Raw genomic sequence first — 57,225 nt, 5'->3', positions numbered from 1 at the left:
CCTTAAACGACAACCAATGGGATCTCACGACTACCCGCCCCCGTCCGGAGAAAACCAGCGACTCCTTCAGCCTTTACGCAACTCTGCCGCCCCGTCACGCACCGTGATGCCCTTCCCACGCGCGATCTCCGCCAGCGACGCCTGGAACCCGATCATCCGGTCCCGCAGCTTCTCGTCGGAAGCGGCCAGGATCCGGACCGCCAGCAGCCCTGCGTTCCGGGCGTTGCCGATCGAGACCGTCGCCACCGGCACCCCGGCCGGCATCTGCACGATCGACAGCAGCGAGTCCATCCCGTCCAGGTACTTCAGCGGCACCGGGACGCCGATCACCGGCAGCGGCGTGACCGACGCGAGCATCCCGGGCAGGTGCGCGGCTCCGCCGGCGCCCGCGATCAGCACCTTCAGGCCGCGTTCGTGGGCTGACCGTCCGTAGTCGATCATCTCGGTCGGCATCCGGTGCGCCGAGACGACGTCTGCCTCAAAGGGCACCTCGAAGTCCGCGCACACCTCGGCCGCGGCCTTCATGGTCGGCCAGTCGGAGTCCGACCCCATCACGATGCCAATCATCAGCAGTCCTATTCGTCGATCGTGCCGGTCAGGTAAGCGGCCGCGTGCCGGGCCCGCTCACGAGTCTGTTCGAGATCGTCGCCGTACGCCGTGACGTGGCCGACCTTGCGGCCCGGCTTCACCGACTTCCCGTAGAAGTGCACCTTGAGGCCCGGGTCGCGCGCCAGGCAGTGCAGCAGGCCGCGGTGCATGTCCTCGACGTCCCCGCCGAGCACGTTCACCATCACGGTGTACGGCGCCCGCGCGGCCGGCGACCCCAGCGGCAGGTCGAGGACGGCCCGCAGGTGGTTCTCGAACTGGGACGTGACCGCCCCGTCGATCGACCAGTGCCCGGTGTTGTGCGGGCGCATCGCCAGCTCGTTGACCAGCAGCCGTCCGTCGCGGGCCTCGAACATCTCCACCGCGAGGACGCCGACCACGCCGAGCTCGCCGGCGATCCGCAGCGCGGTCTGCTGCGCCTGGGCGGCCTTCTCCGGCGCCAGGCCGGGCGCGGGCGCGGTGACCTCGACGCAGATGCCGTCCTTCTGCACCGACTCGACGATCGGGTAGGCGACCGCCTGCCCGTGCGGCGAGCGGGCCACGATCGCGGACAGTTCGCGGACAAAGTCCACCTTCTCCTCGGCCAGGATCGGTACGCCGCTCGCGAAGGCGGTGCCGATCGCCTCGTCGTCAGGGCCGTCGACGAACCAGACACCCTTGCCGTCGTACCCGCCGCGGGTGGTCTTCAGGATGATCGGGAAGCCGCCGACCCGCTTGGCGAAGTCCGCGACGTCGGCGGGCGACTCGACCACCTGATGCGCCGGCGACGGCGCGTCGAAGGTGTCGAGGCGGGCCCGCATCACGGCCTTGTCCTGGGCGTGCACGAGCGCGTCCGGACCGGGCCGGACCGCGACCCCGTCCGCCTCGAGCGAGTGCAGCAGGTCCGTCGGCACGTGCTCGTGGTCGAACGTCACCACGTCACACTCGGCGGCGAACCGGCGTACCGCCTCGGGGTCCTTGTAGTCGCCGACGGGGGCGTCGGCGACGGCCTGGGCCGCCGACACCGTGGGGCCTTCGGCGAGCACCCGGAGCTGGATGCCGAGCGCGACGGCCGTTTCCTGGGTCATCCGGGCCAGTTGGCCGCCACCGACCATGCCGACCACCGGCGTACCGACGGGGAGGTCGTTTCGATCGAACTTCACAGCGGTGAGCCTAATGTCCATACAACATCGCTCCTACGGCGGCCACCGCGGCGCGCTGAGGATTTCGGTGTCTGACCGGTCGCCAGGTACCGTGGGAAGCTGTTCTGCCCGTCGCGATCTGATCACAGAAGGTTCCGAACACCGTTGAAGCTCGTCACCACGCTGTACCGCCAGTTCCAGCACCTGGTGCACGAAGTGGCCAAGTTCGGACTGATCGGTGTCCTCGGTCTGGTCGTGGACCTGCCGATCTACAACTGGCTCGTGTTCAACAACCCGCTGGTGCTCGCCGACTCGGGAGTCGGCATGCTGCACCACAAGCCGCTGACCGCGAAGCTGATCTCGACCACCGTCGCCACCGTCGTGACGTACTTCGGGAACCGCTACTGGACGTGGCGGGACCGGGAGCGCAGCGGACTGCACCGTGAGTACGTGCTGTTCTTCGTGCTGAACGGGATCGGCCTGCTGATCGCGGCCGGCTGTCTGGCCTTCTCGCGGTACGTGCTGGACCTGCACAGCTGGCTGTCCGACAACATCGCGGCGAACTTCATCGGCCTCGGCCTCGGCACGCTGTTCCGCTTCTGGTCGTACCGGAAGTTCGTGTTCAAGGAAGAGACCGCGCCCGACGAGGTCGAGCAGACCCCGGCGCCGAACTCCCCCGCCGAGCTCGACGACACCGAGTCGACCGGCGACCTTCCCGCCGTCCGCTGATCTACTGCCAGCCGAACCAGCGGGAGCATTCCGCCGCGGTGACCATGCGATGCGAGCTGATGCTCTTCGCCCAGTTACCGCTGGTGTCGCCGTAGTGCCACAGCACGTTCACCCAGCGCCCGGGCGCCAGGCAGAACGAGTCGCCTTTGCCGCCCGAGTTGTATTTCGGGTACGTGTAGAACTTCACCGGCCTCGATGAGGTGTTCAGCACCGAGGCGGTCTTGTTGTCGAACGCCTTGATGGCACCCTTGCCGTCGCCGTAGTCGCTGTCATTGCCCTTGTCCTTGGCGTCGTTACTGCCCGCACAGTCGTCCCTGGCGTACAGGAAAACGTAGCCGCTCTTCGCGTACTTCGCGGCCGTCTGCCGACAGTTCAGCTCGGCCGCGGCGACGGTGGCTGCGGCAGTGTCGGCAGTTTCGGTCCTGGGCGGCGCTGCGGTGGTGTGGGCCGCGCCGCCTGCCAGCAGGCTCGCGGTGGCAGCGGTGGCGAGAAGCGTCAGCTTGATCATGCGCCAGGACGGTAGCCAGCGCGGTTATCGGCCGGTTATCACCGGCGGATACTGCGCCGATAACCGGCGTCCGTACGGTCCCGGCCATGAGATCACGGATACTTGCCGGCCTCGTCGCCACCGTCGTCGCGTCCGGGTCACTTCTCCTGGCCGGCGGCGTACCCACGAGCGTCGCGAAGACCCAGGCCCTCACCGACCACACCACCTTCAGCAACCCGAACACGTCCGAGAACGACGACATCGTCGCCGAGATCGTGCGTTTGATCGACAACGCTGAGAGGGGCAGCAAGATCTGGGTAGCGCACTATCACTTCAACGAACCCCGCATCCGGGACAGCCTGATGAAGGCCTCCGACAACGGCGTGGGCATCCAGGTCGTCCTCAGTGGGGCTGAGCGGAACGTCCCCGCCGCCGTCGCTCTCAAGGACAAGCTCGAGAAGGACCCGACGAAGCAGTCGTGGGTGTTCTTCTGCCCGGGGAAGGGCGGGGAGTACTCGTGCCTGGGCTCGCACATCATGCACAACAAGTTCTTCCTGTTCGAGAAGACCGCCGGCGCCAGTAACGTGATCGTCCAGTCCTCCGCGAACCTCAACGAGTTCTCCGGAACGAAGATGTGGAACAGCTCCGTCACGCTGGTGGGGCACAAAGGTCTGTTCGACGCCTATCGCGCGTACTTCGAGGACCTGCATGCGGCCGAACCGGAGCCTGACTACTTCCATAAGCACAAGTACTCCGACGACGAGTTCACGCTGACGCACTCGCCGCGCCGCGACGACACGGGCACCACCTGGGTCGAGGTGCTGAAGGACATCAAGTGCACGGGCAACACGTCCGGTGGTACCTCGGACAATCACCGGACGATCATCCGGGTCGCCAACAACTCGTTCGCCGGCCACAACGGGAGCCGGATCGCGGATGCCCTGTGGCAGAAGGACCAGGAAGGCTGTTATGTCGACATCGTGGCCAGCGAGATCTCTCATGGCGACAAGCCGGGCGACGCACAGCCCCTTGAGCACCTGTTGAAAAAGCCCAACGGGTACCACGGACCCGTCGTGCGGGAGTTCAGTGAGTACACCTACAAGGCCGACGGGTCCCGTGGTCCGAAGCGGAAGCAGTTGCATCAGAAGGATCTGATGATCGACGGCAACTACAAGCAGCCGAACAACAAGGTGGTCTTCACCGGGACGCTGAACTTCAACAACAAGTCCAACGCGTCGAACGACGAGTCGCTGCTGATGATCGACAACGACACGATCCACGACGACTTCGTCAAGCAGTTCCTGCGGATCCGGACCTGCGCGAACCTCGACTGGCAGACGAGTGCCCAGCAGAACGGCAACGAACCGGACCACTCGCCGGACTGCATCTGATCAGAGGTTGCGACTGATGACGTCGGGAGTCCGTGGCCGGTCGGTGGACTCGATCGCGTGCCGTTCGTCGGCATCGATCAGTCCAAGGCCGGCCAGGATCCCCGCGGACGTGGACCAGGCGGCCCGCGCCTCCACCGCTTCGCCGCGATCCTGGTACGTCTTCCCGAGACCCCACCAGATCTCCGCGTCCAGGTACGTGTCGGTCGTTGCCTTGCGCAACTCGAGCGCCCGGCGGAAGTGCGCGATGGCCTCGACGAAACGGCCGGACCGGCGCAGTGCCTCGGCCAGGTTCGCCAGGATCGACGTCATCCGCCGCGATTCGCCGGACGCCTCGGCGGCGTCCAGCGCCGCGGTGTGCGTCCGCACCTCGTCGTCCGTCCGCCCGAGATGCCGATACGTCAGGCCCAGACCGGTGAGATACAGCGGTACGACGAAGTCCCGGCCGGCGCTCCGGGCCAGGTCGATCGCTTCGGAGTACGAGCCGATCGCCTCGTCGTACCGCTCGAGCCGGTGCTGGACGACGGCGAGCATGTGGACCTGCGCGGCCTCGGTCGAGTGGTTGCCGATCAAGCGGTACGCCTCGCGCGCCTGGCGGAGATGTTCCGGCGCCGCGTTCAGGTCGCCGATCTGCATCTGCCCGTACCCGATCGCCTCGTGCGCGGCCGCCAGATGCCGCGGGTCTGCGGTGTGATCGGCCGCGTCGAGTGCGACGACACCCATCGTCCATGCGTCCCCCACGCGACCACGGTTCGTCAGGAGTACGGCGTACACGGCGCACAGTGCCGCGGTCAGCACCGGGCCTTCGTCGGTGGGCAGCTCGGCAGCCTGCTGGACGAGTGCGAGCAGGTTGTCCCGTTCGACGTCCAGCCACGCGTAGACCGCGTCCCGGTCGTCGAGGGTCGCGCCGTCGCGGGTCAGCAGCTGTGGTTCGAGGTCGTTACGCCAGGTCGCCAAGGGAAGCGCGATCTCGATGGCTCGGCGTGCGGTGGCGAGGTGGCAGTGGAAGGCCCGGCGCAACGCGGCGACACGGTCGGCCTCGGGATCCTCCGCGTGGGCGCGTTCCCGGGCGTACAGCCGCAGCAGGTCGTGCATGGCGTAGCGGCCGGGTCGCGGAGAACGGATCAGCTGGGCGTCGGTGAGGTCCTCGAGCAGTCGGCCGGTTGTCTCCGGCGGCAGCCCGACGAGTGCGGCAGCGACCGGTACGCCGAGGTCTGCGCCGTCGAGGAGACCGAGCGCCCGGAAGAGCCGCCGGTGCCGCGGTCCGAGTTCGGCGTACCCGAGTTCGAAGCCGGCGCGGAGCGCGCGGTCGCCGGAACTCAGGGCATCCAACCGGTCGTCCTCCTGCCGGAGCCGGTCCGCCAGATCGGGCAGCGTGGAGCCCGGCCGCGTGACGAGCCGAGCGGCGACGAGCGAGATCGCGAGCGGCAGGTGACCGCACAGACGGACGATCTCGTCGGCAGCGCCTTCGTCGTATGGCGCCGTGGTGGTCAATCGCTTGAGCAGCTGGAGCGCCTCGGCGTGAGTGAGTACGTCGAGGTTCTCGTGGACCGCACCGGGCAGATCGACCAGAACGCGTCGGCTGGTGACCAGGACTCGGCAGCCCGGCCCGGCGGCGATCAGCGACGCGACCTGCGCCGGGTCGTGGGCGTTGTCGAGGACGAACAGCAAGCGGCGGCTGTTGGTCAGCGACCGCAGCCGCGCGGACGCTTCGTCGGGATCACTCGGGACGGCGCGGTCGCTGGTCCCGAGCGACCGCAGGATCCGCGCCTGCGCCGCCTTCGGCGCCAACGGCCTGCTGCCGGGCGTGGATCCCCGCAGATCGATGTAGATCTGACCGTCCGGAAACCCACCGACCAGACTGTGCGCGACCTGGATCGCGAGCGTCGACTTCCCCACGCCACCGGGACCCGCCACCGCGACCACGGGGTACGGCGGATCCGATGACAACAACTCCACCAAGCGATTCAGCTGCTGCTCCCGGCCGGTGAACACCGGCAGCTCACCTGGCAACTCCGCCGGCACGACATGAGCGGGATCCGGTACGCCGGCATTCGCACGAGGCGGGTCCGCGGTCAGCACCGTCCGCTCGACCTCGCGGAGCTCCCGGCCCGGTTCGAGACCGAGCTCGTCGAGCAGGACCCGACGGCCCTCCTGGTAACTGGCAAGTGCGTCCGCTCGCCGGCCGGACTGCCACAGCGCGGTGACGAGTTGGGCGCGCAGCTTCTCGCGCAACGGGTGCTCGGCGACGAGGCGGGTGAGCTCGCCGACCAGCTCGCGACCGCGGGCGAGCGTCAGCTCATGGGCGTAGAGCTGTTCGCAGGTCCACAGCCGCGCCTCGCTCCACTGCTGAGCCGCGGCGGCCAGCCCGGGTGCTTCCAGACCGGCGAGCACTGGGCCGTGCCACAGGCCGAGTGCCGAGCGCAGTTGTTCCACCGCAGCGGCGGGATCGGTCTCGGCCTTCGCTGCGGCCATCAGGCGACCGGCCTCGGCGACATCGGTCCAGACGCGGGTGTGGTCGAGTCGGTAGCCGCCCGGCGTGGTCATGATCACCGGGGGTGTGCCGTCGCCGAGGTCGAACGCGCGCCGCAGCGCCGAGATCTGGATGCTGACCTGGGTCCGGGCCGAGGCCGGTGGATCGTCCTGCCACACCATGGCGATCAGGCGTTCCAGCGGCACCACGCGGCCTTCGTGCAGGACCAGCGCGGCCAGCACCTGCAGGGCTCGCGGGCGCCCCAGCCCGACCGGACGGCCGCGGATCGCCGCGTCGACCGGGCCGAGAACGCGGATCTCGACCAGTCGATTCATTCCACCGCACAATAATCGCCGCCGGTGTCATTCCGCTGTCACAAACCAGCTGCCGTCTCCGGTTCGGCATGTGAAGATGCGGGGGTGACCGACATCGAGGTACGCGCAGCGACGGCCGCCGATTTCGAGGCGACGCGGGAAGTGTTCGGCGGGGCGATGATGTTCGACCCGTCCTCCGACGAGCTCGGGCGGCAGCTGTTCGAGCCCGAGCGCACGCTGGTGGCGACCGACGACGGGGCCGTCATCGGGACGACCACGGTGCTCACGCGGGACCTGTCCGTCCCGGGTGCGGTGGTCGACGCCGCGCACGTCACCGGGGTCGGGGTACGCGCGACGGATCGCCGGCGCGGCGTGATGTCGCAGCTGATCGGGCGGCAGCTCCGCGAGGTCCCGGAGGCCGTCGCCGTGCTGTGGGCCAGCGAGCCGGCGATCTACGGCCGCTTCGGGTACGCCGCGGCCGCCTGGGGTACGGCGTACGAGGTCGATCTGCATCGTGTTGGTCCGACCAACGATCCGATCCGCCCGGGCGCGCTCGGTGTACTGACGGCGGACGAGGCGCTGAAGGAGTTGCCGGCTGTTCTGCGCCGCCTGCAGGAGCAGCGGCCCGGGGTGTCGGGGCGCTCGGAGCTGCGGTGGCGGAAACACCTGAAGGACAAGCCGGAGGACCGCAACGGGCGAACGGCCCTGGAGATCCTGGTGCACCGCGACGAGGCCGGGACCGTCGACGGGTACGCCCTCTGGCGCGGCAAGATGAACTGGATCCCCACCGGGCCGGCGAACGAGGTCCTTGTCGAGGAACTCGTCGCGCCCGAGTTCCCGGCGTACCGGGCGCTCTGGCAGCACCTGTTGACGATGGATCTCAGTGCGAAGCTGGGCTACGGGTACGCCGCAGTCGACGAGCCGCTGCTTCAGCTCGTCAGCACGCCGACGGCGCTCGACCGCCGCGTGGGCGAGTCGCTCTGGCTCCGCGTGACCGACGTACCGCGGGCGCTGCGGGAGCGGCGGTACGCCGTACCGATCGACCTCGTTCTCGAGGTGACGGACGGCCTGATCGAAGCGAACAACGGCCGCTTCCGGCTGACCGGTGACGAGGCGCTGGTGACCTGCGACCGCACCGACAGCCCCGCCGACCTGACCCTCTCGGTCGCCGAACTAGCCGCGACCTACCTCGGCGGCCGCCACCTCGCCGAATTCGCCACCACCGGCCGAGTCACCGAACACACCCCCGGCGCCCTCAACCGAGCCACAGCAGCCTTCAACTGGCCCCTCGCCCCAGTCAGCGTCGAGATCTTCTAGCGGTCGTCGTCGGAGCTGAAGAGGGTTTCGCCGTCGTCGGGGCGGGTGGGGCGTTCCTGCTGTTGGGGGCGGCGGCGCATGTGTTCCGGAGGCGCCTCGTCCTCGAGGATGCCGTCGCCAGGTTTGCCGTCGGGGCCGCCGAACAGCAGGTCTGACATCTGCAGGTGGACGTGCTCGACATGCGGTACGTCGGGCAGCACCACCTGACCGCGTTCGCCGGCGGACTCGATGTGCAGCGTGCCGCACCCGAGGATGCGGTCGATCAGCCCGTGCTCGTACGACACGTCGTTGACCCGCATCAGCGGGATGTCCCGGCCGGTCCGGGTGAGCACGCCATGCCGGGTGATCAGCCGCCGGTTGGTGATCGTGTACGTCGAGAAGAACCAGTTCAGGAACGGTTTCAGCGCGAACATCGCCAGTACCACCACGCCGACCGCGAGGATCGCGATCCGGGCCGGCGTCTGCAACGAGCCGGTCGGCACGATCGCGGCCAGGAACCCACCGAGGGCCGCCACCACGAGCAGCAGGAGCACCGGGCCGATCAGCGCCTTCCAGTGCGTCCGGGTGCTGACGACGACGTACTCGTCCTCACCCAACAACTTCGCCGAGATCGCCATACCCCCAGTCTCACAGGTCGCAGGTTCGGTTGTCCCCTCCCGACACGATCGAGCGAAAAGATGGTTTAACACTTCACAATCTGCATACAGTGAGCCAAGATGCGCGAAGGGTTACCAGCTGGGGGACGAGAGGGAGCCGTGATGGCAGTCTTGTCGGTACTTGATCGGGAGCACACCGTCGCACCGCCGGGGTACAGCCGGTGGCTGATCCCGCCGGCCGCGCTGGCCGTCCACCTGTGTATCGGGCAGGCGTACGCGACCAGCGTCTACAAGACCTCGATGGTGAAGCACTTCGGCGCCAGTCAGACGGCGGTCGGCGTCGTGTTCAGCATCGCGATCGTGATGCTCGGCCTCTCGGCCGCGATCGGCGGCACCTGGGTCGAACGCAACGGCCCGCGGAAGGCGATGTTCGTCGCCGCCTGCTTCTGGGCGACCGGATTCCTGGTCGGCGCCCTCGGCATCGGCACCGGCCAGCTCTGGCTGGTCTACCTCGGGTACGGCGTGATCGGCGGCATCGGTCTCGGGATCGGCTACATCTCCCCGGTCTCCACCCTGATCAAGTGGTTCCCCGACCGCCCGGGCCTCGCCACCGGCCTGGCAATCATGGGCTTCGGCGGCGGCGCGCTCGTCGCCAGCCCGCTGTCCCGCCAGCTGCTCAGCCTGTACGACGCCGGCTACAACCCGAACGTGAGTACGTCGGTCGCGGGCGGCGGCGCACTCGTCGGGCTGTTCGTCACGCTCGGCGTCGGCTACTTCGTGATCATGATGTTCGGCGTCTTCAACATCCGCGTCCCCGCCGACGGCTGGACGCCACCGGGCTTCGACTCGGCGAGCGTGCAGCAGAAGGCGCTCGTCACCACCGGCAACGTCTCGGCCGCGAACGCGATCAAGACACCGCAGTTCTGGTTCCTGTGGGTGGTGCTGTTCTGCAACGTGACCGCGGGGATCGGCATCCTCGAGCAGGCCAGCCCGATGATCCAGGACTTCTTCCGCGGCGACGACGGGAAGTCGACGGTCGCGGTCGCCGCGGCGGCCGGGTTCGTCGGGCTGCTGTCGATCTTCAACATGGGCGGCCGCTTCGGGTGGTCGAGTACGTCGGACGTGATCGGGCGCAAGCCGATCTACGCGATGTACCTCGGCGTCGGGATCGTCGCGTACGCACTGCTGGCGACCGTCGGGCACACCAGCACGTTCGTGTTCGTCCTGCTGGCGGCGGTGATCATCTCGTTCTACGGCGGTGGCTTCGCGACCGCACCGGCGTACCTGCGGGACCTGTTCGGCACGTACCAGGTCGGCGCGATCCACGGCCGGCTGCTGACCGCGTGGTCGGCGGCCGGGATCGCGGGACCGCTGATCATCAACGGGTTCCTCGACAAGGAGGGCAAGCCGGGCACGCTGACCGCGTCGGCGTACCGTCCGGCGCTGTTCACGATGGTCGGCGTCCTCGTCGTCGGGTTCGTCGCCAACCTGCTGATCCGCTCGGTCGCCGAGCGGTTCCACGAGAAGACCGAGACGACGGCGGAGGCCGCACGATGAACCAGACCGCACGCCTGGTGATCTCCTGGCTCCTGGTCGCCGTCCTGCTCGGCTACGGCGTCATCGAAACCCTGATCACCGCAGCCAAGATCTTCACCTCATAAAGCGAAAACGATCAAGTACGCCGGCGCGAACGGCGGCACGATGGTGGCATGACCACCACCGTGCCCGCCGCCGTCGTGGCGGTGAACGTCGTCCACGAGCTGATCCGCGGGCCGACGCGGCGGACGGCGATCGACAAGCGGCCGGTGGACGGGGCGGTCGCGGTGGGCGAGCTCGGGCTGGTCGGTGACCGGCAGTGCGACACGCGGTACCACGGCGGGGTGGACAAGGCGCTCTACGCGTACGCCGCGGAGGATGCGGAGTGGTGGAGCGCCGAGTTGGGGCGGGAGATTCCGCCGGGGTTGTTCGGGGAGAATCTGACCACGCGCGGGCTCGACATCACCGGCGCGCTGCTCGGCGAGCGGTGGCGGATTGGTGGGACGGCCAACGGAATCCTGGTCGAGGTACGGTCGGCGCGGACGCCGTGCGGGAACCTGTCGGGGCGGATGGGGATCCACCGCTTCCACCATCGGTTCGCGAAGACCGGGCGGGTCGGCGCGTACCTGAAGGTGCTGGAGACCGGCTCGGTGCAGGCCGGCGACCCGATCGTGGTGGTGCACCGGCCGGCCGCTGCGGTCAGGCTGGGCGGAGGTGGGTGACGTCGCCGGCGGCGAGGGGGCGTGGGCCTTCGGGGGTGTCGACGATCAGGCGGCCGTCGTCGGCGAGGTCGCGGGCAGTGCCTTCCAGGAAGGTGCCGTCAGGGAGCTCGACGCGGACCTTCCGGCCGATCGTCGCCGACAACTCGCGGTACTCCGGGAGGATCGTCTGCGGATCCCCACCCGACTCGGCCCAGGTCCGGTAGCGCGCTGCGAGCTCACGCAGTACCGCCGCAATCACCGTCGTCCGGTCCGTGGTGGCTGACTTCTCCAGCAGGAGTGACGTGGCAGCCTCGTGCGGCTTCTCCGACTCGCGCAGTGTCACGTTGAGACCGATCCCGATGACGGCAGCCGGACCGTCGACCCGCTCGAGCAGGATGCCCGCGAGCTTCCGGTCCTCCACGAGTACGTCGTTCGGCCACTTCACCTGCGCCGGTACGTCGGCCACTTCGCGCACCGCGGCCGCAACGGCCAGCGGTGCGAGCAGACCGAGCCACGGCCAGCGCGACGCGTCGACCGCTGTCGGCCGCAGCAACAGGGACATCAGCACTGCCGACTGCGGCGGAGTCGTCCACGTCCGCCCCAGCCGTCCTCGACCGGACGACTGGTACTCCGCCACCACGACCAGCCCTTCAGGCTGGCCCTTCGCGGCAGCAGCCGCCACGACCGCATTGGTCGACGGCGTCTCCGCGAGTACATCGATCTGCGTCCACAGCGAACCGGGGCGCACCAAGCGGCCCCGCAGGAACTTCTCGTCCAGCGGGGGCCGCTCCAGGTCGTTGAACATCAGCCGGTGTTCTGCAGGCCGGCGGCAACGCCCGAGACGGTCAGCAGCAGCAACCGTCGAGTGCGGACGATCTGCTCCTCACTGAGCGAGTCATCGGTCCGCAGTGTCCGCAGCGCCCGCAGCTGCAGGTAGCTGAGCGCGTCGACGTACGGGTTGCGCAGCTCGACCGCACGGCCCAGCACGCGACGGCCCTGCAGCAGGCGCTCCTGGTCGAGCACCTTGAGCACCCACTCGGTGGTGAGCGCGTGCTCGTCGAGCATCTGCTGCGTCAGCTCGTCCCGGTCGCCCAGCTCGAGGTAGCGGCCGAGGATGCGCCGGTCGGTCTTCGCCAGCGACATCTCCGCGTTCTCCAGCATCACCTGGAACAGCGGCCAGTTCTGGTTCGCGTCCCGCAGCAGCGCGACGTCACCGACGGCCTGCAGCGCCGTACCCAGGCCGTACCAGCCCGGTGCGTTGACGCGGGCCTGCGACCAGGCGAACACCCACGGGATCGCCCGCAGGTCCTCCAGCGACGACACCGCGACACCACGCCGCGCCGGCCGCGAACCGAGCGGCAGCTGCCCCAGCTCCTCCAGCGGCGTCACGGTGCTGAACCACTCCGCGAACCCCTCCGCCTTCACCAGCCGGTGGTACGCCGTCCGCGCGGCCTCGTCGAGCGTCTTCTCCATCACCGAGAACCGCTCGGCCGCCGCGACGGCCCGCTCCTCGATGGCCGGCGTCGACGCGAGCAACGTCGCCGCGGTGACCTGCTCGATGTGCCGCTGCGCGATCGCCGAGTTCCCGTACCGGGCCGGGATCGCCTCACCCTGCTCGGTGAGCTTGAACCGCCCGGCCACCGACCCAGGAGCCTGCGCCAGTACGGCGCGGTTCGCCGGGCCACCGCCGCGCCCGAGCGCGCCACCACGGCCGTGGAACAGGGTCAGCCGGATCGCGTTCCGCTGCGCCCACGCGGTGATCCGCGCCTGCGCGTCGTACAGCGCCAGCGTCGCCGAGACCGGGCCGACGTCCTTCGCGGAGTCGGAGTACCCGAGCATCACCTCGAAGCGCCGGTCGTTCGCGGTCAGCCGGTGCCGGACCCGGGTGAGCTGGATCGCGTTGTCCAGCACCTCCACCGAGTTCTGCAGGTCCTCACCGGTCTCGAACAGCGGTACGACGTCCAGCTCGATCGGACGCCCGTCCAGCGCGGCGTCGGCGAGCTCGTACACGGCCGCCAGGTCGCCGGCGTTGCGCGTGAACGAGACGACGTACCGGCGGCAGGCCTCGGGGCCGAAGCGCTGCTGGATCTGTCCGATCACCCGCAGCGTCGCCAGGACCTCTTCGGTCTTCTCTGACAGCTCTCCGCCGCCCAGGACCTCCTCGAGGGCCTTGGCGTGTACGGCGGAGTGCTGACGGACCTCCAGCTCGGCCAGGTGGAACCCGAACGAGTTCACCTGCCAGATGAGCTGCTGGAGCTCGCCGTACGCCTGGCGTGGTGCACCGGCGGTCACCAGCGAGTCCTGCAGCACCTTGAGCTCGTGCAGGAAGTCAGCGGCCCGCGGATAGCCGAAGTCGGCGTCCCGGTTCCGGGTGGCGGCCAGCCGGCGCGCGGCGAGCAGCAGGAGCTGCCGGTGCGGCTCCGCGGGCGACCGGCTCTCGATGTCCGCGATCAGCTCCGGGTTGACCGCCCGGGCGTCCTCCAGGATCCGGCGGACCGGTGCGGACGGCGGAGTGGTCGCGGCGTCCAGGGTGAGCGCGCGGCCGAGCACCTCGGTGGCCTGCTCCAGCGCCCGCAGGACGTGGTCGGCCTGGATCTGCATGGCCTCGCGGGTGATCGCCGCGGTGACGTTCGGGTTGCCGTCGCGGTCGCCGCCGATCCACGACCCGAGGTGCACGAACGGTGCCACCACCGGCGGCCGCGTCCCGGCCGCGTCCCCGGCGAGCGCGTCGTCGAGCCGGCGGTACACGTTGCCGACGACGTTGAACAGGGTCTCCTCGAACACCGCCATCGCGGACCGCACCTCGTCCAGCGGCGAGGGGCGGGCGGTGCGGAGTTGCGACGTACGCCACAGGACGTCGACCTGCTCGACGAGGCGGCGACGGTTCTCGGCCAGGTCGCTGTCGCCGGCGCGCGGGTCGTGGCGCTCGTCCAGCAGCGACGAGATCCGCCGGATCGTCGCCAGGACGGCGCGGCGCCGGGCCTCGGTCGGGTGCGCGGTCAGTACCGGACGGAACTCCAGGCCGTTGAGCAGCGCGCGGGCCTGCTGCTCGCCGCTGTCGCGGGCGATCTGCTCGACGGCCTGGGCCAGCTCCGACACCACGGCCTCGCTGCCGGCCCGGTCGCGCTCACGGAGCACGCGGGCGCGGTGCAGTTCCTCGCTGAGGTTCGTCAGGTGGAAGTAGCAGGTGAACGCGCGGGCCACGTCCTCGGCGCGCTCGTGCGGCCAGGAGGCGACCAGCTGCTCGGCCGCGGCGCCGTCTCCGGCGATGGTCAGCTCGCGTAACTTCTCGACGTCGTCGAGCAGCGGCTGACCGGCGTACTCGACCAGAACCTTTCCGAGGATCTCTCCGAGCAGGCGGACGTCGGCCCTGAGTTCCTCAGGCACCTCGAACCGCGCGCGGGTACGGGTCTCACTTCCGGTCTCGGTCACGTTCGCCCACATTATCGGCGGACGCCCGTCCGTGCCGCCGAGTCCGCCCACTGGAAGCCGATCGTGACCGGGCGTTCAGCTACTTCACAGTATGTGAGCCGCCCGTGTGGCACTGGTCACGCTCGGGCGGTGATCAGACGGTGCCGAAGCCGCCGGCGACGACCTGGGCGACGGTTCGGGCGAGTTCGGCCGGGGTGCGGTCGGTGCCGCCGGGGCCGTCGGTGACGAGCATCTGGGCGCAGGTCTCGGTCATCGCGGCGAGCAGTTCGGCGAGTACCGGGAGGTTCGCGGCCGGGTCGGTGACACCGGGAAACTGCTTCAGCAGGGTCAGCCGCAGGCTCTCGACGAGGAACGCCCGGGCCGCGCGGACCCGCTCGGCGATCACGGGCGTCGCGCCGTACTGGGCTCCGAAGACGATCTGCCAGGACCGCGGCTGCTTCTGGACGGCGGTGAAGAACGTGGTCAGGCCGTCGAGGACGTGCTGCTGCGGGCTGCCGACGCTCGGGTCGGCCGGGAGCGCGCCGACGATCGAGATCACCAGGTGCTGCTCCTCGCGGGCGAGCAGCGCGAGCAGGAGTTCGTCGCGGTTCGCGAAGCAGTCGTAGACGACCGGTTTGGTGACGCCGGCCGCGTCCGCGATCAACTGCATCGTCGTCCCGGCGTACCCGTTCGCGGCGAAGACCTCGAGGGCGGCGTCCAGGATCAGTGGGCGGCGGCGCTCCGGACCGAGATGCCGCGCCCGCCGGCGTCGCTCAGTCTCCTCGACCACTTGACAAAGCTACCGCATCGTAGGAAATTCCTACGGTCTGGTAGGGAAGTTCACCGGAGACACTTCGGCGCCCGATGGGCGGCGAAGAGTGTGCGGCGAACCTCCCACTCACTGCCGCGGGGGTGGTCGATGACCGAACGAGGCAGTGCCGGCTGGCTCGAGTCCGAGGGCATCACCGCCCTGGACGCGAGTGAGCTTGCCCGGATGGTCGACCGGACGTCGGAGCGGGAGCTTCGGCATCGACTCATCGGGGGAGTACGAGAGATCGCGTTGCGCGAGATCTTTCGGCGGATGCCGGAGTACCTCCGACCCGCCCGGGCCGCCGGGTTCGATGCTGTCGTCAGATGGCAGATCACCGGCGCGGGCGGGGCCGGCGACGCCGTCGACGAGTACTGGATCCGGGTCCACGACGGCCACTGCGCCGCCGTACCAGCGCCGGCCACGCCACCCGACATCTCGATCCGCACCGACCCCGCCACCCTGCTCCGCATCGTCACCGGCAACGAGGACCCGCTCACCGCCGTCCTCAAACAACGCCTCACCGTCCAAGGCGACCTAACCCAAGCCGCCCGCCTCACCAAACTCTTCGCCGTCGGCCCGCCGTGAGCCTCCCGCCACTACTTCTCCATGCCGCGTGGCTTGGCGTGGGTCTGCCCCGTCGATTGCTCTGTTGACTGGCCGGCGGTGGGGGCTTTGACGCCGCTGGGCTTGGCGCTTGTCGGGTCGAGGCCGGGGACGAAGCGGGCGGAGGGATCCTGCCGTGCTCGGACCAGTTCGTGGACCTCTCGGGCCAGCTGGTGCCCGAACTCGCGAGATCGGCCGGCGATGTCGCGCTCCGGCGTACCGGCTTGGCGCCAGGCCTCGACCTGGGTGGGCAGTACGCCGAACGCCGCGTCGACCCGCGCAGCGACGTCGCGGGCGAGGGCCGGTTGTTGCTCGCTGGGGATGCCGGCGTGCGCCGTCAGTACGTCGGCCGCGGTCGTCGCGATCGCCCCGCGGGGCTGACCGGCGAGCTGCCGCAACGTCTCGCCCGCGTCCCGGCCGGTGAGGTCGTCGATGCTGCCCGCGAAGGCCCGCGCGGCCGGCGCGCGCTCCGAGTCGACGTGCGGAACGGGCCCTCCGGTGAGCTGCTCCGCGACGTCACCCGGCAGGGTCTGCTCGATGACCAGGTCGAGATAGTCCTCCGAGAAGGCGCGACCGACCGCGAACGTGAGGTCCGAAGGGATGGTCGCCTGCGCCCGAATTTCGTCGCCGAGGGTGTACCCGTCCGAGACGGCCTGCCACGACAGCGTCGACGTCACCGCTTGCAGTGCTGCCCGGGCCTCCACGACCTGTTGGTCGGTGAGGACGATAGGACCCTCCGCGGTCAGCTGCCGCAGTGGCGTCTCCACCAGGTTCCTGTTGAGGCGGAGCGTGCCGTCGGAGTCCTGCGCGACGTACACCTGGTTCCCGGTCCGACCGACCGGTGCGGGGACGTACTCGCCGTTCCACAGCGACTCCGACGTACCGGTCAGCTCGCCGACGGTGTCGCGCATCCCGTGCAGCAACGCGTCGACCGACGCCGGCCGTTCCCTCCGCTGAGCAGCAGGGACCGGAGCCGACTTGACCGGAGCGGGTTTGGGCGGCGCCGGTTCGGCCGCAACGCGCGCGGCGTCGCGTTCCTGTTTGGCCGGGTGCCAGTCCGGCAGTTCGTCGAGGAACTCGTGCAGTCCCCGCATCTCCGCGATGACCGTCGCGTTCGCCCCGTCGACCGCTCCCGCTCCCCCGGCGATGTCACCCCAGCGGCTCTCGAGTTCCTGGGTCAGCTCGCGTTCTCGGGCCGCGCCGAGATCACGCGCCGCGAAGCGGGTTTCGAGCTCGTCGCCGAACTGGCGCACGAACACCGCCTGCTGGGCGCCCGGCGGCAGCGTTCGATGGGCCTCGTTGTCGAACAGCACCATGCTCGCGGCGGCCTGCCCGGCGCCGCCGGCCCCGGCGCCGGCCAGGGCCTTCAAGACTTCCACGTCGTTCTGGTTGATCCGCGCCCCGACCGCGAGGGCGAGGGCTCGCGCGGCCGCGGCGTCGCCCTCCAGCAGCGCGTGCGGGAAGAGTCCCAGATCGTCCGGTCGGCCGTTCGGCAGCAGGCGCGGGACGATCCGCTGCGTCGCGGTCGACGCGTAGGCGTGACTGACGGCTGTCGTCAGTCGCTCGCGGTTCGCCGGATCGGGTGCCGGCGACAGCGGGCGGCGGGGGTCGAGGGACCGTGCGCAGGCCGCAACGACCGCCGTCAAGGAAGCTCGAACCTCCGGCCGGCGGTCGACCGCCTGGTGCGTCGCCCGAGTCAGGTTCAGCTGCGGGCTGGAGGCGAGCTTCACCGGGGTAGCGAGGTTCTCGGCGAGCGCCTTGAGCGCCCGCTCGTGATTGCGCGCGACCGCGATCACCTGCGGGCTGGGCCCGTCCGATTCGCCACGGGTGTCGCTGGCGACGAGTTGGTTGACTCGGTGGACCAGGTTCAGCACATCGGGATCGAGATCAGCCACGGCGGAACGCTATCCCCGCCCCAGGTTCAGCGCGGGCGTCAGAGGCCGCGTATCAGAGGCTGTGGGTGGACGGACCGTCGCGGCGGGATCCGGTGGAGCCGGTTCGCGCCGCGTCGCCGGCGCCGCGCGTCTCCCCGCCGGAGCCGTGTACGGCGCGCAGCGGCGGGATCGCCGCGTCGTCCAGGAAGCGCTGCGCGGCATCCCGCCCAGGGCCGGCCGGCGGCCGGGACTCGAACCCCTTGATCGCCGCATGCGTCTGATCCCCGAGCGACGCGCCGTACCACGCGGCCTCCTGGCGCAGGTCCGCGTCGCGCGCCTGCCACTCCTCCACCTGAGCGGGTAGGTCTTTGAGGCCCTCGACCAGCATGGTGGCCGTCGCTGCCACGGCGGCCGGACGGCTCGCCGGGGGGATGTCCGACATCGTCACCGCCGCGTCGGCCGCGGCGGCCGCGGCGGCAGCCGGCGACGTGATCTGCTCCGCGGTGACGCCGGGTTCCATCCCGGAATGGTGCTCCACCCTGGTCAGGAGCCGGTCGACGACGATGGCCTGAAGCTCCCCGAACTGTTGATCTGCCACGCCCGGCAGCGTAGCGAGACGGGGAGTCAGCCCACTGTCAGAGCGCGACGGTGCGGTTGCCGAAGCGTCGTACCCCGGCAGGAACCGGGCGAGCTCCTGCGTGTTCGCCGCCGCGGGTCCGTCGTCACCGGCGCGGAGCTCCGCGAGGGTCTTGATCTCCTCGGCGCCGATGTAGTTCGCCCAGCCGAGCGCGGCGAGGCCGCGGTCGGTGGGGTTGCCGGCCGGATCGAGGCCGAGGGCGGCCTGCGGCGGTGCAATGTCTCCGACCGGCTCCGCCAAGCCGTCCTCCAGCTCGTCGGTGACGGCCAGGACGGCACTCTCCCGCTCCACAGCGGTCAGCATGTCGAAGCCCGACTTGGTGCTCAGAACGATTTCCGCGGCCTTCGCACCCATCTGGCCTCGGCCCGCGGCGACCACCGTGTCGAGCATCTGCTCACCAGGTACGCCGACCTGCCGGCCGAGCGTCGACGTGATCGTCCACGCGGTTTCCTGGTCGGCCTCGAGCCTCGGCGGCCCGAACTCCCCCAGCCCCGCGTCCAGCCGCTCGGCGATCCGGGGAGTCGCGAACTGCGCCCAGGTTCTGCTCATCGCCACGCCGAACGCGTCCCGGTTGTACTCGTACTCCGCGGTCGACAGCAGCTCGTCCCGCTCCTGCGCCGTGACCGGGCCTGGCACCCGCAAGTTCGCGCAGTGCGCGACCGTCTCGGTCAGCTGCTGCCGGATCGCCGCCCGCTGATCGTCACGAGGCGCGTCGTTGCCCGCGGCCAGCGCTTCGAGCAGCGGACGCCCGCTGCGGGTCACCCCGCGCGTCAGCTGTTCGTCGGTCGCGAGCGACTGGCCGCCCAGCTCCTCCAGCACGGCCCGGTTGATCCGGCCGAGGACCTCCGTCAGATCTGCATCCGCCACGCTCGGCAGCGTAGCGAGGCGGAGAGTCAGCGCACTGTGCGGCCGACGTCACAGGCGGTACGGCGTACTGGCGCGTAGGCTGCCCGTTCATGGGAGAGACCGTGAACATCCACACCACGGCCGGCAAGCTCGCGGATCTCGAGCACCGGCTCGACGAGGCCGTGCACGCCGGGTCGGAGCGCGCGGTGGAGAAGCAGCACGCGCGCGGCAAGAAGACCGCCCGCGAGCGGATCACGATGCTTCTCGACGAGGGCTCCTTCTCCGAGCTGGACGAGTTCGCCCGGCACCGGTCGACGAGCTTCGGCCTGGACGCGAACCGCCCGTACGGCGACGGCGTGGTGACCGGCTTCGGCACCATCGACGGCCGCCAGGTGTGCGTGTTCGCCCAGGACTTCACGGTCTTCGGCGGCAGCCTCGGTGAGGTGTTCGGCGAGAAGATCGTCAAGGTGATGGACCTGGCGATGAAGATCGGCTGCCCGCTGATCGGCATCAACGACTCCGGCGGCGCCCGGATCCAGGAGGGCGTGGTCTCCCTCGGGCTGTACGGCGAGATCTTCCGCCGCAACGTCCGCGCGTCCGGCGTGATCCCGCAGATCTCCCTGATCATGGGCCCGTGCGCGGGCGGCGCGGTCTACTCCCCCGCGGTCACCGACTTCACGGTGATGGTCGACGAGTCGTCGTACATGTTCATCACCGGCCCGGACGTGATCAAGACCGTCACCGGTGAGGACGTCACCCAGGAGGAGCTCGGCGGCGCGCGGACGCACAACACCAAGTCCGGTAACGCGCACTACCTCGGCAGCGACGAGGAGGACGCGATCGAGTGGGTGAAGACGCTGGTCGGTCACCTCCCGCAGAACAACCTCGAGGATCCCCCGGTGTACGACGCCCCGGCGGACCTCGAACTCAACGACACCGACCTCGCGCTCGACACGCTGATCCCGGACTCCCCGAACCAGCCGTACGACATGCACACCGCGATCGAGGCGGTCGTCGACGACGGCGACTTCCTCGAGGTGCAGGAACTGTTCGCGCCGAACATGATCGTCGGCTTCGGCCGCGTCGAGGGCCGCCCGGTCGGCGTGGTCGCGAACCAGCCGATGCAGTTCGCCGGCACCCTCGACATCGACGCGTCCGAGAAAGCGGCCCGGTTCGTCCGCACCTGCGACGCGTTCAACCTGCCGATCCTGACCTTCGTCGACGTCCCCGGCTTCCTGCCCGGCACCGACCAGGAGTGGAACGGCATCATCCGCCGCGGCGCCAAGCTGATCTACGCGTACGCCGAGGCGACCGTCCCGATGATCACCGTGATCACCCGCAAGGCCTACGGCGGCGCGTACGACGTGATGGGGTCGAAGCACCTCGGCGCCGACATGAACATCGCCTGGCCGACCGCGCAGATCGCGGTGATGGGTGCCCAGGGCGCCGTCAACATCCTGCACCGCCGCGAGCTCGCCGCCGCAGACGACGTCGACACCCGGCGCCAGGAACTGATCACCGAGTACGAGGACCACCTGGCGAACCCGTACATCGCGGCGGAGCGCGGTTACATCGACGCGGTGATCAAGCCGAGCGAGACCCGTGCCGAGATCGTCCGCGCCCTCCGCCTGCTCCGCACCAAACGCGACACCCTGCCGCCCAAGAAGCATGGGAACATTCCGCTGTGAGCACACTGCGCGTCGTCAAAGGCGATCCGACTCCAGAAGAGCTCGCTGCGCTGGTAACCGTCCTGGCCGCACGCTCGACCGCACCGGCGCCGGCTCCCGACCCGGAACGAGCCGGCAACTGGGCGACGTACTGGCGTAACGCCCGCACCCCGCTGCACCCCGGCCCCGGCCAGTGGCGCGCCTCGGCGCACCCCTAAGTCCGCCGGAACCGCACGAGCGGGTACGTCGGAGCCTCGCCCGTGTTGCGCACCGGGCCGGGGAAGGTTGTCGCGCCGTCCAGCACTAGGCCGTGCCGCGCGGCCACTGCCACCAGGTGGGCCAGGGAGTCCTGCGAGCGGGTGTCGTTCGGGCCGCGGGTGTCGGAGTACCGGCTGGCGTCGGTCTTCTCGGTGGTGGTCACGAAGACGCCGTCGGTTCGAAGTACCCGGGCGACCTCGGCGATCACCGGTTCGCTGTCGTCGAGGAGATGCAGCAGCCACACCGCCACCACCGCATCGCACCGGCGGTCGGCGATCGGCAGCCGGCCCGCGTCCGCCGCGGCGACGTGGCCCGGAAGGCGGACCCGCGCGTGGTGCAGCATCGCGGCGGACAGGTCGACACCGTGCACCAAGTTGCCCAGTGCAACCAGCTCGGCGCCGACGATGCCGGTCCCGACCGCGAGCTCCAGTACCCGGCCGCCCTTGGGGAGCAGCGAGTCGACCGCCTGCGCGGCCGCCTGCGCGCGGATGGATCCTCCGCGGGTCTCGTCGTACGTCGAGGCGACGGTCTCGTCGTAGGTGTAGGAATGCTGCGTCTTCCACAACTCGGGCCAGGCGATGCCGACCTCGGCGAGCATCGTGCGGAGCAGCGGGAGCGAGACGCCGACCACGTTGTGATAGTCACCGTTGGTCGAGGTGACGAACGGTCCGCCCAGACCGTCGACGGTGAACGAGCCGGCCACCACGAGAGGCTCGCCGGTCGCGACGTACGCGTCGATCTCGTCGTCCGTCAGGTCCGCGAACTCCACGGTGGTGGACGCGAGCTCCCGCAGTTCCTGCTTGCTCTCGGTGTCGATCAGGCAGTGCCCGGTGTGCAGTACGCCGGTCCGCCCGCGCATCGCGCGCAGACGTTCGCGCGCGACGTCCGGCGTACCGGGTTTGCCGAAGGGTTCGCCGTCGAACTCGAGCACCGAGTCGCAGCCCAGAACCGTCGCGTGGTCGGTCAGGTTGGCGACCACCGCGCGGGCCTTCAGCGTGGCGAGCAGCCGGGCGAGCTCACCCGGAGACTCCGCGGTGATGTGGTCCTCGTCAACACCGGACACGATCACCTCCGGCTCGACGCCCGCGCCACGCAGGGTCTTCAGCCGGGCCGGCGACGCCGACGCGAGCACGAACCGCGGGCTCACAGCTTCGCCAGCGCCCGGCGCAGCGGGTCCAGGCCGATGGACCCGAGGTTCAGCGCGTCCCGGTGGAACTCCCGCAGGTCGAACGCGGAACCCTTGCGCTGCTTGGCCTCCTCGCGCGCCTGCAGCCACATCCGCTCCCCGACCTTGTACGACGGCGCCTGGCCGGGCCAACCGAGGTACCGGAGCAGTTCGGCGCGCAGGAACTCGGTCTCCATCCGGCAGTGCGCGCGCAGGAACTCGAACCCGAGGTCGGCGTTCCAGCGCTCACCCGGCCGCCAGCCGAACGGGTTGTCGCGCGGGACCTCCAGCTCCAGGTGCATGCCGATGTCGACGATCACCCGCGCCGCCCGGAAGCCCTGGCCGTCCAGCATGCCGAACCGGGCGCCGGGGTCCTCGAGATAGCCGAGCTCCTCCATCAGCCGCTCGGCGTACAGCGCCCAGCCCTCGCCGTGGCCGGAGACCCAGCAGGCGATCCGCTGCCAGCGGTTCAGCAGGTCGGTGCGCAGCATCGTCTGGGCGACCTGGAGGTGATGCCCGGGTACGCCCTCGTGGTAGACCGTGGTGACCTCGCGCCAGGTGGCGAAGGTCTCGACGCCGCTCGGCACCGCCCACCACATCCGGCCCGGCCGGGTGCTCAGGTCCTCACTCGGCTGCGTGTAGTAGGTCGAGCCGTCCGAGGTCGGCGCGATCATGCACTCCAGCGTGCGGATCTCGTCGGCGATGTCGAAGTGCGTGCCGCCCAACTCGACGACGGCCGCGTCGGACAGCTGCTGCATCCAGTCCCGGAAGGCTTCCTTGCCGTGCACCGTCCGCGCCGGGTCGTTGTCCAGCAGCGCCGCCGTCGCCTCGATGCTTCGGTCGCCACCGTTCAGGTCGGCCGCGATCTGCTGCATCTCCGACTCGATCCGGGCCAGCTCCTGCCAGCCCCAGGCGTAGGTCTCCTCGAGATCGATCGTCGCACCGAGGAAGCTGCGCGAGGCGAGCTCGTACACCTCCCGGCCGCACGCGTCCCGCTCCGGAGCCCGTGGCGCGAGTTCGGCGGTCAGCCAGGCGCCGAACTGGTCGAACGCCTTCCGGGCCGCGGCCGCCGCGGCCTCCACCGTCGGCTTGACCGGGCTCTCGGGCGCCCGCGCCGCGAGGCCGGCGAAGAAGTCGTCGCCCTCGGCCCCGGTCCAGCTGGCGATCCGCTCGGCCAGCCCGTTCACCTGCCGGACCGCCGAGACGCGTCCCAGCGCGGCCTGCTCGAGCAGCGTGTCGCGGTACCCGTCGAGCGCCGTACCGATCTGGTTGAGCCGGATCGCGACGATCTCCCAGTCCTGCTCGGTACCGGTCGGCATCAGGTCGAACACCTGCCGCAGCGCCGCCGGGACCGACGAGATCGCGTTCAGCTGATGCTGCGGTACGCCGGCCTCGTGGCGCTCCACCTCCAGCCCGAGCCGCTCCACGAAGGCATCCTTCGCGACCTCTTCACGGGGGCTCCCGGGCTCGATCGCGCGGGCCTCGGCCAGCGACCGCCGGGCCAGCTCGACCCGGGCCTCGAAACCGGCCGTGGTGAAGTCGGGCAGCTCGTGGTCGTGGCCGGCGATCCCCAGCTCGGTGGCCGCGATCGGGTCGAGCACGACCTCCTGCTCGAGGTGCCGCTCGGCGAGCTGGTCGATCGGGCTGTTCGGCGTCGTCGCCGGGGTACGGGCATCGGTCACGCTGCCGACACTACCGTCCGGGGGTGCTCCGAACTGACCTGATCGGTACGGATACTGTGGCGATCGCTGTGTCAGCAGAGGGACGAGAGGATCGGCGTTGAGCCAGCCACCCTACGGGCCGCCGGGTCAGAACCCGCCGTATCCGCAGTATCAGCAGCAGGGACCACCTCAGGGACCGCCGCAGGGCCAACCGCAGTACCAGCAGCAGTATCAGCAGCCCCGCCCGCCGCAAGGTCCCCCACCTGGTCAGTACGGACCCCCGCAAGGTCAGTACGCCGGCCCGCCCCAGGGCCCGCCGCACTACGGGCCGCCCTCGCAGGGTCCCGGCTTCGGCTGGGGCCCGAACTTCGGTCCCGGCGGCCCGCAGCCGCCGCGGCGGAAGAAGTCGAAGGCCCCGCTGGTCGTCATCGTGTCGCTGCTCGGCGTCGTGATCGTCGGCGGCTGGATCCTCGGCGTCATCAAGAAGAACGCCGACGACACCACGACGCCGCCGGTCAGCCCGACCCGGTACACGCCGGAGCCCACCTCGTCGACGTCTCCGACCGGGCAGCCGACCGAGGAGCCCACCAACACCGAGTCGACCTCGCCGAACAAGCCGGCGGACTCGACCGTCGTGGCGAAGAACCAGCTCTACAAGGTCGGCCAGATGACGCCGGTCGGCTGCAAGGAGCCGAAGGTCCGCCCGACCAACGCCCGGAACGCGGCCGCGTACTGGACCGCGATCAAGCCCTGCCTGGACAAGTCCTGGTCGCCGCTGGTGGCGAAGGCCGGCTACTCGTTCAAGGCACCGTCGATGACGTTCTGGGCCGGCACCAACGCGACCGGCCCGTGCGGCAGCGGCCCGGTCAACGTCCCGTACTACTGCTCGGTGAACAACAACCTGTACATGAAGGTCGACGTCTTCGTGAAGGCGTACACCGAGTACCCGGACGCGGAGTCCAGGGCGTACGCGCGGATGTGGTACACCCGCTCGGTCTCCCACGAGTACGGTCACGCCGTCCAGAACATGACCGGCATCCTGCAGGCCTCCGACAACATCCGGTACGAGCTGACCAGCTACGAGGACCGGACCCGGCAGACCCGCCGGATGGAGCTGCAGGCGAACTGTTTCGCCGGCGTCTTCCTGGCGATGAACAAGCGGTCCTACCCGATCAGCGGCGAGATGCTCTACGTCTGGAACAAGTGGGTGGTCACCGCCGGCGACAAGCCGGAGGAGGGCGACCACGGCAGCGTCGCGAGCCAGAAGCGCTTCATGGGGACGTCGTTCAAGACCGGCAACCCGGCGAGCTGCAACACGTTCGCCGTCTCACCCAAGTACGTCAGCTAATCCAGGCGGCGCCACCTGGCGCCAGGAGTCGATCAGGATGTCGTGCAGTTCGGCGGCGTCCTCGAGCGCGGCGAGGCGGGCCCGAACCCAGTTCGAGCCCGCCTCGTGCTTGGGTACCCAGAATTTCTCCGGCTCGGCCGCGATCAGTTCCTCGCGCTCCAACCGCGGACACCGGACGGCGAACGAGGTCTGGTCGTCCGGGACCGTGACGAACATCCGCCCGGCCACGTCGAACGTCGGGTGTCCCCACCGCTGCTTCTCCACCGTCTCCGGGAAGGACAGCGCGATCCGTCGTACGTCGTCAGCGTCCAGCACCGTCACACTCTAGAGCGTCCGCGCCCCGGCAGCAGAAGGGCGACGAGCGCACCGGCGGCCACGATCGCGGCGCCCGTCCAGACCGCGGGGACCAGACCGGCGGCGTACCGGATCGGGGACTCGTAGGAGCCCGCCGACGCGAACACCGAGGCCAGTACGGCGACCCCCATCGCGACGCCGACCTCGCGGATGGTGTTGTTCGTCCCGGACGCCACTCCCCGGTCGGCATCCGACGCGCTGCCCATCACCACGCTCGCACTCGGCGCGAAGGTCAGCCCCATCCCGATCCCCGCGAGGACGAACGGCACGACGAGTTCGCCGTACTGCGTGGTCGCGCTGGTGATCAGTGCGATCCAGCCGAGCGCCCCGGCCAGGAACACCTGCCCGACGGTGATCAGCAGTCGTGCGCCGACCCGGTCGACGATCAGACCGGCGATCGGGGCGACCACCAGCGGTGCCGCGGTCCACGGCAGCGTGCGGACGCCGGACTGGAACGGCGTGTAGCCCTGCACGACCTGGAAGAACTGCGCGAGCAGGAACACCGAGCCGAAGACGCCGACCGAGAACGTGAACGTGACGACGTTCACGACGCTGAACGAGCGGACCCGGAACAGGCGCAGCGGCAGCATCGGCGCCGCGGTCCGGTGCTCCCAGCCGATGAAGGCCGCCAGCAGTACGCCGCCTGCGACCAGCGAGCCGAGGACGTTACCCGACGTCCAGCCGTCGCCGGCTCCGTGCACGACACCCCACACGATCGACAGCACACCGGTGGTGGCCAGGACGAAGCCCATCAGGTCCAGCGACTTCGCCGTACCCTTCGACTCGGTCAGGACGCGCGCGGCGAGCAGGACGGCGACGACGCCGATCGGGACGTTCAGCCAGAAGATCCACTGCCAGTTCAGGCCGTCCACGACCGCGCCGCCGACCACCGGCCCGACGGCGATACCGAGACCGGAGATACCGCCCCAGATGCCGATCGCGGCGCTGCGCATCTTCTCCGGAACGGCGCCGGACAGCAGGGTCAGCGACAGCGGCATCACGGCCGCGGCGCCGATGCCCTGGATCGCCCGCGATCCGATCAGCATCCACGGCTCGGTCGCCAGCGCGCAGGCTGCGGAAGCGAGCGTGAACAGCGTGATGCCGGCCAGGAACACCCGGCGCCGGCCGAGCCGGTCACCGATCGCGGCCGCGGTCAGCAGCAGCGCGGCGAAGGCCAGCGTGTAGGCGTTCACGAACCACTGCAGGTCCGACAGTGACGCACCCAGCTCGGACTTGATCACCGGGAGTGCGTTGGTCACCACCAGGTTGTCGAGCGTGACCATGAAGGTCGGAATCCCCACCGCAGCGAGCACCACACCGAGCCCCCGGCTCCGCGCGGTCCGCGCTCCGTCCCTCTCCTCGAGAGCGGTCGATGTCATCTCTCTACCCCTTGTTGTAATTGACTGATAACAAGCTTGATGGCGAGAGTATGCATCCACTGATAACATGTCAAGGGACGGAAGGAGCGAGGGATGCCGGCAAGGGTTCGACTGACTGCAGCGGAGCGTGGCGAGGAGGTACTGCGGGCCGCGGTCCAGGCGTTCGGGCGGTCCGGGTACGAGGGCACCAAGACCGATGAGATCGCCCGGATGGCGGGGGTGTCACAGCCCTACGTGATCCGGCTGTTCGGGACGAAGCAGCAGCTGTTCCTGGCCGCCGTACAGAGTGTCTGTGAGCGGATCGAGCAGATCTTCCGCGAGGCCGCCGCCGAGACGCCCGAGCTGCCCGTCCTCGGCCAGAACTACGAGCGTCTCCTGGCCGAGCCCGAGCTGCTTCTGGTGCTCCTGCACGGCTTCTCCGCGAGCGGCGATCCGGCCATCGGCGACTGCGTCCGCGAACGCTTCGGCGGCATCTATCGACTGGTCCGCGAACTCACCGGCGCCTCAGCGCAGGAGGCCCGGGAGTTTCTGTCCACCGGCATGCTGATCACGGTCATGTCCGCGCTGCAGGTGATCGGCCCGAAGGCGATCCCGATGCCGTGGGCCGAGGAGATCACCGAGACACTCGGGCACGAGCACTAGTCCCCATCGAGCACTAGTCCCGATCGAGCTTCTGGCCGGCGGCGAACCAGATCGTCGCCGCGACCAGCGCCATCGCCGCGGCGACCACCACCAGCGACCCCCGCACGTCGGCTCCCTGAACCAGCCGCGCGGCCACCGCACCGACCACCACCAGCGACAAGGCGATTGCCGTCGGCAACCACCAGCGCCGGAGCGCCGCCGGCCGAATCCGCACGTACGACGGAACTTGCGCCGCGAACGCGGTGGCCAGGTGCACCACCACGAGCGCCATCGCGGTGAGCGCAAGACTCCAGCTGACCTCCCGCGGCGCCCGCAGCAACCACCCGACGCCGACGAGCAGCAGGAACGCCGCCGCGGCCGGTGAGTCGGGCAGCACGACGGTCGCCACCAGCAGCGGTACGCCGACGATCGGCACCAGGTCCATCTCGTCCCAGGACTGCAACGCCGGCACGACCAGCGCGACGGCTCCCGCGAGCGCGATCACCGAGCGCGCGATCCGCATCGCCCGCCCCGACGCCCGGAGCTGTTCGAGCCACAGGCTGATCCGTTCGGCGGCCGTCATGAGCGGATCCTCGGGGCCGCGGACAGCCGCGCCGCGTCCCGCAGTACCTCGTCCAAGGTCCCGGAACCGCTCCAGGGCACGGTCGGTACGCCGAGGTCGCTGAGGCGATCGAGATCGCGACGGCGCTCCAGCAGACGCAGGCGCCAGGCGAGCGGCCAGGACCGGGCGTCGTGCTCGTCGACACCGATGACGTCGGCGACGTCGGGTGGCAACGTGTCGATCGCGATCACCGTGCAGCCGGAGTGCACCAACGTGACGATGTAACCGAGCATGGTCTGCCGCAGCAGTGGGCTGAGGACCAGCACCAGGCTGTCCGACCGGATCCGGTTCCGCCGCGCGAGTTGTTCTTCGTCCTGCTGGCGTCCACGCCGATCGGCATGGACGAGGGTGTCCAGGATCCGCCGCAGATGTGCACGGCCGCTGCCCGATCGCACGCCCCGGAACAGGCTGCCGGTGTCGATCAGCCGCACCCGGTCGCCGTTCCGCAGGTAGTGCTCGGCGACCGCAGCGGCCGCCCGGACCGCGGTGTCGAGGCTCGAGGACCGGCCTTCGATCCCTTCGCTGATCCCTATCTCGCCGCCGGTGTCGACCATGATCACCACCTCGGTGTCGCGGTCCGACCAGGTCGACGTGACATGCAGCTCCTGTGTGCGCGCCGACACCGCCCAGTTGATCCGCCGCAGCCGGTCGCCGGTCCGGAACGGCCGCACGCCGGACAGCTCGGTCCCCTCGCCCGGTCGCCGCGAGCGGTGCAGCCCGACCAGACCGGCCGGTCGCGGCACCGAGTCCACCGCCTCGAATCCTTCGCGCAGCGGCAGGGTCTTCACCGCCTGCGACTCGGCCGACGTCATCGGCAGCCGGTACGCCCCGACCGTCGACGTCGCCACGACTGTTGGCCGCTCCAACGACCGCAGTCCCCAGCGTTTCGACCGTACGCCGACCTCCAGCGTCACGTCGCCGTCCGCGACCGGCTCCGCGATCGCCGCCTGCGGCGGGTCGTACTGGAACCACGCCGTCCGCGGCAGCGCCGCCACGACGAGGTCGATGTCCGGATCGACCGCCTCCGGAACCCGCAGCCGGTACGTCGTACCCTGCCCCTCGAACAACACGTCCGCGTCGAGCTCGGTGTGCACCTCAGGCCGTCCGCTGGGACGGAAGAACCTCCCCCAGGCCGCCAGGAACGCCAACGGCAGCCCGAACACGGCCGCATCCGGACGCCGGAACAGTACGGCGATCCCGAGCAGCACCGCAGCTACGCAGACCACCCGGATCTGCGCGTGCGTCGGCCGCCACCTCATGCGCCTGCAGCACCGGCAGCGCCGACCACGGTCGGCGGCGCCGCGACCGAACCGAGCACGGCCCGCACCACGGTCGCCCCGGTGACCTCGTGCAGCCACAGCTCCGGCCGCACCGTGATCCGGTGCGCCAGCGCCGGAACCGCGACAGCCTTCACGTCCTCCGGTACGACGTAGTCGCGGCCCTGGATCACCGCGTACGCGCGAGCAGTCAACAGCAACGCCAGCGAGCCTCGCGGCGACGCACCGACCAGCACCTGCGAGTCCCGTCGCGTGGCCGCGGCGAGGTCGACGCAGTACTGGCCGACGGTGTCGTCGACCGTCACCGTCTCGACGGCACGTTGCGCGGCGAGCAGCCCGGCGGCGTCCGTCACCGCGTCGACGGTCTGGTCCTCGCGGCGGCGGCTCATCCGGCGACGCAGGACCTCCCACTCCTCCGCGGGGCTCGGGTAGCCGAAGCCGATCCGCAGCATGAAGCGGTCGAGCTGCGCCTCGGGCAACGGATAGGTGCCCTCGTACTCCACCGGGTTCGCTGTGGCGAGCACGTGGAACGGGGTGGGCAGCGGGAACGTCTGCCCCTCGACCGTCACCTGATGCTCCTGCATCGACTCCAGCAGCGCCGCCTGCGTCTTCGGTGGGGTTCGGTTGATCTCGTCCGCGAGCAGCAGGCCGGTGAAGATCGGGCCCGGCCGGAAGACGAACTCGGACTCCTTCTGGTCGTACACGAAGGCGCCGGTCACATCCGACGGCAACAGGTCGGGCGTGAACTGTACGCGGCGGAACTCCAGCCCCAGGGCCTGCGCGAAGGACCGCGCGGCCAGCGTCTTGGCCAGGCCCGGGTAGTCCTCGAGCAACACGTGCCCGCCGGCCAGGATGCCCGCCAGCACCAGCTCCAGCGCCTCGGCCTTGCCGACCACGGCCTGACTGACCCGGTCCAGCACCTGCCGGCTCAGCCCGGACACCTCATCGAGGGTCAGCTCGGTTTCGGTAGCCGTATCGCTCACGGGATATCCCTCACAGATTCTCGATGGTGTGAATCGCGTACTCGATGTCGTCGAGGGACGCGGTCCGTTGGTCGTCACCGGTGACGAGCTGCCAGAGCCGGTCGCCGGCGATCGCGCGGGCCCGCTCCGGCTCGCGCTCGGGGTCGATACCGTGCCGGTGCACGAGGCGGTCGGTGGTCAGCTCGAGCAGCAGCGGCCGGACCCGGCGCGCGAACGTCCGCGACCCCTCACCGGCACGCCGTTCACGGCTGGACTCCTGCAACCAGGTGGCGATGAACTGGGTCCGGTTGTCGTTCGTCCGGACGCGCAACGCGGCCAGCCGCTCGTCGTGGCGGCCCGGCCAGTTCGTCTCCAGCACCTGAGGCAGGAGCAGCCGGATCGCCAGCGACCCGACACCGACCGCGAGCGCGGCCACCACGAACCAGAGCGGCTTCGGCGCCATCCCGGCGGCACCGAGAACCCCCACCAGCAACAGACTCCCCAGCACGGCCAGACCGACATGCTGCACGAGCAACTTGTTCGGCCGCAGCGAGCGGGACCGTTTCGCCTCGGGCGGCGGCCCCTTCTCCTCCAACGGCGTCCAGCGGTACGACGTCATCCGGACACCTCCGCCTGCTCGGGGCGGGCCACCGCAAGCTCCTCCCGCAACCGGAGCAACGCCGCGCGGGCCTCCGTCCGCGCCTGCTCGCTCGACCCGTGCCTGGAGTACCGCGCCTCGCGGTACAGCTCGCCGAGCCGGACCAGCTGCGGCTCGGAGATCCCGCCGACCCCGAGCACCCGCACGGTGAACTCCGCCGGCGTCTCGGCGGGCTCACGCGGTACGCCGGCCGACGCGGCCGCCTCCTCCAGCGCCACCCAGCACGCGACCACCGCATCCGTCGCCGTACCGGTGTCGATCCGGGCCAGGCCCGCGTCGACCGCCTCGACGAGTCGCTCGGTCTTCACCCGTTCCCAGTCGGTGTCCTCGTGCTCCGCCTTCGGCAACCGGATCTTGCGGACGACCCGGACGATCACCACGACGACGAAGATCACCACCGCCGCGACGAGCAGATAGGCGAACGCCTGCCAGAGCGCCTTCAGCCACTCCGGCAGCTCGGCCGGCTGGGCCTGGGCAGTGGGCGACCCGGTCGGGGCCGACGGTGCGCTCTGGGTCCGGGTGAAGGTCGGCAGTGGGCGCGGGCTGGACCGCAGCGTGCTGTCGCTGACCGGGCGCACCGGGCCGCCGGCTGACGCGAGCACGACGAAGCCGGCCACCGCGACCCCCACGGCCACGACAGCGGCCACCGCGAGCGCACCCCTACGCTGCGTCTGCATCCCGGCAGGCTACCCCCTCAAAAGCCAGTGTCCAGGAACGGAAGCCGAGATGTGGAAAACGCTTGCGCTGTCGCGGCCAACGCACCGGACGTGTGTTCGGCGACCAGACCGGCCCGGCCGAGCCTCGCCAGCGACGGGCGCCCGAGGTACACCGCGCCGAGGTCGCGGACGTCCAGCGTGAGATCCGCGTCCCGGGACACCGACTCACAGGTCGCGCCGTCCGGTCCGCCGGCCAGGTGCCAGCGGCCCGCGTTCCACGGCAGGAAGTCGTCGGCCACCTCGATCACGACGTCGATGTCGCGCGCATACGTCCGGCCCGCGAGCGCGCGACCGACGTCGACCGGCCGGACCCACAGGCCGTCGCGCGTGATCGGCGACGGCGCCCGCGGATCGAGCAGCAGATCGAGCAGCGGGTCGTCGGACGCGAGCATCGCGCATCGCGTCTGACTGAGCAGGTCCGGCTCGAGCAGGTACCGCCACAGCGCGGCATGCGACGCCAGATCCGAGGCGTGCACCCGCTGTACGTCGACGTACCCCTGCTCCGCGCGCTTCGTCCGGTAGTACGCGAACCCGGTCAGCTCACCGTCGCGCTCGGCCAGCACGCAGCGGAGCTTCGACGCATTCGCGGTGTTGCTCGAGAGGTTGTCGCTGATCGAGTACGCCTGCCAGCGCTTGTCGTGCTGGAACATGCCCGGTTGCTCCAGCGCGAGCCGATTCCGCAGCTCGGCGCAGCGGGCGAGGTTCTCCCGAAGGTCGACGTACCGGATCCGGACGTCGTCGATGCCCGCCACCGGGCGCAGGGTGCGAGACGCCTTGGGTACGACGATCTCCTGGTGGTCCGCCGCGAGTCCGTACCCGAACCGTGGATAGATCACCGGTTCGCTCGCAGTGAGCGCCGCCAGCGGTTCGCCGGCCTCGTGGACGGCGGTCAGCTGCGCGCGCATCAGGTCGCGCAGGATGCCGCGCCGCCGGTGCGTCGCCCGGACGCCAACCATCGTCACGCCCGCGACCGGCAACTGCCCGCCCGGCACCGACATCCGGTGCGAGAACGTGCCGGTGTGCCCGACGAGCTGGCCGTCGTCGATCGCGACGACACTGCGCTCGCGTTCCCAGATGCCCCGCTCGGCCTCGTACTGCGCATCGGTCCACGGCGAGGAGAACGCCATGTCCAGGAGCTCCAGGAGCTCGTCCCACTCGCCGGTGTACCGCCCGATCTCGATCGCCATGTCTTTTACCTACCAGACGATCGGGCCCTCTGGACTGATGAAAACCGTTTTCATATACTGAGGACATGACCGCCCAGGGGAAAACGCCGTTGTCCTTGCTGGCCGGGCTTTCCGCGACCTTGCGCGAGCCCGTTCTCGAGGCGATGACCGACGCCACCACAGTCGTGGTGACGGTCGCGCAGGACGAGTTGACCGAGCGCGGCGTGCTGTCGTGGCAGGTGCGGGACGCGTCCGGCCCGATCGACGCCGGCGAGTTCACGGTCGGCGACGACTGTGGCGCGTGCCAGTTGATCGAGTCGCTCGTGCCGCTGCTGGAGACCCTGGTCGCGCGGGCGCACTGGGATCACATCGTCCTCGCGGCACCGCCCGCGATGGAGGCCCGGCCGCTCGTCACCACACTCCTCACCGTGCTGCCGGAGATCGTCGTCGACACGGTCACCTGCGTCGTCGACGCCGTACTGCTGGTCGAGCAGTTGTCCGGTGACGAGCTGCTGGCCGAGCGCGGCCTGGCGCTCGGCCTGCCCGACCGGCGGAACGTCGCGGAGCTGACCGCGCGCCAGATCGAGTACGCCGACGTGTGCGTGCTGGCCAACGCCCACCGCAGTACGGCGGTCGAGCGGCTGGAGCACCTGCTGGAACACCTGAACCCGCGGACCTCGGTGCTGACGACAGACGTCGACGGCGTACCGGTCGGAGCCGTCGCGCGGACGGGACGGTTCGACTTCGACGCGGCGGAGGCGTGGGCCGGTGAGCTCGCGACGTCGGACCGGGTGCAACCGAGCGACGACGGGGTGACGACCGTGCTGTGGCGGTCGACCCGGCCGTTGCATCCGGCCCGGTTGAACGACGCCCTCGAGGACATCGTGCACGGCGTCGTCCGCAGCCGCGGCGTGGTCTGGCTGGCGAACCGGCCGACGCAGCGGGTCCGCTGGGAGTCGGCCGGGTACAGCGCGTCGCTCGGGATGCTCGGCGAGTGGTCGGACACCGAGCACCTCGCCGAGTGCACGGTCGTCGCGACCGGGATGGGCCTCGATCCGGCCCGCCTGCAAGCGGTCCTGGACGCCTGCCTGCTGACCGAGTCCGAACTGGCGAAGCTGGACTGGCGCGACCTCGAGGATCCGTTCGCAGGCGTGTTCTAACCGATCAGCGGCAGCCGGTTCGCGTGGGCGCCGAGCATGTCCAGGTCGTCCTCGTCGAGCGGCTCCCGGCCGGTCGCCTTCAGCACGTACGTCGTGGTGTCCCAGCCGATCACGTCCCACGCGTCCGGACCGAACAGGCCGTCCAGCGTGCGCGCGGTGACCTGCAGTCCCTCGGGGTCCGGCTCGGGTGCGTCCGGCAGCCCGACGATCAGATCCAGGTGATGGACCGTTGCCTCGAGCACCAAAGTGGCGACGAAGTCGAGCGCGGGCAGTACGTGTCCCTGGGTCTCGATCCGGTGCCCCTTGGCGGCCAGCCCCGCCGCCGCCGCCCGGACCGCGGCCTCGGACACCTCCCGCCAGTGCTGCACGAGCAGGCCGGGTCTGCGGTACGACGCCGCGACCCCGCGAACGAAGCTCGTATCACCGTCGGGTTGCGGCGGGAAGTCGGTCCAGTACGTGACGAAGTTGCGGTCGGGCTCGACCACCGCCGGACTGGCGAAAGCGATCAGTGCGCGCTCGGCGTCGTACAGGAGATGGACCAGGAGCGGGCCGACGGTCATGCCGGGGCAGCGGGTCTCGCGACGGAAGTCCGCCTCGCTCAGCCCCTGCACCGTCTCCGTCAGCCGCCCGTAGGCGCGCCCCAACGTCCCTGCCAGTCCACGCGGCAACGCCCCACGCTCGGGTGCCCTCATCCCGGCCCTCCTCGCTCTGCTCCTCCGAAGCTACCGCGAGTCGCGGACCTGCCCTAGGAACGAGCGGTGTCGAGGTGTGCGGCGGCGATCGCCTCGAGGTGGCTGAGGTCGGAGGCCACGGTCGCGAAGCTGTACCCCTGCTCCAGCCGCTGCTTCGCGGACTCGCCGTCGAAGGTGTGGATGCCTGCCGCGATCCCGGCCTCCCGCGCGGTCCGCGCGATCAACTCGACCGCTTCCTCGAACGGTCCCTCGACTGCCGGGTCGCCCGGGAAGGCGGCACCCAGCGCGAGGCTCAGGTCCGACGGCCCGACGTACACGCCGTCGAGGCCGGGGGTCGCGCAGATCTCGGCGACGTTCGCCAGGCCGAGCGGCGTCTCGATCATCGCCAGCACTACGGTCGCGTCGTTGCTCTCGGCCGGCACCGGCCCGATCCGCAACGCGGCCCGCATCGGACCGAACGACCGCACCCCGACCGGCGGGTACTTCGCCGCGCGCACCGCCCGCGCCACGTCGTCCGCACTGTCGATCAACGGCACGATCACACCGGTCGCACCGGCGTCCAGCGCCCGCCCGATCGGCGTCGGGTCGTTCGCCTCGACCCGCACGAGCCCGACCGACGGCCGCGGGCCGATCGCCGAACCCGCGTCGATCGCCAGCAGCCCGTTGACGAGCCCCTGATACCCGATCAGCCCGTGCTGCCCGTCCAGCACCACGTAGTCGTACCCCAACCGAGCAATCCGCTCGGCAGCCGGCGGCACGTCCAACGTGACCCAGTACCCGACGAGCCGTTCCCGAGCCCGAACCTTGCGCGCGAAATCGTTTGCATTCACGGTCCGCACACTATCTACACCGGCGGTACGCCGTGCCGTCGGTGGGAGAACGTCCGGTCTTTGGACTGGGCGGCGGCCAGGCGGGCGATCAGGTCGGTGCGTAGGCTTTCGGGTTCGACGATCGCGTCGATGACCAGGTCCGCGGCCAGCCGGAGGATGTCGATGTCGGTCTCGTACTCCTCGCGGAGCTTGGAGACGTACTCGACCCGCTCGCCCTCGTCGGCGATCTCCTGGATCTTGTTGTAGTACACGGCGTTGATCGCCGCCTCGGGACCCATCACCGCGATCTTCGCGGTCGGCAGCGCGACGCACGCGTCGGGCGAGAACCCCGGGCCGCACATCGCGTACAAGCCGGCGCCGTACGCCTTGCGGACGATCACCGACACCGTCGGAACGGTCGCCTCGGAGACCGCGGTGATCATCTTCGCGCCGTGCCGGATGATCCCGGCCCGCTCGACCTCGCTGCCGATCATGAACCCGGGCACGTCACACAGGTAGACCAGCGGCACGTTGAACGCGTCGCACAGCCAGATGAACCGCGCCGCCTTGTCTGCCGAGTCGACGAACAGGACGCCGCCCTTCACCGCCGGCTGGTTCGCGACGATCCCGACCACCTGACCTGCCAGCAGCCCGAACCCGACCACCAACTCCGGCGCGTACGCCGGCTTGATCTCGAAGAACGTGTCCGCGTCCAGGACCGCGTCGATCACGTCGTGGATGTCGAACCCGACGCTCTCCTCCGCCGGCACCAGATCCCGAGTGAAGTCCCGGGCCGGCTCCGAGGCGTCGTACGACGGGGGTCGCGAGCGCCACGAACCGGGCAGGTAGGAGAAGTACTGCTTCGCCAGCTCGATCGCCTCGGTGTCGTCGCTCGCCAGCAGGTCACCGCAGCCGGAGACGCTGGTGTGCATCCGGGCGCCGCCCATCTCCTCCAGCGTGACCTTCTCGCCGACCACCATCTCGGCCATCCGCGGCGAACCGAGGTACATCGAGGCGTTCCCGTCGACCATGATCACGATGTCGCAGAACGCCGGGATGTACGCGCCACCCGCGGCCGACGGGCCGAACAGGCAGCAGATCTGCGGGACCTTGCCGGACAGCGCCACCTGGTTGTGGAAGATCCGGCCCGCGCCGCGGCGGCCCGGGAACAGCTGCACCTGGTCGGTGATCCGGGCGCCGGCGGAGTCGATCAGCCAGAAGATCGGCAGCTCGTCGCGGAGCGCGACCTCGGTGATCCGGACGATCTTCTCGACCGTGCGGGCGCCCCACGAGCCGGCCTTCACGGTCGGGTCGTTCGCGACCAGCAGCGCCGGCCGGCCGTCGACGAGCGCGCGGCCGGTGACCACGCCGTCGGCCGGCAGGCCGGGGTTCAGCGCGTTCGCGAGCTGCGCGTCCTCGACGAAGCTCCCCTCGTCGACGAGCAGCGCGATCCGGTCACGCACGTACAGCTTGTTCTGACTCTGAAGCTTCGCGGCCGCCTTCTCCGGCGGGCCGAGTGTGGCTTCGCGGGCGACCTTGACCTCAGTCCAGTGATCGTGGGTCATGCCGTCATCATTCCACCGGGAGGCCGAGGGATCGCGCGATGAGCATGCGCTGCACCTCCGACGTACCCTCGCCGATCTCCAGGATCTTGGCGTCCCGGTAGAAGCGGGTGACCGGGTACTCCTCCATGAAGCCGTAGCCGCCGAAGACCTGGGTGGCGATCCGGGTGGCGGTCACCGCGGACTCGCTCGCATACAGCTTGGCAACGGACGCCGCCTGCTTGAAGTCGGCCATGGACGCACCGGCGTCCTTCAGCGCCGCGGCGCGGTAGACCAAAAGCTCGGTGGCGTCGGCCATCACCTTCAGGTCGGCGATCTGGAACGCCACACCCTGCTTGCGGCCGATCGGGCCGCCGAAGGTCTGCCGCTCACCGGCGTACTGCACCGACATCTCCAGGCACGCCCGGATGCAGCCGAGCGCGACGGCCGCGATCGCCACCCGCCCGTCGTCGAGCGTGGCCAGGAACTGACCGAAGCCCTTGCCGCGCTGCCCGAGCAGGTTCGCCTCCGGCACGCGGCAGTTCACGAACGTCAGCGGGTGCGTGTCACTCGCATGCCACCCGAGCTTGTCGTACGCCGCTTCCGCGATGAACCCCGGCGTACCGGTGGGGACGATGATCGTGGAGATCTCCGGCTTACCGTCCGCGCGCTCCCCGGTGCGCGCCGTGACCGTGACGCAGGACGTGATCGACGAGCCGGAGTTGGTGATGAACTGCTTCGAGCCGTCGATCACCCACTCGCCGCCGTCGAGCACCGCGCGAGTCTTGGTGGCGCCGGCGTCCGAGCCGGACTCCGGCTCGGTCAGCCCGAAGCCGGCCAGCGTGCGGCCCGCGACCAGGTCGGGCAGCCAGGTGGCCTTCTGCTCGTCGGTGCCGTAGGTGAGGATCGGGTTGATCCCGAGCCCGACCGCCGCCTCCAGGGTGATCCCCATCGACTGGTCGGCGCGGGAGATCTCCTCGATCGCCACGCAGAGGCTGGTGAAGTCGCCGCCGGCACCGCCGTACTCCTCCGGCGCGGTCAGCCCGAACAGGCCGAGCCGCCCCATCTTCTGCACGACCTCCACCGGGAAGTAGTGCTTGCGGTCCCACTCCGCGGCGTGCGGCGTGATCTCCGCCTCGGCGAAGTCCCGGACGCTACGGCGGAACTCCTGATGCTCCGCGGACAACTCGAACATGCGGCACCCCTTCGTGCTTGACGCTTACGTCAACGTAAAGCACGCTAGGCCCATGCACAACAGCCAGGTGCCGTCCGAGACCTGGTCGATCGCCGAGCTGGCCACCGAGTACGACGTGACCCTCCGCACGATCAGGTTCTACGAGGACCGCGGCCTGCTCACGCCCGAACGCCGCGGTACCGCGCGGGTCTACCACCCGCGCGACCGGGTCCGCCTCGGCCTGATCCTGCGCGGCAAACGCCTCGGCTTCTCGCTCGGCGAGATCGCCACGATCGTCGACATGTACGACGCCGAGCCCGGCGAGGAGGGCCAGCTCGTCTACCTGCTGGACCAGATCGCGCACCGCCGCGCCGAACTCGAGCAACGCCGCCAGGACATCGAGGACACCCTGGTGGACCTCGCCGAGGTCGAGGCCCGCTGTCAGGCCGACCTGGCCGCGCTGCGCACGCACTGAATCTCCCCCAGTACGGACGATAGGCACGCGGCGCTGCTGGTCTACCGTGTGATGCGGGGCCGCCGTCCACGAGGCGGAGGGGGAAAGTTCGTGAGCGAGACCGGCATGACAGCGCCATCATCGACCGGCACTGAGCAACCGGCGTACTCGCTGGATGCCGACGCGGTCATCACCGCGGCCGGGTCCGACGCGGCCGGTGGGTTGTCCGCGTCCGAGGCAGCCGACCGGCTCTCGTCGTACGGCCCGAACGAGATCGCGGCCGAGAAGCCGCCGTCGATCTGGGCCGTCGCGCTCGCCCAGGTCCGCGACCCGATGAACCTGATGCTGATCGCCGTCGTGATCGTCAGCCTGCTGATCGCCGAGGTCTCCACCGCGATCCTCGTCGCCCTGCTGATCCTGCTGAACATCGGGCTCGGCACCCGCCAGGAGCTGACCGCGCGGGCCAGCGTGGACGCGCTGTCCAAGATGCAGGTGCCGCAGGCCCGGGTGACCCGCGGCGGCGAGGTGACGATGATCCCGGCGACCGAACTGGTCCCGGGCGACCTGATCGAGGTCGAGGCGGGCGACATCGTGCCGGCCGACGGGCGGATCGTCCGGTCCGCGACGCTGGAGGCGCAGGAGGCGGCGCTCACCGGCGAGAGCGCCCCGGTCGCCAAGGACGCCGGCGCGCTCCCGGCCGGTGACGTCGCACTGGGCGACCAGACCGACATGCTGTTCCAGAACACCTCGGTGACCCGCGGCACCGGCACGATCCTCGTCACCGCGACCGGGATGCAGACGCAGATGGGCCAGATCGCGACGATGCTCACCTCGGTGAAGCGCACCCGGTCGCCGTTGCAGCGCGAGCTGGACTCGCTGACGAAGGTGCTCGCGATCATCGCCTGGGGCGCGGTCGCGGTGATCGTGATCGCCGGCCTGATCCGTGGTTTGCCGGGCAAGGACGTGCTGCTGCTCGGGACCGCGATGGCGATCTCGGCGATCCCGACCGGTATGCCGGCGTTCGTCTCCGGCCTGCTGTCACTGGGCGCGAAGGAGCTGGCCGCGTCCAAGGCGGTGGTGAAGAACCTCACCGACGTCGAGACGCTCGGTGCCACCAGCGCGATCAACACCGACAAGACCGGGACGCTGACGCTGAACCAGATGATGGTCTCCACGCTGTACGCGAGCGGATCCTGGTTCACCGTCGACGGCGAGGGCTATCGCAAGAGCGGCGCGATCCGTTCGGTGGCCGGCACCCCGGTACCGGACTTCAGCCGGCTCGGCCTCGGTCTGGCGCTCGACAGCGACGCGGTGGTCAACGACGACGGGTCGGTGATCGGCGACCCGACCGAGGCGGCGCTGGTGGTGCTGGCCGCGAAGCTCGGCATCGACGCGGAGCAGACCCGGCAGGCCTACCCGCGGCTGGCCGAGGTCCCGTTCGACTCCGAGTACAAGTTCATGGCGACGTTCCACCGGGCGACCGTCGACGGCGTCGAGCACCTCATCGAGCTGGTCAAGGGAGCACCCGACGTGGTCGTCGCGAGGTGCACCCAGGCCGGTGGTCCGTTGAGCGGCTCGCAGGTGCCGATGACGGAGGCGCGCGCCGGGATCGACGACGCCAACCTGAAGATGGGGCAGAAGGGCCTGCGGGTGCTCGCGTTCGCCGCCCGCCTGGTCGCCGACGACGAACAGGCCGCGATGACCAGCGATCCGATGTCCCTCACACAGGGCCTGTCGTTCGTCGGACTGGCGGGCATCATCGACCCACTGCGCTCGGAAGCCAAAGATGCCGTCCGTACGGCGCTCACGGCCGGCATCGACGTCCGGATGATCACCGGCGACCACGCGATCACCGCGCAGGCGATCGGCGGCGAGCTCGGGCTCGGCGCGGGCGCGGTCAGCGGCACCGAGTTGCAGGCGATGAGCGACGACGAGCTGAAGCAGCGGTTGCCGGATCTGCATGTGTTCGGGCGGGTCACGCCCCAGGACAAGTTGCGGCTCGCCAAGACGATGCAGGAACTGGGCCTGATCGTGGCGATGACCGGTGACGCGGTCAACGACGCGGCCGCGCTCAAACAGGCCGACATCGGTGTCGCGATGGGGACCGGGAGCGAGGTCACCAAGCAGGCCGCGCGGATGGTGCTCACCGACGACAACTTCGGCACCCTCGTGCACGCCGTGCAGATCGGCCGGCGCGTGTACGACAAGGTCGTGTCGTACGTGCGGTACCAGATGACGCAGCTGCTGGCGCTGGTCCTGCTGTACCTCGCCGCGACGGTGTTCGACATCAACCAGGGCGTGGCGATGACACCGTCGATGGTGCTGTACCTGCTGTTCGTCGCCACCGCGGTCGGCGTGATCATCATCGCGGTCGACCCGGGCGATCCGGACGTGATGCACCGGCCCCCGCGCGATCCCGGCGTACCGATCACGAACCGGGGCGCCGTGACGATGTGGCTCGGCTACGCCTTGGTGCTGTTCCTGGCCGCGCTGGGACCGCTGATCCTCGGACCGGACGACCCGAAACCCGACAGCGCCAGTACGTCGATGACGATGACGTTCGCCGTGATGGGTCTGGGGACGATCTTCAACGCACTGGTCAACCGGCGGGACCCGGCCAGCGGCCTGACCGCACCGATCCTGAAGGCCGTCGGGATCGGACTGATCTCGTTCGCCCTGCTCTTCCTGGGCACCCAACTGCCGACGCTCCAGAAGGGGCTGTCCACCCAGACCCTGAGCCCGCGCGAGTGGCTCGTCTGCGCCGGTCTGGCGGCGGTCCTGCCGATCGTCGTCGAGGTGGCGAAGGCGATCAGGAGGCGCCGGCACCCGCGGCCGGCGACGTTGAGCCCGGAGTACGCCGTCGCGCCACAACGTGCCCGTAGCGGGTCCGAGGTCAGGGGGAACGCATGACATCACGGGAAGAACGGATCGCCGATTTCATCGAGCCGTTCCGGGTCGAACCGGGCTCGAAGGTGAAGCTCGCCAAGGATTTCGACCCGTCCTTCAAGGGCACCGTCCGGTCCAAGAAGAAGGGCCGGCAACTGCTGGCCGTGGGGACCGACCTGCTGTCCGAGTACCAGGCCCGCCTGTACGCGCAGCACACCCACGGCGTACTCGTGGTCCTGCAGGCCCTCGACGCCGGCGGTAAAGACGGAACCATCCGGCACGTGATGACCGGGGTCAACCCGCAGGGCGTCGACGTGCACGGCTTCAAGGTGCCCACCAGCGAGGAGCTGGATCACGACTACCTGTGGCGCTACGGGCTGCAACTCCCCCGGCGTGGCGAGATCACCATCTTCAACCGCTCGCACTACGAGGAGGTGCTCGTCGTCCGCGTGCACCCGGAGCTCCTCGAGCGGCAGCACCTGGCCAAGAGCGCCCGCGGCAAAGGGGTGTGGCGACACCGGTTCCAGGAGATCAACGAATGGGAGCGGCACCTCAGCCGCAACGGCACCAAGATCGTCAAGCTGTTCCTGAACCTGTCCAACGAGGAGCAGCGGACCCGTTTCCTGCGGCGGATCGATCTCCCGGACCACAACTGGAAGTTCTCCTCGGCCGACGTCCGGGAGCGGGAGTACTGGGACGACTACCAGCGGGCGTTCTCGAAGATGCTGTCCAACACCAGCACCACGTGGGCGCCCTGGTACGTGATCCCGGCCGACCGCAAGTGGTACGCGCGGATCGCCGCGGGCGCGGTGATCGCCAACGCGCTGATGGAGATCGATCCGCATTTCCCGACGATCGACAAAGATGCCCGTGAGGCGCTCCTGGACATCAAGAAGACCCTCGAGGCCCAGTCGCCGGAGGGGGCGGCACCTGACCCGTTCGAAGCCGGCTAGGCCGCGACCGCGATGGTTGCGCCCGGCGAGCCTGCCGAATCGAGACCGCCCAGGTGGCGGGAGTTCGTCCCTGGAATCGAGCTGGCCAGGTCGTACCAGCGATCGTGGTTGCCGAAGGACATCGTCGCGGGCCTGGTCCTGTCGGCGCTGCTCGTACCGCAGGGGATGGCGTACGCCCAGCTGGCCGGGCTGCCTCCGGTGACCGGTCTGTACACGTCGATCCTGTGCCTGCTCGGGTACGCGGTCTTCGGGCCGTCCAAGGTGCTGGTGCTCGGTCCCGACTCGTCGCTCGGACCGATGATCGCGGCGACGCTCGCCCCGCTGCTGCTCGCCAACGGTGACCCGGCGCGGGCGATCGCGCTCGCCTCGATGCTGGCGTTGATGGTCGGTGTGGTGATGGTGGTCGCCGGGGTGGCCCGCTTCGGGTTCGTCGCGGATCTGTTGTCGAAGCCGACCCAGATCGGCTACATGAACGGGCTCGCCCTGACCATCGTGGTCGGTCAACTGGCCAAGCTGTTCGGGTTCTCGATCGATGCCGACGGGCTGCTGGCCGAGTTCCGGGCCTTCGTGTCGGGGCTCGCGGACGGGAAGGCGAACACCACGGCGGCACTCCTCGGCATCGGATCGCTGGCCGGCATCCTTTTGCTGAACCGGTTCCTGCCGAAACTGCCGAGCGTCCTGATCGTCGTGGTGCTCGCCGCCGTCGTGGTCGGTGCATTCGACCTGCAGTCCCACGGTGTCGACACAGTCGGCGTACTGCCCGAGGGCTTTCCGCCGTTCACGATCCCGCACGTCACCTGGGGTGATGTGCCACCGCTGTTCTTGGGTGCGCTGGCGATCGCCGTCGTCGCGCTCGCGGACACGATGTCCACGGCGTCGGCCTTCGCGGCCCGCCGGGGCGAACGGGTGCACGGGAACCAGGAGATGATCGGAATCGGTACCGCCAACATCGCGGCCGGCCTCTTCCAGGGGTTTCCGGTCAGCACCAGCGGATCCCGCACCGCCGTCGCCGAGCAGGCCGGCTCCAAGTCCCAGGTGACCGGTGTCGTCGGCGCCGCGACGATCACGGTGGTGCTGCTCTTCGCCACCTCGGTGATGCAGTACGTACCGCAGCCGACCTTGGGCGCGATCGTGATCGCCGCCGCGTTGTCGCTGGCCGACATCGCCGGAACCCGCAGGCTCTGGGAGCAACGCAGGACCGAGTTCTGGCTGTCCATCGCCGCACTGCTCGGCGTGGCGCTGCTCGGCGTACTGCCCGGCATCCTGATCGCGGTCGCGCTCTCGATCCTGAACGTGTTCCGCCGGACGTGGTGGCCGCACCAGGCCGAGCTCGGCCGGGTGCAAGGGGTCGCGGGTCTGCACGACACCGAGAGCTACCCGGACGCCGACCTGCTGCCGGGTCTGGTCGTCTACCGTTTCGACGCGCCGCTGATCTTCGCGAACGCGCGGATGTTCGGCGAGAAGATCCGCGAGCTGACCGAGGACGACCCGGACCTGCAGTGGATCATCGTGGCCGCCGAACCCATCACCGACGTCGACACCACCGCGTCCGACATGCTGCAGGAGCTGGACGCGTGGCTCAACGAGCGCGGTATCTCGCTGGTCTTCGCAGAGATGAAGGATCCGGTGCGCGCGAAGATCGAGCGGTACGAACTCACCCGGACGATCGACCCGCGGCACTTCCTGCCCACCCTGGACGAGGCCGTCGCGGAGTACGTCCGGCAGACCGGCGCGACCTGGCACGCACCGGACGGACGGCGGACCGTTCGCCCGTCAGACAGCGATGGCTGACGGACGGACGGCGGCCTCGTAGCGGTGCAGGGCGAGCTCGGCGAGCCGCGGGTCGGCGCCGAGCGGTGGGCTGACGAAGCGCTGGCCGGCGAGTCGGCGTACCCGGCGGGCGAAGAAACCAGGAGCCAGCAGGTACGTCGCCACCGCGACGCGACCGTGCACGCGGGACAGGACCGCCGGCAGGCGTTCGCCGGCACCGGAAAGGTAGCCGACGGCAACAGGTCGGTGGACGCGCTCGGCCAGTAACTTCGCGGTCTCCTCGCAATCCATCAGCGCCCGCGGATCGGACGAACCCGCGGCGGCGAGGACCACCTGGTCGACCCGGGACAGGTCCCCGAGGCGGTCGGCCAGGATGTCGGCGAGGACGGGGTCGGGCCCGAGGGCATCGGCGGCGCGAAGCTTGTGGGGACAGCGGGCGGCTTCGGCGGCGATGTCGACGTACACGTGATAGCCCGAGCTGAGCAGGAGCGGGACGAGGACGGCGTCGTTGGCATCGGTCGCCACTCGGCGCGCGAGGTCAGGAAGAGTTGGCAGCAGGAGGTCGACGAAGCCCAGCGAAACCGGCAGATCCGGCCGCTGGCGCGCCATCTCGCGCACCAACTCGTGAACCACCGCGATCCCTGCAGGATCCGCGGTGCCGTGGGCGACTGCGATGAGGTCGGTCATGTGGGGACTCCCGCGGGTTCTACGGCCAGGCGATAGCCGCGACGGACCACCGTGCGGACCAGTTCCGGGCGGCCGACGGCGGTGCGCAGGCGGTTGACGGTGACTTCGACAGCGTGAACGTCCTCCGCACCGGGCAGGACGGCGAGCAGTTCCGGCCGTGAGACCACGTCCCCGCCGGCGGCCACCAACGCGGCCAGTACCGCGCGCGGACCCGGCCCGAGCGGCAGTACGACGCCGTCGAGCACCGCCGCGCCACCGCGGATCACCAGCAGACCGAACTCGGTCTCGATCGACCGCGCGTTGTCATCGGTGAGCCGATCGGTGACGATCCGGATCAGCGCACCGAGGCGGTAGCGATCCGGAACGAGCGGCTCCAGCCCCAGCGTCACGAATGGTCCGGCGGTCACCGGACCGACGCAGGCGTTCAGCACCCGCCCTGTGCGCAGCGCCGACACCAATGCGTCGTACTGCCCGTTCAACGCGGCCGCGTCGAGCATCGCCTGGGCGCCGGGCGCCGACGTGTGGACGACCGCGTCCACCGTTCCCGTACAAATCTGGGAGATCATCCGCTCGACGATCGCCGGGTCCGGCGCCGGGCCCCAGCGGTACACCTCCAGCCCGCGCACCGAGGCGCCGGCCGACCGCAACGCGTCCTGCAGCGCCGGATCCGACAACCCGTGCAGCTGGACGACGATCTTCCGCCCCACGACCCCCTGGCTGCGCAGCCAATCGACCACCTCGGCCGTGGTCTCGGACCGCGCCGACCAGTGCTCCACGAGCCCCGCGGCCCGGATCGCACCGCGCGCCTTCGGACCGCGCGCGAGGATCCGCGACTGCTCCAAGGTTCCGAGCAGCTCCGCGGCCAGCCCGGCGGTGTCGGCCGCCTCGATCCAGCCGCGGAACCCGACCGCGGTCGTCACCACCACGTCGTCCGGCGGGTTCGCGATCACCCGCCGGGTCGCCTCCAGCAGCGCGTGGTCGTCGGCGACCGGGACGATCTGCAGCGTCGGCGCGTGCAGCACCTTCGCGCCGCGCCGTTCGAACGACGCGATCAGGTCCTCCGCGCGCCGGTGCGCGGTGATCGCGATCGTGCAGCCGTTGAGCGGGCCGGACCTAGTGCTCACCGGTACCCACCACGACCTGACCGTCGACGATCCGCACCGGGTACACCGGCAACGACACCTCCGCGTCGTCCAGGCACACCCCGGTGCGCAGATCGAAGACCTGCTTGAACATCGGCGACGCCACCGTCGGTACGTCGCCGCGGCTGCCGACGATGCCCCGCGACATCACGTTCGCCCCGCTGAACGGATCGGTGTTGCCGATCGCGAACACCTGCCCGTCGTGGGTCCGGAACAGCGCGATCTGCCCGTCCCCGAGGAGCGCGGCGACACCACGCTCCGGCAGCAGGACGTCGTACCGGCAGATCACTGTCGAGCTCACGGCTGTGACGCTCATCGGCGTACCTCCAATCGGGGGCCGGCCAGCAGCACCGGCTCCAACTGCCCGCGCTCGGCCGGGGTGGCCGGACGCGGCTGGTTGCGCTCGACCACGTACCGCAGGTCGGCGTCCGGCTGGTCCGGCGCGTTCACGAACGACACGAACCGGGCCAGCTTGTCGGGATCGTTCAGGGTCGCGCGCCACTCGTCGACGTACGAGTCCACGTGCTTGGCCATCGCGGCGTCCAGGTCGGCGGCGATCCCGAGGCTGTCGTTCAGTACGACGTCCTGCACGTGCTCCAGCCCGCCCTCGAGCTCCCGCATCCAGACCGCCGTCCGCTGCAGGCGATCACCGGTGCGGATGTAGTACATGAGGAACCGGTCGATCGCCTGGAACAGCTCCTCGTCGCTCAGGTCCGACGCGAGCAGCTCGGCGTGCCGCGGCGTCATCCCGCCGTTGCCGCCGACGTACAGGTTCCAGCCCTTCTCGGTCGCGATCACGCCGACGTCCTTGCCGCGCGCCTCGGCACACTCCCGCGCGCACCCGGAGACACCGAGCTTGAGCTTGTGCGGTGAGCGGAGCCCGCGGTACCGGAGCTCCAGCGCGATCGCCATCCCGACCGAGTCCTGCACGCCGTACCGGCACCAGGTCGACCCGACGCAGGACTTCACCGTCCGCAACGCCTTGCCGTACGCGTGGCCGGACTCGAACCCGGCCTCGACCAGCCGCGTCCAGATCGCCGGCAACTGCTCGATCCGGGCTCCGAACAGGTCGACCCGCTGACCGCCGGTGATCTTCGTGTACAGCCCGAAGTCCCGCGCCACCTCGCCGATCACGATCAGGCCCTCGGGAGTGATCTCACCACCGGGGATCCGCGGCACGACGGAGTACGTGCCGTCCTTCTGCATGTTCGCCATCACGTGGTCGTTGGTGTCCTGCAGCGTCGCGCGCTCACCGTCGAGCACGTGCCCGGCCGGGTCGGTGCTGGCCAGGATCGACGCCACCACGGGCTTGCAGATGTCACAGCCACGCCCGGTGCCGTGCCGCTCGACGATCTCGCTGAAGGTCCGCAGCTCGGTGATCCGGACGACGTCGAACAGCTCGGCCCGGCTCAGCGCGAAGTGCTCGCAGAGCGCCTTGCTGACCTCGACACCGGCCTTGGTGAGCTCGGCGTTCAGCAGGTTCTTCACAATCGGCAGGCAGGACCCACAGCTCGTCCCCGCCTTGGTCTTGCCGCAGACCGACTTGATGTCGCCGCAGCCCTCGTCGCGGACGGCGCACCGGATCGTCCCCGCCGACACGTTGTTGCACGAGCACACCGGCGCGTCGTCCGGCAGTTCGAGCTGCACCGGCGCGGCGCCTTCCGGCAGCAGGAACGCTGCCGGGTCCGCGCCGAGTTCCCGGCCGACCATCGGCCGCAGACCGGAGTACGCCGACGCGTCGCCGACCAGGATGCCGCCGAGCAGAGTACGGGCGTCGTCGGACAGCACGAGCTTCTTGTAGACGCCGGCCACCGGGTCGGCGTACACGATGTCCAGTGCGCCCTCGGTCGCGCCGAACGCGTCGCCGAAGCTCGCGACGTCGACGCCGAGCAGCTTGAGCTTCGTCGACGTGTCCGCGCCAGGGAAGGTCGCCTCGCCGCCGAGCAGCCGGTCGGCGACGATCTCGGCCATCGTGTAGCCGGGCGCGATCAGACCCCACACGCGCCCTTCGATACAAGCGACTTCGCCGATCGCCCAGACGCTGGGCACCGACGTCCGGCAGGCCTCGTCGACGACCACACCGCCGCGCTCGCCGATCGCCAGCCCGGCCTCCCGACCGAGCTCGTCGCGCGGCCGGACACCGGTCGCGAACACGACCACGTCGGCCGGCAGATCGGGGCCGTCGGCAACGGCCATCGCGCGCGCCGAACCCTGGGAGGTCAGCTTCACCCGCTGACACTGCGTCGCCGTGAGCACCTCGACGTCCAGTCCCTCGATCAGCCGGGCCAGCGCCGATCCACCGCCCTCGTCGACCTGCAACGGCATCAGCCGCGGCGCGAACTCGACGACCTTCGTCGCCGCACCGAGCGCCCGCAGCGCGCCGGCCGCCTCCAGACCGAGCAGACCGCCGCCGACGACGACACCGCTGACCTGCTTGCCCTCGGATTTCAGCCGCTCCACGTAGACCCGGAGCGCGGCGACGTCGTCGATGGTCCGGTAGACGAAGCAGCCTTGCGCGTCGTTGTTCTTCACCGGCGGGACGAAGGCTGCGGACCCGGTCGCCAGCACCAGTTCGTCGTACCCGATCTGCTCGCCGCGCGCGGTCGTGACGGTCTTCGCCGTGGTGTCGATCGAGCTGATCAGCACGCCCTTGCGCAGGTTCACCGCCGGGTCGTCCCAGAGCTCGGGGTCGCCGAGCGACAGGTCGTGGGGGTCGCGGCCCGAGAAGTAGCTGGTCAGCGCGACCCGGTCGTACGGAAGCCGCGGCTCCTCGGCGAACACGGTGATCCGGTAGCTGGTCCCGGTGTCACGCTGCCGCAGCGCCTCGACCAGCCGGTGCGCCACCATGCCACCGCCGACCACCACCACGTGCTTGGCCTTCTTCAGCTCTGCCATCGTCGCCCTCCTGCTCGGGACTGGTTCGGTCTCGCCGCGCCGGAAGCGGTCGAGCAGTTCGCCGACGGCACCGGTGCAACTGCCGCACCCGGTGGTCGCCCGCGTCGTGGCGGCGATGCCGGCGACACTGTCGGCACCCCCACGGAAGGCCGCTTCGATCGCGGCCCGGGTCACCCCGTTGCACCGACAGACGGTCGGCACCTTCTTCTTCGGTACGGCGGGTGCCGCAAGCAACCCGTCCGCGCTGACGGGTGTCCCCCGGTCCGCCAGCAATACAAGTTCCGCGGCCACGTCGGGCGCGCCCGCGGCGACCGCCGACCGCACCACTCCGTCCCGCAGGACGGCCCGCACGTACCGGCTCTCGTCCTCGAGCCGAACGACTTCGCCGGCCTCGTCCTGGTCACCGAGAACCAGGAGGTCGAGGCCACCGGCCGTCACCCGCACGACCTCGTGGTCGGGCACCTCAACGGGCTGCCCGGTGAGGTGCTGCGCCAGCGCTTCCGCGTGCATCCAGGCGGATTCGACGGTGCCGGTGACTCGGCCGTCGATCTCGGCACAGTCGCCGATCGCGTGCACTCGTTCGTCGTCCACACTCGTGAACGTGTCGTCCACGACGATCCCGGTGCGAACGGTCAGCCCGGTCGCGAGTTCGGTCCGCGGCCGCACTCCACACGCAACGACGAGCAGATCAGCGTCAGTTCCCGCGAACGTGCTGTTCAGCAGTACTTCGACCCCGAGGCGCCGTACCGCTCGCGTCACCCGGCGACCGGCTGACGCGCGGACCGTCTTGTCCAGCAGCGTTCCGCCGTCGTGCACCACGGTGACCGCGAGCCCGCGTTCCCGCAGCGCACACGCTGTCTCGACCCCGAGTACCCCGCCACCGAGCACGACCACGCGCTGCGTCCGACCAGCCGCCGCGACCAGGGAGCGCGCATCCTCGACAGACCGCAGCAGCAGCCCGTTCTCGGCGCCCCGCGGAACCACCGGAACGGCACCGGTCGCGAACACCAGATGGTCGTACGCGTACTCGCGACCGGCTTCGTCCACAACCACCCGCCGACCACGATCCACACGGGCCACGCGCGCTACCGGCTCGTTGCCAACAGCAACCTCCGCGCGGCCGGCGACGTACTCGGTCAGCCTGCTGCGGTTGTACGACGGTTCGTCGCCGAGCAGCGTCACGTCGTACGAGGGTTTGTTGTCGAGTAACTCGGCCAGGCGACGGCCCGCCATCCCGCCGCCGATGATGACAACCTTCATGCCGGAACTCCCGTCGCCGGAAGGGCAGCGGCGGTGACTTCCACGGCACACGCCTTGAACTCGGGCATCCGCGAGACCGGGTCGAGCGCGTCGTTGGTCAGCTCGTTGACCGCCTCGGCCCCACCGAAGTGGAACGGCACGAACACCGTGTCCGGCCGGACGTCGTCCGTCACGCGCGCCGACAGCACCATCGATCCGCGCGCGGTCCGCAACCGCACCGGCCGCCCGTCGCCGATCCCGAGCTGCGCCGCCACCCGCGGGTGGATCTCGGCGAACACCTCCGGCTCGGCCTCGGCCAGCTCCGGAACGCGGCGCGTCTGCGCACCGCTCTGGTAGTGCTGCAACAACCGTCCGGTCACCAGGTACATCGGGGCGTCGGCGGTGAGATCGTCCGCCACCGGGCGATGTTCGACGGGTACGACGTGCGCTCGCCCGTCCACCGTCGCGAATCGGTCGGCGAACAGCCGGGGCGTTCCCGGGTGCCCGTCGTGCGGCACCGGCCAGAACAGCGCCTCTTCGTCGTCCAGCCGGTCCCAGGTGATGCCTGAGTAGTCGGCCTTCCCGCCGGCACTCGCCCGCCGCAGTTCTTCGAACACCTCCGCGGGATCCGTCGAGAACCCGGCGACCCCGAGTCGTTCGGCGATCCCGGCGAACACCGCGAGATCACTCCGCACCTCACCAGGCGCGGTCACCGCGGTACGCCGCCGCAGTACCCGCCCCTCGAGGGACGTCATCGTCCCGTCCTCCTCGGCCCACTGGGTGACCGGGAAGACCACATCCGCGAGCAGCGCGGTCTCCGACGGCACTACGTCGGCCACGACCAACAGGTCCAGCGACGACAGGTGTTCCCGGACCGATGACAGATGTGGAGCCGAGACGACCAGGTTGCTTCCGTGGACGAACAACGCCTTCGGACCGTTGGTCGTCCCCAACGAATTGATCAGCTCGACGGCACTCTTGCCCGGACCGGGCAGCTCGTCGGGGTCGATACCCCAGACGCCGGCGACATACTCGCGGGCGGCCGGGTCCGAGATACTGCGGTAGCCAGGCAGTTGGTCAGCCTTCTGACCGTGTTCCCGGCCGCCTTGCCCGTTGCCTTGACCGGTGATGCAGCCGTAGCCGCTGCCCAGCCGACCGGGCAGTCCGAGTGCCAGCGCGAGGTTGATACACGCTGTCACAGTGTCCGTGCCCTTGCTGTGTTGCTCCGCCCCGCGACCCGTGAGGATGAACGCCCCGGCTCCACCGTTTACCGGCGCGGCCGCAGCGAGCACGCGCGCGGCCTGGCGAATCGTCGCCGCCGGCACGCCCGTCACTCGCTCCGCCCGCTCGGGCCACCAGGAAGCCGTGGAGCGGATCAGCGCATCGGGATCGTCGGTACGGTCGTTGAGATAGTCGCGGTCCGCGAGGCCTTCCTGCAGCACCACGTGCGTCAGCGCGAGCACCAGCGCCAAATCGGTGCCAGGCGTCGCCTTCAGATGAATCCCGGCGCCTTCGGTGGTCAGTCCGGCCGTGGCGGAGCGGCGCGGGTCGACGACCAGAAGTCCACCCGCGCCCCGGGCACCGTCCAGATGCGCCACCGCCGGCGGCATTGTCTCCGCGATGTTGCTCCCGACCAGCAGCACAGCCCCGGCAGTGCCCAGATCGGCCAGCGGGAACGGCAGTCCCCGGTCGATCCCGAACGCCCGGTTCGTCGCGGCGGCCGCCGACGACATACAGAACCGGCCGTTGTAGTCCACGTTCGCCGTCCGCAACGCGACCCGCGCGAACTTGCCCAGCGCGTAGGCCTTCTCGTTCGTCAGCCCGCCACCACCGAACACCGCGACCGAGTCCCGCCCATGGGCCGCTTGCAGAGCCCGGATCCGCGCGGCGACGAAGTCCAGCGCGGCGTCCCAGCTCGTTTCCTCGAGCTCGCCCGCGGCGTTGCGGACGAGCGGCACGGTGAGCCGATCCGGCACCGTGAGTACGTCGGGAGCCGTCCAGCCCTTACGGCACAGCCCACCCCGGTTGGTGGGGAAATCGCGCGGCCGCACCTCCACCGCACCCGGCCGCTCGACCGGGTGCAGCGTGGTGGCGCACTGCAGAGCGCAGTACGGGCAGTGCGTCGGGACTCGCGTGGGCTCAGGCGTCACACGCGCTCCCGGCTGAGCGGGCCGCCCTTGCGCAGGTAGCAGAAGTACGTCACCGCGAGGCACAGCACGTAGAAGCCGCAGAACACGTACAGCGCCGGGATCAGCGAGCCGAAGTGACTCGTGGACATCGCGAACCCCCGCGGTACCAGGAAACCGCCGTACGCGCCGATCGCCGACGCGATCCCGATACACGCCGCCGCCTCGCGCCGGGCGCGCCCCGGGTCGTCCACCGTGGTGAGCCGGAACACCGCCGGAATCATCCGGTACGTCGACCCGTTCGCGACCCCGCTGGCGACGAACAGGACCAGGAAACTGATCAGGAACGCCGGGAAACTTTCCGCCTTCAGCGCGACGATCGCGGAACCGATGCCGAGCCCCATCACCACGAACGAGCAGACCGTCACCCAGGCACCGCCGACCCGGTCCGCCAGCCTGCCGCCGAACGGCCGGGACACCGAGCCGACCAGGGCGCCGAGGAACGCGTAGTGGGCCGGCGTGACGTCTGGGAAGGTGGTCTTGATCAGCAGCGGGAACGCCGCGCCGAAGCCGATGAACGACCCGAAGGTGCCGATGTAGAGGAACGAGATCACCCACGTGTGCGGGCGCTTCGCGGCGGCGATCGAGGTCCGGAACGAGGAGCTCGCGACCGACAGGTTCGCCATCGCCTTCCAGGCCCAGACCGCGGCCAGCGCGATCAGCGGCAGCCACATCAGGCCGGACCGGTTCAGGGTCAGGCCGGCACCGGCGACGATCACGATCGGCACCAGCAGCTGCACCACGGCGACGCCGAGGTTTCCGCCGGCCGCGTTCACGCCGAGCGCGAAACCCTTTTCCTTTTCCGGGAAGAAGAAGGAAATGTTCGTCATACTGCTGGCGAAGTTTCCGCCACCGACACCCGCGGTCGCCGCGACCAGCGCCATCAGCCAGAACGGTGTGTCCGGCTGGGTCATGAAGTAGGACAGCCCAACGGTCGGGATCAGCAGCAGCAGCGCGGAGAACACCGTCCAGTTCCGGCCACCGAACCGCGGTACCGCGAACGTGTACGGCAGCCGCAGCGTCGCCCCGACCAGGCTCGGCAGCGCGACCAGCCAGAACAACTGGTCGGTGCTGTAGCCGAAGCCGGCCTTCGGCATCGACACCACGACGATGCTCCACAGCTGCCACACCGAGAAACCGAGGAACTCGGCGAAGATCGACGGCCACAGGTTCCGCTGCGCGACCGCACGGCCCTTCGCGGCCCAGAACCCGGCGTCCTCGGGATCCCAGACGTCGATCCAGCGCCCGCGCCGCGGCGCCTCGACCGTGCCCACCGCGCCACTGCCCTCGCGGGTGGCGACGGCCGCTTGTCGTGCCTCGAGCGTCATCGCAAGTCTCCGATCATCCGACCTCATCGATTAGGCCTGGACGTTATGACCGGGGTGTTTCCGCGTAGTCATCTTGTTGTTACGTCGCCGAAACGGCTCCCGCACACCCTCCGGTGGGTAGTGAGAGATCCCGGGTACTGTGCCCCCGTGAACCGTTGGATGTGGAGGGCGGGAATCGCCGCCGTACTGATCGTCTGGCTGCTGCTCGGGTCGCTGGGCGGACCGTCGGTCGGCAAACTGAGCGAGGTCCAGCAGAACGACAACGCCAACTTCCTCCCGAAACAAGCCGAGTCGACGGTGGTCGCCAACGAGTCGGCCAAGTTCGTCGACAACAAGGCGCTGCCGTACTTCGTGCTGGTGGAGCGCGAATCCGGGATCACTCCGCAGGACCTGGCCAAGGTCAAGGCGTTCATCGCGACGATCCCGGGCCTGGACGTCGGGAACGGGAAGAAGCTCGGCGAGTACCTGGTCGCCCCGGTCGGCGAACCGGTCCCGTCCGACGACGGAAAGGCCCTGCTGGTCACCGTCCAGACCGACAGTGACCGCGCCGACGAGGTCGTCGGCCAGGGCAAGACCGTGCTGTTCGCCGTCGCCGACGGGCTGCGCAATCAGATCAAGCAAGACCTCACACCTACTGGTCTGCAGGTGTACGTCACCGGTCCCGGCGGGGTGTTCGCGGACTTCGTGGTGGCGTTCAGCGGGATCGACGGGATCCTGCTCGGCGTCGCCCTCGCCGTGGTGTTCGTGATCCTGCTGATCGTGTACCGGAGCCCGATCCTGCCGATCGCCGTCCTGCTCACCGCGGTCTTTGGTCTCGCACTGGCCGCCCTGGTCGTGTACCCGCTCGCGAAGCACGGCGTACTCCAGCTGAACGGCCAGAGTCAGGGCATCCTGTTCATCCTCGTCGTCGGCGCAGCGACCGACTACTCGTTGTTGCTCGTCTCCCGGTACAAGGAGGAGCTGCACGACTACGACAGCAAGTACGACGCGATGCGGGTGGCCTGGCGGGCGTCGATCGAGCCGATCGCGGCCAGCGCGGCGACCGTCATCCTCGGTCTGCTCTGCCTGCTGCTCTCCCAGCTAGGCAGCACAAAGGGCCTCGGCCCCGTCGGCGCACTCGGGATCGCCGGTGCGTTCATCGCGGCGATGACCTTCCTGCCCGCGGTCCTGCTCGCATTCGGTCGCCGGATCTTCTGGCCGTCGATCCCCCGCGTCGACCACGTGCACACCGCTGACCAGGTCGGCGGACGCCGGCTCTGGGGCCGCGTCTCCGCCCTCGTCGGCACCCGGTCCCGCCGAGTCTGGGCGATCACCGCGCTCGTACTGGTCGCTTGCGCGGCGTTCCTGCCGACCTTCAAGGCGAGCGGCACGTCCCAGGAGGACCTGTTCCTCAACAAGGTCGAGTCGGTGACCGGCCAGGAGGAACTCGGCAAACACTTCGACGCCGGCGCCGGTACGCCGGTGGAGATCCTCACGCCGGTCGCGGAGGCGGACCGGGTGGTCCAGACCGCCACCAAGGTCGACGGTGTCGGCGCGGCGTCCGCGTCGGTCGCTCCCGGCGTACCGCCGAAGGTCGTCGACGGGAAGGTTCTGGTGCAGGCCACGCTGACGGTGCCGGCCGACTCACCCGAGGCGACCAAGGTGGTCAAGCATCTGCGGACCGAACTGGATACGGTCAGCCCGGACATCCTGGTCGGCGGAAACACAGCGATCAACCTCGACGTCCTGGACGCCGCGCAACGCGACCTGCGGGTGATCATCCCGACGATCCTCGCGGTGATCTTCGTCGTCCTGATGCTGTTGCTGCGCTCGCTCGTCGCGGCGATCCTGCTGGTGATCGCCAACGTGCTGTCGTTCGGTGCGACCGTCGGGGTCAGCGCGGTGGTGTTCAACCACGTCTTCGGTTTCCCCGGCGCCGACCCGGGTATCCCGTTGTACGCGTTCGTGTTCCTCGTTGCCCTGGGCATCGACTATTCGATCTTCCTGATGACGCGGGTGCGGGAGGAGGCGCAGGAACATGACACCAGGCAGGGCATCCTGATGGGTCTGGCCGTCACCGGCGGTGTCATCACCTCGGCCGGTGTCGTACTGGCGGCGACGTTCTCGGCGCTCGCCGTCCTGCCGATCCTGTTCCTGGTTCAGATCGCCTTCATGGTCGCCTTCGGCGTCCTCCTCGACACCACCGTCGTCCGCTCCCTGCTCGTCCCGTCCGTCGCGTACGACATCGGCAGGAAGATCTGGTGGCCGAGCAAACTCTCCCGCGCCACCCAGGAAGAGGACCTGTAGTTCAGACGGGTTCGGTGAACGAGACCGGCTTGCCGGTGGCGCGCGCGTAGGCGATCTCCCGACTCGTGGACTCGCCGATATACCCGCCGGGGTTGACGACCAGAACCCTGTCAGCCAGGTCGATCTTGCGCAGGTGAAGAGCGCCCAGCGCAGCCTTCTGCTCGTCGGTAATCAACTCCTGATCCCCGGCGCGCGGGAAAACGCCCGGCGCGACGACGATGACCCCTGCGAACGTCAGCTCCCGGTTCGCCGCGCTCATCTCGTCCCCGAACCGAGCAGAGCCACAGATACAAACAATCTCAGGTCGCTCAGCCACAACTCAGCCCTTCACCTCGAACACCCCACAAGCCAACAGCCTACGCAGGCTGTGCGGCGAGCCCGACCAGGCTCAGCACGCCGCGGCGCTCGACGAGAACAGGACCCGCCGTACGACGCCGCGCTGGCGGAGCTGGTGAGTTCCGGTAGGCGGACGGCGACGCGTTGGCGGCGACAACTGTTGCCTCCGGCGACGATGTGACGAGCGCTGCCTCTTGCCCGGCCGTCCACACCTGACTCACCGAGGCCATTCTCCCTTGCAGATAAGGGATTCCATGGGTCTGGGAATTTGGAGAAGCGGGTTTGACGAGATAGAATCGAACACATGTTCGACAATGATCTGAGTGAGCTCTCCACGGCCGACCTGCTCGAGTCGGCCGCCGAGCACCGCGCGCTCGCCAACC

The 57,225-nt window shown here is 69.8% G+C and carries 49 protein-coding genes; 17 read left to right on the top strand and 32 right to left on the bottom strand.

Going from position 1 to position 57,225, the window contains the following annotated elements:
- Window positions 1-66: 66 nt before the first annotated feature.
- Together purE and ACWGID_RS22190 are read right to left on the bottom strand one after the other, a co-directional pair.
- Complete coding sequence (purE, locus tag ACWGID_RS22195; RefSeq protein ID WP_452199339.1) at window positions 67-567, bottom strand: 5-(carboxyamino)imidazole ribonucleotide mutase; 501 nt, start codon at window positions 565-567, stop codon at window positions 67-69.
- Window positions 568-575: 8 nt separating this feature from the next.
- A complete protein-coding gene (locus ACWGID_RS22190; RefSeq protein ID WP_452199337.1) occupies window positions 576-1,748 on the bottom strand; it encodes a 5-(carboxyamino)imidazole ribonucleotide synthase in 1,173 nt (390 codons plus the stop codon).
- A 144-nt stretch (window positions 1,749-1,892) separates the two neighbouring features.
- Between ACWGID_RS22190 and ACWGID_RS22185 the strand changes: the two genes are divergently transcribed.
- Entirely contained in the window at window positions 1,893-2,456 is a 564-nt protein-coding gene (locus ACWGID_RS22185; RefSeq protein ID WP_452199336.1) for a GtrA family protein, read from the top strand.
- A 1-nt stretch (window position 2,457) separates the two neighbouring features.
- Here ACWGID_RS22185 and ACWGID_RS22180 read toward each other — a convergent pair whose 3' ends face one another.
- Complete coding sequence (locus ACWGID_RS22180) at window positions 2,458-2,964, bottom strand: peptidase inhibitor family I36 protein (protein WP_452199334.1); 507 nt, start codon at window positions 2,962-2,964, stop codon at window positions 2,458-2,460.
- A gap of 86 nt (window positions 2,965-3,050) precedes the next feature.
- Between ACWGID_RS22180 and ACWGID_RS22175 the strand changes: the two genes are divergently transcribed.
- Window positions 3,051-4,334: a phospholipase D-like domain-containing protein gene (locus ACWGID_RS22175; RefSeq protein WP_452199332.1), complete on the top strand. Its 1,284-nt coding sequence runs from the start codon at window positions 3,051-3,053 to the stop codon at window positions 4,332-4,334.
- Here ACWGID_RS22175 and ACWGID_RS22170 read toward each other — a convergent pair whose 3' ends face one another.
- Complete coding sequence (locus ACWGID_RS22170) at window positions 4,335-7,139, bottom strand: BTAD domain-containing putative transcriptional regulator (protein WP_452199331.1); 2,805 nt, start codon at window positions 7,137-7,139, stop codon at window positions 4,335-4,337.
- Window positions 7,140-7,223: 84 nt separating this feature from the next.
- Here ACWGID_RS22170 and ACWGID_RS22165 point away from each other — a divergent pair, with 84 nt between their 5' ends.
- A complete protein-coding gene (locus tag ACWGID_RS22165) occupies window positions 7,224-8,435 on the top strand; it encodes a GNAT family N-acetyltransferase (RefSeq protein WP_452199329.1) in 1,212 nt (403 codons plus the stop codon).
- On the opposite strand, the gene ACWGID_RS22160 is transcribed toward ACWGID_RS22165, so the two are convergent.
- Window positions 8,432-9,052, bottom strand: coding sequence for a PH domain-containing protein (locus ACWGID_RS22160; protein WP_452199327.1), 621 nt, complete (start codon window positions 9,050-9,052; stop codon window positions 8,432-8,434). The genes ACWGID_RS22165 and ACWGID_RS22160 overlap by 4 nt on opposite strands.
- A gap of 141 nt (window positions 9,053-9,193) precedes the next feature.
- Between ACWGID_RS22160 and ACWGID_RS22155 the strand changes: the two genes are divergently transcribed.
- Genes ACWGID_RS22155 through ACWGID_RS22145 form a run of 3 tightly spaced genes read left to right on the top strand, consistent with a single transcriptional unit; the run spans window position 9,194 to window position 11,289 of the window.
- A complete protein-coding gene (locus tag ACWGID_RS22155) occupies window positions 9,194-10,588 on the top strand; it encodes an OFA family MFS transporter (RefSeq protein WP_452199325.1) in 1,395 nt (464 codons plus the stop codon).
- Window positions 10,585-10,692: an MFS transporter small subunit gene (locus ACWGID_RS22150; RefSeq protein ID WP_452199323.1), complete on the top strand. Its 108-nt coding sequence runs from the start codon at window positions 10,585-10,587 to the stop codon at window positions 10,690-10,692. Before ACWGID_RS22155 ends, ACWGID_RS22150 begins: the two co-directional genes overlap by 4 nt.
- 48 nt (window positions 10,693-10,740) lie before the next feature.
- A complete protein-coding gene (locus tag ACWGID_RS22145; RefSeq protein ID WP_452199321.1) occupies window positions 10,741-11,289 on the top strand; it encodes an MOSC domain-containing protein in 549 nt (182 codons plus the stop codon).
- Here the strand turns inward: ACWGID_RS22145 and ACWGID_RS22140 are convergent.
- The 3 genes from ACWGID_RS22140 to ACWGID_RS22130 all read right to left on the bottom strand — a co-directional run bounded on the left by ACWGID_RS22140 (window position 11,267) and on the right by ACWGID_RS22130 (window position 15,469).
- Window positions 11,267-12,073: a biotin--[acetyl-CoA-carboxylase] ligase gene (locus ACWGID_RS22140; RefSeq protein WP_452199319.1), complete on the bottom strand. Its 807-nt coding sequence runs from the start codon at window positions 12,071-12,073 to the stop codon at window positions 11,267-11,269. The genes ACWGID_RS22145 and ACWGID_RS22140 overlap by 23 nt on opposite strands.
- Window positions 12,073-14,700 carry a phosphoenolpyruvate carboxylase gene (locus ACWGID_RS22135; RefSeq protein WP_452199317.1) on the bottom strand — a complete coding sequence of 876 codons (2,628 nt, stop codon included), beginning with the start codon at window positions 14,698-14,700 and terminating at the stop codon, window positions 12,073-12,075. The genes ACWGID_RS22140 and ACWGID_RS22135 overlap by 1 nt, the downstream gene beginning before the upstream one ends.
- 133 nt (window positions 14,701-14,833) lie before the next feature.
- Window positions 14,834-15,469: a TetR/AcrR family transcriptional regulator gene (locus ACWGID_RS22130; RefSeq protein ID WP_452199315.1), complete on the bottom strand. Its 636-nt coding sequence runs from the start codon at window positions 15,467-15,469 to the stop codon at window positions 14,834-14,836.
- A 129-nt stretch (window positions 15,470-15,598) separates the two neighbouring features.
- On the opposite strand from ACWGID_RS22130, the gene ACWGID_RS22125 reads away from it, so the two are divergent.
- A complete protein-coding gene (locus tag ACWGID_RS22125; RefSeq protein ID WP_452199313.1) occupies window positions 15,599-16,075 on the top strand; it encodes an SCP2 sterol-binding domain-containing protein in 477 nt (158 codons plus the stop codon).
- 11 nt (window positions 16,076-16,086) lie between these two features.
- On the opposite strand, the gene ACWGID_RS22120 is transcribed toward ACWGID_RS22125, so the two are convergent.
- Window positions 16,087-17,988 (bottom strand): hypothetical protein, encoded by a 1,902-nt coding sequence (locus ACWGID_RS22120; RefSeq protein WP_452199311.1) that lies wholly within the window; start codon window positions 17,986-17,988, stop codon window positions 16,087-16,089.
- Window positions 17,989-18,040: 52 nt separating this feature from the next.
- Window positions 18,041-19,471 carry a hypothetical protein gene (locus tag ACWGID_RS22115; RefSeq protein WP_452199310.1) on the bottom strand — a complete coding sequence of 477 codons (1,431 nt, stop codon included), beginning with the start codon at window positions 19,469-19,471 and terminating at the stop codon, window positions 18,041-18,043.
- Window positions 19,472-19,560: 89 nt separating this feature from the next.
- On the opposite strand from ACWGID_RS22115, the gene ACWGID_RS22110 reads away from it, so the two are divergent.
- A complete protein-coding gene (locus ACWGID_RS22110) occupies window positions 19,561-21,138 on the top strand; it encodes an acyl-CoA carboxylase subunit beta (protein WP_452199309.1) in 1,578 nt (525 codons plus the stop codon).
- Window positions 21,135-21,335, top strand: coding sequence for an acyl-CoA carboxylase subunit epsilon (locus tag ACWGID_RS22105; protein WP_452199307.1), 201 nt, complete (start codon window positions 21,135-21,137; stop codon window positions 21,333-21,335). Before ACWGID_RS22110 ends, ACWGID_RS22105 begins: the two co-directional genes overlap by 4 nt.
- On the opposite strand, the gene ACWGID_RS22100 is transcribed toward ACWGID_RS22105, so the two are convergent.
- Both ACWGID_RS22100 and ACWGID_RS22095 read right to left on the bottom strand, forming a co-directional pair.
- Window positions 21,332-22,522 carry a Maf family nucleotide pyrophosphatase gene (locus ACWGID_RS22100; RefSeq protein ID WP_452199306.1) on the bottom strand — a complete coding sequence of 397 codons (1,191 nt, stop codon included), beginning with the start codon at window positions 22,520-22,522 and terminating at the stop codon, window positions 21,332-21,334. The genes ACWGID_RS22105 and ACWGID_RS22100 overlap by 4 nt on opposite strands.
- On the bottom strand, window positions 22,519-24,222 hold the full coding sequence (locus tag ACWGID_RS22095) for a DUF885 domain-containing protein (protein ID WP_452199304.1): 1,704 nt from the start codon (window positions 24,220-24,222) through the stop codon (window positions 22,519-22,521). Before ACWGID_RS22095 ends, ACWGID_RS22100 begins: the two co-directional genes overlap by 4 nt.
- Before the next feature lie 97 nt (window positions 24,223-24,319).
- Here ACWGID_RS22095 and ACWGID_RS22090 point away from each other — a divergent pair, with 97 nt between their 5' ends.
- Complete coding sequence (locus ACWGID_RS22090) at window positions 24,320-25,549, top strand: neutral zinc metallopeptidase (protein ID WP_452199303.1); 1,230 nt, start codon at window positions 24,320-24,322, stop codon at window positions 25,547-25,549.
- Here ACWGID_RS22090 and ACWGID_RS22085 read toward each other — a convergent pair.
- Window positions 25,529-25,864, bottom strand: a complete 336-nt coding sequence (locus tag ACWGID_RS22085; protein WP_452199301.1) for an MmcQ/YjbR family DNA-binding protein — start codon at window positions 25,862-25,864, stop codon at window positions 25,529-25,531. The two genes, ACWGID_RS22090 and ACWGID_RS22085, sit on opposite strands and share 21 nt — an antisense overlap.
- Window positions 25,865-25,866: 2 nt before the next feature.
- Window positions 25,867-27,282, bottom strand: coding sequence for a DHA2 family efflux MFS transporter permease subunit (locus tag ACWGID_RS22080; protein WP_452199299.1), 1,416 nt, complete (start codon window positions 27,280-27,282; stop codon window positions 25,867-25,869).
- A 93-nt stretch (window positions 27,283-27,375) separates the two neighbouring features.
- On the opposite strand from ACWGID_RS22080, the gene ACWGID_RS22075 reads away from it, so the two are divergent.
- Complete coding sequence (locus ACWGID_RS22075) at window positions 27,376-27,924, top strand: TetR/AcrR family transcriptional regulator (protein WP_452199297.1); 549 nt, start codon at window positions 27,376-27,378, stop codon at window positions 27,922-27,924.
- A gap of 13 nt (window positions 27,925-27,937) precedes the next feature.
- On the opposite strand, the gene ACWGID_RS22070 is transcribed toward ACWGID_RS22075, so the two are convergent.
- From ACWGID_RS22070 to ACWGID_RS22045, 6 genes are read right to left on the bottom strand one after another with little or no spacing between them, the layout of a single operon-like run.
- The gene (locus tag ACWGID_RS22070) at window positions 27,938-28,486 is read right to left on the bottom strand and encodes a hypothetical protein (RefSeq protein ID WP_452199295.1); all 549 of its coding nucleotides are present in this window, start codon (window positions 28,484-28,486) and stop codon (window positions 27,938-27,940) included.
- Complete coding sequence (locus ACWGID_RS22065) at window positions 28,483-29,784, bottom strand: DUF58 domain-containing protein (protein ID WP_452199293.1); 1,302 nt, start codon at window positions 29,782-29,784, stop codon at window positions 28,483-28,485. The genes ACWGID_RS22070 and ACWGID_RS22065 overlap by 4 nt, the downstream gene beginning before the upstream one ends.
- On the bottom strand, window positions 29,781-30,785 hold the full coding sequence (locus ACWGID_RS22060; RefSeq protein ID WP_452199292.1) for an AAA family ATPase: 1,005 nt from the start codon (window positions 30,783-30,785) through the stop codon (window positions 29,781-29,783). The genes ACWGID_RS22065 and ACWGID_RS22060 overlap by 4 nt, the downstream gene beginning before the upstream one ends.
- A 10-nt stretch (window positions 30,786-30,795) precedes the next feature.
- A complete protein-coding gene (locus ACWGID_RS22055) occupies window positions 30,796-31,383 on the bottom strand; it encodes a hypothetical protein (protein ID WP_452199290.1) in 588 nt (195 codons plus the stop codon).
- Entirely contained in the window at window positions 31,380-32,099 is a 720-nt protein-coding gene (locus ACWGID_RS22050; protein WP_452199288.1) for a DUF4129 domain-containing protein, read from the bottom strand. Before ACWGID_RS22050 ends, ACWGID_RS22055 begins: the two co-directional genes overlap by 4 nt.
- 17 nt (window positions 32,100-32,116) lie before the next feature.
- Window positions 32,117-33,325 (bottom strand): GNAT family N-acetyltransferase, encoded by a 1,209-nt coding sequence (locus ACWGID_RS22045; RefSeq protein ID WP_452199286.1) that lies wholly within the window; start codon window positions 33,323-33,325, stop codon window positions 32,117-32,119.
- Window positions 33,326-33,390: 65 nt separating this feature from the next.
- Here ACWGID_RS22045 and ACWGID_RS22040 point away from each other — a divergent pair, with 65 nt between their 5' ends.
- Window positions 33,391-34,464, top strand: a complete 1,074-nt coding sequence (locus ACWGID_RS22040) for a CobW family GTP-binding protein (protein WP_452199284.1) — start codon at window positions 33,391-33,393, stop codon at window positions 34,462-34,464.
- On the opposite strand, the gene ACWGID_RS22035 is transcribed toward ACWGID_RS22040, so the two are convergent.
- Genes ACWGID_RS22035 through ACWGID_RS22020 form a run of 4 tightly spaced genes read right to left on the bottom strand, consistent with a single transcriptional unit; the run spans window position 34,461 to window position 38,701 of the window.
- Window positions 34,461-35,156 carry a maleylpyruvate isomerase N-terminal domain-containing protein gene (locus ACWGID_RS22035; protein WP_452199282.1) on the bottom strand — a complete coding sequence of 232 codons (696 nt, stop codon included), beginning with the start codon at window positions 35,154-35,156 and terminating at the stop codon, window positions 34,461-34,463. The two genes, ACWGID_RS22040 and ACWGID_RS22035, sit on opposite strands and share 4 nt — an antisense overlap.
- A gap of 53 nt (window positions 35,157-35,209) precedes the next feature.
- Window positions 35,210-35,986 (bottom strand): HpcH/HpaI aldolase family protein, encoded by a 777-nt coding sequence (locus tag ACWGID_RS22030; protein WP_452199281.1) that lies wholly within the window; start codon window positions 35,984-35,986, stop codon window positions 35,210-35,212.
- Window positions 35,987-36,000: 14 nt separating this feature from the next.
- Complete coding sequence (locus ACWGID_RS22025) at window positions 36,001-37,530, bottom strand: acyl-CoA carboxylase subunit beta (protein WP_452199280.1); 1,530 nt, start codon at window positions 37,528-37,530, stop codon at window positions 36,001-36,003.
- Window positions 37,531-37,537: 7 nt separating this feature from the next.
- On the bottom strand, window positions 37,538-38,701 hold the full coding sequence (locus tag ACWGID_RS22020) for an acyl-CoA dehydrogenase family protein (protein ID WP_452199279.1): 1,164 nt from the start codon (window positions 38,699-38,701) through the stop codon (window positions 37,538-37,540).
- 52 nt (window positions 38,702-38,753) lie between these two features.
- Here ACWGID_RS22020 and ACWGID_RS22015 point away from each other — a divergent pair, with 52 nt between their 5' ends.
- The 4 genes from ACWGID_RS22015 (at window position 38,754) to ACWGID_RS22000 (ending at window position 44,764) form a co-directional block, all read left to right on the top strand.
- Window positions 38,754-39,155, top strand: a complete 402-nt coding sequence (locus tag ACWGID_RS22015) for a MerR family transcriptional regulator (RefSeq protein WP_452199277.1) — start codon at window positions 38,754-38,756, stop codon at window positions 39,153-39,155.
- A 105-nt stretch (window positions 39,156-39,260) separates the two neighbouring features.
- Window positions 39,261-42,044 carry a cation-translocating P-type ATPase gene (locus ACWGID_RS22010; RefSeq protein WP_452199275.1) on the top strand — a complete coding sequence of 928 codons (2,784 nt, stop codon included), beginning with the start codon at window positions 39,261-39,263 and terminating at the stop codon, window positions 42,042-42,044.
- A complete protein-coding gene (locus tag ACWGID_RS22005; RefSeq protein WP_452199273.1) occupies window positions 42,041-42,973 on the top strand; it encodes a polyphosphate kinase 2 family protein in 933 nt (310 codons plus the stop codon). Before ACWGID_RS22010 ends, ACWGID_RS22005 begins: the two co-directional genes overlap by 4 nt.
- Before the next feature lie 12 nt (window positions 42,974-42,985).
- The gene (locus ACWGID_RS22000; protein WP_452199271.1) at window positions 42,986-44,764 is read left to right on the top strand and encodes a SulP family inorganic anion transporter; all 1,779 of its coding nucleotides are present in this window, start codon (window positions 42,986-42,988) and stop codon (window positions 44,762-44,764) included.
- On the opposite strand, the gene ACWGID_RS21995 is transcribed toward ACWGID_RS22000, so the two are convergent.
- The 6 genes from ACWGID_RS21995 to ACWGID_RS21970 are packed head-to-tail and all read right to left on the bottom strand — an operon-like array spanning window position 44,747 to window position 54,220.
- Window positions 44,747-45,430 carry a sirohydrochlorin chelatase gene (locus tag ACWGID_RS21995; protein ID WP_452199269.1) on the bottom strand — a complete coding sequence of 228 codons (684 nt, stop codon included), beginning with the start codon at window positions 45,428-45,430 and terminating at the stop codon, window positions 44,747-44,749. The two genes, ACWGID_RS22000 and ACWGID_RS21995, sit on opposite strands and share 18 nt — an antisense overlap.
- Entirely contained in the window at window positions 45,427-46,554 is a 1,128-nt protein-coding gene (locus ACWGID_RS21990) for a uroporphyrinogen-III synthase (RefSeq protein ID WP_452199267.1), read from the bottom strand. The genes ACWGID_RS21995 and ACWGID_RS21990 overlap by 4 nt, the downstream gene beginning before the upstream one ends.
- The gene (gene nirD / locus ACWGID_RS21985) at window positions 46,544-46,888 is read right to left on the bottom strand and encodes a nitrite reductase small subunit NirD (RefSeq protein ID WP_452199265.1); all 345 of its coding nucleotides are present in this window, start codon (window positions 46,886-46,888) and stop codon (window positions 46,544-46,546) included. The genes ACWGID_RS21990 and nirD overlap by 11 nt, the downstream gene beginning before the upstream one ends.
- A complete protein-coding gene (gene nirB / locus ACWGID_RS21980) occupies window positions 46,885-50,727 on the bottom strand; it encodes a nitrite reductase large subunit NirB (RefSeq protein ID WP_452199263.1) in 3,843 nt (1,280 codons plus the stop codon). The genes nirD and nirB overlap by 4 nt, the downstream gene beginning before the upstream one ends.
- Window positions 50,724-52,856, bottom strand: a complete 2,133-nt coding sequence (locus tag ACWGID_RS21975) for a molybdopterin oxidoreductase family protein (protein WP_452199261.1) — start codon at window positions 52,854-52,856, stop codon at window positions 50,724-50,726. Before ACWGID_RS21975 ends, nirB begins: the two co-directional genes overlap by 4 nt.
- Window positions 52,853-54,220 (bottom strand): MFS transporter, encoded by a 1,368-nt coding sequence (locus ACWGID_RS21970; protein ID WP_452199259.1) that lies wholly within the window; start codon window positions 54,218-54,220, stop codon window positions 52,853-52,855. The genes ACWGID_RS21975 and ACWGID_RS21970 overlap by 4 nt, the downstream gene beginning before the upstream one ends.
- A gap of 147 nt (window positions 54,221-54,367) precedes the next feature.
- Here ACWGID_RS21970 and ACWGID_RS21965 point away from each other — a divergent pair, with 147 nt between their 5' ends.
- On the top strand, window positions 54,368-56,506 hold the full coding sequence (locus ACWGID_RS21965) for an MMPL family transporter (protein ID WP_452199258.1): 2,139 nt from the start codon (window positions 54,368-54,370) through the stop codon (window positions 56,504-56,506).
- 1 nt (window position 56,507) lies between these two features.
- Here ACWGID_RS21965 and ACWGID_RS21960 read toward each other — a convergent pair whose 3' ends face one another.
- A complete protein-coding gene (locus ACWGID_RS21960; RefSeq protein WP_452199256.1) occupies window positions 56,508-56,765 on the bottom strand; it encodes a hypothetical protein in 258 nt (85 codons plus the stop codon).
- 97 nt (window positions 56,766-56,862) lie between these two features.
- On the bottom strand, window positions 56,863-57,063 hold the full coding sequence (locus tag ACWGID_RS21955; protein WP_452199254.1) for a hypothetical protein: 201 nt from the start codon (window positions 57,061-57,063) through the stop codon (window positions 56,863-56,865).
- Between the last annotated feature and the right edge of the window lie 162 nt (window positions 57,064-57,225).

Source organism: Kribbella sp. NPDC054772 (genome assembly GCF_053611945.1).
Note: the sequence above shows the minus strand (reverse complement) of the source record. Positions and strands in the feature narration are given on the sequence as shown.

Bases quoted from the DNA above. Each gene is read 5' to 3' on its own strand.
- ACWGID_RS22005 (WP_452199273.1), top strand. From the start codon at position 42,041: ATGACATCACGGGAAGAACGGATCGCCGATTTCATCGAGCCGTTCCGG.
- ACWGID_RS22160 (WP_452199327.1), bottom strand. From the start codon at position 9,052: ATGGCGATCTCGGCGAAGTTGTTGGGTGAGGACGAGTACGTCGTCGTC.
- purE (WP_452199339.1), bottom strand. From the start codon at position 567: ATGATTGGCATCGTGATGGGGTCGGACTCCGACTGGCCGACCATGAAG.
- ACWGID_RS22050 (WP_452199288.1), bottom strand. From the start codon at position 32,099: ATGCAGACGCAGCGTAGGGGTGCGCTCGCGGTGGCCGCTGTCGTGGCC.
- ACWGID_RS21960 (WP_452199256.1), bottom strand. From the start codon at position 56,765: ATGAGCGCGGCGAACCGGGAGCTGACGTTCGCAGGGGTCATCGTCGTC.
- ACWGID_RS22155 (WP_452199325.1), top strand. From the start codon at position 9,194: ATGGCAGTCTTGTCGGTACTTGATCGGGAGCACACCGTCGCACCGCCG.
- ACWGID_RS22075 (WP_452199297.1), top strand. From the start codon at position 27,376: ATGCCGGCAAGGGTTCGACTGACTGCAGCGGAGCGTGGCGAGGAGGTA.
- ACWGID_RS22010 (WP_452199275.1), top strand. From the start codon at position 39,261: ATGACAGCGCCATCATCGACCGGCACTGAGCAACCGGCGTACTCGCTG.
- ACWGID_RS22080 (WP_452199299.1), bottom strand. From the start codon at position 27,282: ATGACATCGACCGCTCTCGAGGAGAGGGACGGAGCGCGGACCGCGCGG.
- nirB (WP_452199263.1), bottom strand. From the start codon at position 50,727: ATGAAGGTTGTCATCATCGGCGGCGGGATGGCGGGCCGTCGCCTGGCC.
- ACWGID_RS22170 (WP_452199331.1), bottom strand. From the start codon at position 7,139: ATGAATCGACTGGTCGAGATCCGCGTTCTCGGCCCGGTCGACGCGGCG.
- ACWGID_RS22070 (WP_452199295.1), bottom strand. From the start codon at position 28,486: ATGACGGCCGCCGAACGGATCAGCCTGTGGCTCGAACAGCTCCGGGCG.
- ACWGID_RS22125 (WP_452199313.1), top strand. From the start codon at position 15,599: ATGACCGAACGAGGCAGTGCCGGCTGGCTCGAGTCCGAGGGCATCACC.
- ACWGID_RS22110 (WP_452199309.1), top strand. From the start codon at position 19,561: ATGGGAGAGACCGTGAACATCCACACCACGGCCGGCAAGCTCGCGGAT.
- ACWGID_RS22150 (WP_452199323.1), top strand. From the start codon at position 10,585: ATGAACCAGACCGCACGCCTGGTGATCTCCTGGCTCCTGGTCGCCGTC.
- ACWGID_RS22040 (WP_452199284.1), top strand. From the start codon at position 33,391: ATGACCGCCCAGGGGAAAACGCCGTTGTCCTTGCTGGCCGGGCTTTCC.
- ACWGID_RS22065 (WP_452199293.1), bottom strand. From the start codon at position 29,784: ATGAGGTGGCGGCCGACGCACGCGCAGATCCGGGTGGTCTGCGTAGCT.
- ACWGID_RS22055 (WP_452199290.1), bottom strand. From the start codon at position 31,383: ATGACGTCGTACCGCTGGACGCCGTTGGAGGAGAAGGGGCCGCCGCCC.
- ACWGID_RS22180 (WP_452199334.1), bottom strand. From the start codon at position 2,964: ATGATCAAGCTGACGCTTCTCGCCACCGCTGCCACCGCGAGCCTGCTG.
- ACWGID_RS22175 (WP_452199332.1), top strand. From the start codon at position 3,051: ATGAGATCACGGATACTTGCCGGCCTCGTCGCCACCGTCGTCGCGTCC.
- ACWGID_RS22045 (WP_452199286.1), bottom strand. From the start codon at position 33,325: ATGGCGATCGAGATCGGGCGGTACACCGGCGAGTGGGACGAGCTCCTG.
- ACWGID_RS22020 (WP_452199279.1), bottom strand. From the start codon at position 38,701: ATGTTCGAGTTGTCCGCGGAGCATCAGGAGTTCCGCCGTAGCGTCCGG.
- ACWGID_RS22140 (WP_452199319.1), bottom strand. From the start codon at position 12,073: ATGTTCAACGACCTGGAGCGGCCCCCGCTGGACGAGAAGTTCCTGCGG.
- ACWGID_RS22145 (WP_452199321.1), top strand. From the start codon at position 10,741: ATGACCACCACCGTGCCCGCCGCCGTCGTGGCGGTGAACGTCGTCCAC.
- ACWGID_RS21995 (WP_452199269.1), bottom strand. From the start codon at position 45,430: ATGACCGACCTCATCGCAGTCGCCCACGGCACCGCGGATCCTGCAGGG.
- nirD (WP_452199265.1), bottom strand. From the start codon at position 46,888: ATGAGCGTCACAGCCGTGAGCTCGACAGTGATCTGCCGGTACGACGTC.
- ACWGID_RS21970 (WP_452199259.1), bottom strand. From the start codon at position 54,220: ATGACGCTCGAGGCACGACAAGCGGCCGTCGCCACCCGCGAGGGCAGT.
- ACWGID_RS22015 (WP_452199277.1), top strand. From the start codon at position 38,754: ATGCACAACAGCCAGGTGCCGTCCGAGACCTGGTCGATCGCCGAGCTG.
- ACWGID_RS22035 (WP_452199282.1), bottom strand. From the start codon at position 35,156: ATGAGGGCACCCGAGCGTGGGGCGTTGCCGCGTGGACTGGCAGGGACG.
- ACWGID_RS22000 (WP_452199271.1), top strand. From the start codon at position 42,986: ATGGTTGCGCCCGGCGAGCCTGCCGAATCGAGACCGCCCAGGTGGCGG.
- ACWGID_RS22025 (WP_452199280.1), bottom strand. From the start codon at position 37,530: ATGACCCACGATCACTGGACTGAGGTCAAGGTCGCCCGCGAAGCCACA.